The sequence below is a fragment of the Psychrobacter sp. AOP7-C1-14 genome, assembly GCF_052376135.1.
In the GTDB taxonomy this organism is placed as follows: domain Bacteria; phylum Pseudomonadota; class Gammaproteobacteria; order Pseudomonadales; family Moraxellaceae; genus Psychrobacter.
The window spans coordinates 57,672-115,342 of record NZ_JBQSVH010000008.1 but is presented as its reverse complement, the minus strand read 5'-3'; the positions used below and the strand labels follow the sequence as shown (position 1 = coordinate 115,342).

Sequence of the window (57,671 nt, the reverse complement as noted above, 5' to 3'; positions counted from 1 at the left end):
TAATGAAGTCGATATTTAGACTACGCTCATGCGCCTCATCGATGATAATCGTATCGTATTTACTCAAAAACCGATCATGACCTAATTCAGCGAGTAAAATACCGTCAGTCATTAATTTAACAACAGATTGCGCTGAGCCTTGCTCATTAAAGCGAATCTTAAAACTAACGGTATTACCTAATGGCTCGCCTAACTCTTCTGAGATACGGTTCGCCACACTACGAGCAGCCAAGCGCCTTGGTTGTGTATGCCCTATTTGTCCAGTGATACCGCGCCCAGCTAGCATCGCAAGTTTAGGCAGCTGCGTCGTTTTACCAGAACCTGTCTCACCAGCGACAATAATGACTGGGTTATCAATAATCGCTTGTACCAAATCTTCTGCTCGTTGGCTAACGGGCAAATCCAGATTTAGTTTAGCTGGTAAATCACTGGGAATACTATCGATACGCGCCTGCACAGCTTCTTGAGAGCGCGTTTTTATTTTCTCATACTGAGCACGTTTTTTCGCAAGTACATCTTCTGGATTGTTCTTCTGCTTAGAATCATGGTTAGCTTTTTTATTTTTAGACACAGCAGCACGTGCCAGCTCTCGTTCGAGACGACTTAAGTAATAGCTGTCTCTAGCAAGAACTGGTAAATCAACCGGTGGTACTGTTGGCTTCTTAGCATCTTGCGTTTCATTGACGGCAGATGCGTTTAAATCGTTGTTTTCAGGGGTATTGAGCTTAGAATTATTGGACATATTTGCTTAGGCTATTTATTGTGTAGAAGTGATTAGATTATGAGGGCAAATAGAGAGTGATTCAAGGTAGTTGTGATGTTCGGTTGCAGAGCTGACGTTTTGCTACGATCGAGAGAACCATAACACCCCTACCCTAATAAGTAGTATTAAATGAAGCAGGGGTTAGGCTATGAACATTAAATTTCAAACACTTAAAGGCATATAAATGGTCTAAATAAGAAAGCTAATCACTACTAGTATGGATAATCTGTTGACTAGTCGCAGACCCCACAAAAAAGGTGTGCATTTTCTGCAGTGCCAACCTAGGAAAAGGAAGGTGTAACGAGAGTATTAGTTTTTCAAATTCTACCATCTCATTAGCTAAGGCCCGAGCGATATCCGGTTGGATCTGTGGGTTTTCGTAAATATTGTCAATCAACCACGTTAATTGTGGGAAACTAACATTACCGTGAATCTGATAAAGGATAGGTAACATTTCATCAGAGATTTGGCAGTGCGTTTTTAAGAACATTCCATTTTTGTAATACATATTCAGTGACATATTAGGATAACTTCCTTAAATTTTTAATACTCAAGTAACCAACATATTCTTTGTCCTCTTTGAGATCAACACCGTCAGTAATCACGATAGGCTCAATCAATAGCTGAACATTTAAGAGTAGATCGTTCACGTTATAGATATCATCTATATCCACTTCGAACTTATCATCAATATGTGACGCGGCATCGAAAGGTGAATCATCATCTTTAAAGGTAAACTGTTTATAAAAGTCGCTTTGCTTTGCCTGCTTAATAGCCTCTGCCTGACTTGTGGCCACGATCAGAAGCTTGTAATGAAATTCTTCAAAACTGCCCTGTTGATAGCCACCCAAGTTTATGAAAAATAATTTCAAGTTAGGATTTTTGTTTACTTGTGCACCTGATTTGACCAGTTTGATCGTATAACCATCAACGTTAGTAATCGCTCGATACGAATCAATGTGCCATTTATTTTTGACCTCTGGCCAATGCTGATTGATATCTTCTACCAGCTCACTTACTTGATTGGCGACGCCAAAGAAAATATCGTGTTGCTCAATCAAACGACCCTTAGGACGACCACCCAGTTGAACCATATATAGTGTTAGCATGTTACGTCATCTCTATTAAATAAAAATTCATAGTCAATCTCAAGGTAATGCTATCACTGCCAGATAGCATGTGCTCAAATACAGTCATACTGGAGCGACTCTACCTGTCTTCAATGCAAACGCCCAATCTTCACGTCCATTTTTTAGAGCAAGATTTGCTGCTGCTTCATGATTATAAGCGACCTTGATATGCTCAGTTTGCCACTGTTTACCTTGTTGGGTCTCTATACACTTGATAAGCGCATAACTTGCATGAGGCGAATAAGTTTGCATCTTATGTATAATAGGCAAATCATCTTCATAAGCTGGATAGCCAACGCTACCACTATTCACAATAGTTTGTCCTGATGATAGCCTTACTGTTCGCGGAATATGTGTATGACCACATAAGATAACCGCACTATCAATACCACCAAGCAATGCCAATATAGTCTCATCATTACGCACTATTGGCTGACCCGTTTCGATATCCTCTAGCAAATATGTCATGTCATCAGTCGGCGAACCATGGCAAAGGTATACATCTTCATTTACATGACAATCAAATGGCAAAGATCGCATCCATTCAATCGCTTTTTCAGAAAGGTCTTTGACAATAAAATCCATGGTTGGATTATTAGTAATTTCTGCCGTAGTAGCTTCATAAATCTGTCTATCCTGATTGCCTCTAATGGTGATAATGTCATCTTGATGTGCCATCAATAGCTCATAGGTAGCGTTAGGTGCTATTGGCCCATACAAAATATCACCAAGATTGATAATCTGATCAACACCTCGATATCTGATATCGGCAAGCACAGCTTCAAGAGCGTAGACATTACTATGAATATCTGAAATCGCGGCGATGGTTGTTATCTGTTTATTGTCTAAGTTATTCATTTTCTAACTCACTACTCAAAAACTGCTTTACAACTTCAACAGTTGCTAACGGATCTTCTTCATGCGGTACATGACCTAAGTTATCAAATACCTCAAGTTGACTGTTACGTATATCTTTATGAAACAACATAGCATCTTCTACAGGAACGAGGTCATCTTTTGCACCCCATAGGATTAAAGTCGGTATATCCAACTGCTTTATTTGCGCTTGGTCACTATCATCAGTCTCATTTAGGCGACGACTTAATGCTTGCCGATTGCCTTGGCGCAAGGTCAACTCATAATACCTATCAACCAAAGCGTCGTTTACTTTGCTATCGTCTGCATATACGCTTGAAATACTTTTTTCAACGACACTTCTGGGCAGAATACGATTTAGAATTGGTGACATCGCTGGATATTTAGCAATCTTAAAACCAATAGGAACATGTTTTGGCGTTGCTGAATAGCCAACTGCATCTACCAATATTAAACGACTGATACGCTCAGGATACAAAGCTGCCGTACGCCATGCTACCTTACCCTCTAATGAGTTACCTGCAAGTGTGACACGATCTAATTTCAAATGGTTGAGCACTTTAATGACAAACGTAGCATAATTTTCACTACTATAGTGTGTGCGTTCGTCCATATAAGAACCGGTCGGACTAAACCCTGGTAGATCCATACTTACGACACACTACTGCTCAGACAGCGCCTTTGTCCAACCTTTCCATGTATGCAAGCTTACCGAGGTTCCATGCGACAAAACGATTGTTTCAGGTGGTTTTATTCTAGACGATATTACTTTAGGTTCAGCGTTAAACGCTTTGCCCATTGATACCTTATTAAGGTTTGTATCACACTTACCTGACTGCGCCACGTGTGCCTGCATACCTTGTATGTCTATAAATCCACTGCTGGACAGTTGCCATCGTTTTAGCTCAGTGACAGTACGATCAGGCGCCCAATATTTTGCTATAAATACAATAAGTACAGCAATTGCGCCTAGTACTATAAGAACCATTGCTTTTAGTAAATACAGTGCCATGTGATCAAATCCATGTAATAAGATGACGCGCATGACAAAAATTCTATACCGTTATCTAATACGATAAGCAACAAAAAACCCCAATGTTCAATTTGTCTTGAACATTGGGGCTTCAGTATCGATAAGCGTATATGGTTATAGTGACTACTTGATTATATCAAGAAGAAATATGCCCATAGTCCAATAACGATAGTAGCAATAATATTTAATATAATACCCGTGCGAATCATTTCTGTCTGTTTAATCAAACCAGTACCAAACACAATAGCATTTGGTGGCGTCGCAACTGGCAACATAAAGGCACATGATGCACCGATACCGATGACTAGTACGAGTACTTCATGAGGCAAGCCCATCTGCTCAGCGATAGCAGCAAACACTGGCACCAACAATGCAGCAGATGCTGTGTTAGAAGCGAACTCGGTTAAGAAGATAATAAATGCAGATATCGCAATCATCACCACCATCAGTGGTGCCGCAGACAATGCGTTAGCGACCGTTTCACCAAGTACTAAAGACGCACCTGAGACTTTCAAAACTGTCGATAGTGCAATACCGCCACCGAACAGCATGAGTACGCCCCAATCAGTATTGTCAGAAACTTGCTTCCACGATACCAATCCTAAGCTCACTACTGCTGCTGCCGCAGATAAAGCAATAATAGCATCCGTATCAGAAATATCTAATGCTGCACCGATTTTCTTAGAGAATATCCAGCTCAATGCAGTAATAATAAAGACAGTAATGGTCACTATACGTGGCTTATTCCAAGCTATAGGAGTCTCTTCAACCAATGTGATTTTACGATTTAGATTGGGCTTAAGGAATAAATACATCGCACCCAATAATAATGGCAATAGCACCAACATCATTGGTATACCAAACTTCATCCAATCGACGAAAGCAATATTAAGTGCTTTGGCTGCAATAGCGTTAGGCGGTGAACCAACGATCGTACCCAAACCACCTAGACTCGCTGAATAAGCAATACCCAATAATACAAACACAAATGTACCTCGATCTTTTTCACGATCAACTTGCGTCAAAATACCAAGGGCTAATGGCAGCATCATCGCCGCCGTGGCTGTGTTTGATATCCACATTGATAGAAATGCTGTCACACCAAATATCAAAAATACGGCCGTACTAAGCTTACCACCTGACATTGATAGAATCTTTAATGCAATTTTTTTGTCCAACTGTTGTACATGCAAAGCAGCAGCTAGCGCAAAACCACCAAAGAATAAATAAATAGTCGGACTAGCGAAACTTTGCAAGCCTATTTTGGCATCAAAATCTGGTATACCTATCAAGGCTCCTACCACCACTACCAGTAGCGCCGTAATAGTCACGTGCACTGCTTCTGTTAACCACAGTACACCGATAAAAAACAGCAAAGCAAGACCTTTATTGGCATTGATATCAAATGGTAAAATATTATAGATAATCATCGCAATAATCGCTGCAATTGCGACAACAATTAACCCTTTGCCTGTACCTTTTGGGAAGGTATCAGTAAATAAATATTCATTGCCATCATTAGGAAGATGGCTATCTAGCTTTTGCTCTGACATAGAATGTCCTTATTGAATAAAAGACGGTATAAGAAACCTCAAGATAAAAACATAAATTACTGGTTGGTGTGTATTTTGATAAACACATTACCATTGAAGAAAAAATAAAATTGAAAGCACCGATGAAAAATGTATGACTGACTATCAATACTTATTCTTAGTAATGCCCTACATTTAACTATCTACAAGCAGCGCTTGAGACGTGCATATTAGAACTTGCCTTTCTACAACTTATGCTAGCCATCGGCATACCTAGTCATGAGTTACATTGTTAATTACATCATCAGTTACACACAGTCACTAAACAAGTGTACTCTGTATATGTACAAGATTATAATCACACTTCATACTAGACAAGTAAAATAAAAGCGTTAATAAATAAAGCTTTAACCAAGATATCTTTATTAAAGATCAAATAAAAACACTGGAGTACTTTATGACAGACTCAAATAAAACGGACTCAACGACTAAAATGGCACCAAAAGACATCAACCAAGATGGCTTAGCCAAAGAAGACCAGCAACGTACTGACGACTCTATGCTTGATATGATGCAAGGAATGCATGAGCACGAAGATCATAAAGACTAAAATAAAAGAATGTTTTAGTAGCTTGGTACTTTATACCCTAATGAACCTACAGAAGGTTTATATTAAATAAGATAGGCGTTTATGATTATGATAAGCGCCTATCCTTTTTTTGGCTCTCTAACTTCAGGCAGATGATCTGAAGCATAGTTATATACGAATGCTGCTGTCGAAACAATAGCAATGGGAACAAATAAGGCATCATAACTGATTGTCGCAAATAAGAAAGCACCTACTGTACTACCACCGCAGAAGCAATACCAGATAACCGCTTGAAACCCTAAAGTTGGCTTACTGATAGAGCGGCCGGCAAGCCAATTGCCGATTGCCGCCCCCATATCCGATGTCAACCCTGTCAAGTGAGTGGTACGAATGACCGCCCCACTATAAGTTGCTACCATCGCGTTTTGTAATCCGCAGGCCATCGCTGCCGCCAATTGTCCTAAATAATCATGCTGCTGGTATAACCAATAACTAACCAGCAATAATGCTGCTTCTAAGTATAGCGCTCGCCCATAACGACGGCCGAGTTTCAATGACGTCTGCCCAATGACAAAACCGCTCAGTATAGCGCCTGCCAAGAAGGACAGCAACAAAGTACCAATATATAAAATACTACGTGCGTCTGCATGAGCGATAGCCGCTGCAAACAGGCTCACATTACCAGTGACGTGTGACACGGATAAATTAGCGAACCCCATCAATGCCGTTGTATTCACACAACCAGCACTAAATGCCAGAATTGCCCCGCCCCATAGTATCCACTTTGGTAATTTGGTTATCATATCTCTCGCTCAAAAGTACATAGCTAAAGAGGCACACTGCTAAAAAAGCCCATTGCTAAAAAGACTCATAGTATAACCAGAAAAGACAGCCTATTGGCTGTCTTTTCTATTATCAAACACATCATTGATGAAAATTATTACTTCGCTGGTTCATCAAGCGTCATTAATTGCTCGCTGATAGCAACCGTATTGAAACCTGCGTCAACAAACATAATCTCACCTGTGATACCAGATGCCCAAGGAGATAATAGGAACAATGCTGCATTGCCTACTTCTGTCTGTGTGATATTGCGTTGTAGTGGCGCAATCTTTTCGCTAATATCAAGCATTTTGCGGAAAGACTTGATGCCACTAGCTGCTAGCGTGCGGATAGGGCCTGCAGATATCGCATTAACACGAATACCTTCGCCGCCCATAGACGTTGCTAAATAACGAACACTGGCTTCTAGACTGGCTTTTGCCATACCCATGACATTGTAGTTTGGCAATACTGAAATACTACCTTCATAAGTCAATGTCAACATAGAGCCGTGACGCATCGCTAGCAACTCACGAGCTGCTTTAGCCAATGCAACAAAGCTATAACTAGAGATATCATGTGCAATGTGACTTCCTTCACGAGTCGTTGCGCTAACAAAATCTCCATCAAGCTGATCCATCGGTGCAAATCCAATGGCATGAACCACACCATCAATACCGTCACCCCAATGAGCAGTCACTTGCTCAAAACAAGCAGCAATCGACTCATCAGAGGCGACGTCACACTCTAAAACCAAATCTGCTTCAAATTTTTCAGCGGCCATGTCGACGCGTTTTTTAATTTTATCGTTCGGGTAAGTCAGAATTAGTGATGCCCCTTCGCGGTGCAGCGCTTCTGCGATAGCCCAAGCGATAGAGAGTTTACTTGCGATGCCAGTTACGACAAATCTTTGTCCTTGCAGTAGCATAAGATTTCCTTTTGAATCAATCGAGATGATTTAGAATAAGAATTTATTTAGAGTAATTAGAAGGTTGAGACTACTAAATAGTACAAATGAAAAGATGAGTTATTATACACGAATTAATTTAAGTAAACAGTCGTAAACTGTATTTGGTTCTTGTTATTGGATTCGTAAATACCATTAACCAATAGAATGAAAATGCCTAATAGCAGCTTATCGCTTCAAGTAGTGTCGATAATGAGCGCTTTTTGCGAGTTATTAGAATATATTTTAGCATTAACGCTTCGACACAAAACGCACAGACTATAACATTTTACTGACTTCATGATGAAAACAGTATTTCAAATATTAACACTGCAACCGTTTCGATTAGTTACTAGACTTCCCTTTATTGATTAAAGCCTTAACTGCTACCCACAGCAGTATGAAGTTCAGCAGATTTCGAGTATAATCACAACCCTTCCCAGCTTGCACAATTTTTATAAGAATCCTCACATGATAGGATTCAACGTTAAGCTACACCCACATTTTGGATGGCTGCCAAACTTATGAGTAACACCCCCATCATAACCCCAGATTATAAAGAAAGTACCGAATCGTATCGCCAACTGATTGCTTCAACTGGCGAAGACTTAGATCGCCCGGGTTTGTTAGATACGCCTGTACGTGCCGCAAAGGCCTTTGCACATCTAACCCAAGGCTATCATCAAAGCATAGAAGAAGTAGTCAATAATGCTGTCTTCCCATCAGCCAATCGTGAGCTGGTACTGGTACAGAACATTGAGTTTTATTCATTGTGTGAGCATCATATGCTACCGTTCCATGGTATCGCTCATATCGGCTACTTACCTGATGGACAAGTACTGGGACTGTCAAAGTTCGCCCGTATCGTCGACATGTATGCTCGTCGTTTGCAAATACAAGAAAACCTAAGTGAGCAGATTGCACAGACCATTATGGATGTGACTGGCTGCCGCGGTGTGGCAGTTGTCATGGATGCATCACACATGTGTATGATGATGCGCGGTGTTAGCAAGCAGCATTCAACCACACGTAGCACCGCTATGCTTGGCGAATACCAACACAATAATCAAGCACGTAATGAGTTTTTGGGTGCTGTTCCTAAGCGTCAACCAGCGTTTTAAATTGCTGTTAATTGTTTATTCTGCTTTGAACAATACCCAAATAAAAAGGACGCTGATGCGTCCTTTTTATTTGGGTAAGCGGTAGAAAAACAGTACTAGCTAACTGGTTTCACATCACCAATCCAGTCGCCATAACCTTCAGCCTCCATATCTGCAAGCGGAATAAAGCGTAGTGCTGCTGAATTCATGCAATAGCGCTTACCTGTTGGTGCTGGACCATCATCAAACACATGACCTACGTGCGAGTCCGCGTAACGACTACGGATTTCCGTACGGGTCCCAAATATACCTGGATCTGGCTTTTCCACCACTAAGCTAGTATCCAATGGACGAGTAAAGCTCGGCCAGCCCGTACCGGACTTGTATTTATCACGAGAAGAGTACAGTGGCTCACCAGATACGACATCTACATACAATCCAGGCTCTTTATTATCCCAGTATTCATTGTCAAAGGCGCGCTCGGTTCCTTCTTTTTGAGTGACCTTATACTGAATGTCATTGAGCAATTTTTTTAGCGTATCTTGTGAAGGTTTTACGAACGTATCTGAGTTAAAACCTTTGCTTACTTTGCTATCCGACGTGTCGTTCATCGTCACTTGCTGCGCGCTATCTGCTGTAGGCGTAAACTTGCTAAAATCTAGCTCATAGTTTTTACCATAGACACTTTCGATAAACTGATAACGACCCGAGTTGAAAGTATAAGCTTTGTAGCGTATCGGATTCTTTTTATAATAATCCTGATGGTACTCTTCAGCGGGATAAAAATTACTAGTAGGAACAATCTCAATCACTACTGGTTTTTCGTATACCCCAGAGTCTTGCAATGATTGCTTAGCAGCTTCTGCAATTTTCTTTTCTTGCGCGTTATCATAAAAAATAGCAGGACGATACTGTGTGCCGCGGTCAACAAACTGACCTTTATCATCAGTAGGATCTGCGATTCTCCATAGAGCCTGTACTATACCATTGTAAGTAATTTTCTTAGGATCATAATATACCTGCGCCGCTTCTGTATGACCGGTTCCACCTGCTGACACCTGCTTGTAGGTTGGATTTTCGGCGGTGCCGCCCGTATAGCCAGACACTACTTCTACCACACCAGGGATTTTCTCGTAACCTGCTTCAACACACCAAAAACACCCACCCGCTACCGTGGCTACTGCCAATCCTGGTGTAGTCGGTGCATAGGGATTAGCGGCAGTTGTATTTTTTACAGTAGAACTACTTTCAGTTGATGCGCAGCCTGCGTAAATCGCGCTGCTCGCTATGATAACTAACCCTATAATTTTAGACGGTAATATGCGGTTCATAAAAATCTCCTAAGCGTAATATCATCTAAACATCTTAACGATTTTGTGTCACTGTAACATTCCTATATTGTTATATATTTACAGTTTATTAAGATATTTTTTATCAACTAAGTGTAATCACAAGATAAATTAAACGATTAATTGATAACGATTGTATATTTTAATATGAGTTAACTATAGAAATAAGACTAAAGCTTTATTATCTCAGATGCATTAAAAAAGCCCGTTCTCAAAAGAGTGACGGGCTTTTATTTATCGTAAAACTATCAATGCAAACATAGGATTATAACGCTGCTTTATTATTATCAGCACGTTCGTCACTAGCCAGCTTAATCTTCATTAGAATTTCTTTGATTTCAGCAGCTGATAGATAAGTTGGTACTGCATAAGTGTCACTAACTTCTTTTGCAGCTGCCTTTGCAATATCATCAAAGTCGCTGGTTTGCATACCCTTAACTGCTGGATCAATATTTAAATCTGCAATCAAGTCTCTAACTTGCGTAATAAGGTGATCTGCTATCTCACTGTCGCCGTTGGCTACTTGACCACCCTGTACCATACCAGTTCTTTTAGCCAATGCAGCCAGTCTTTTTCTGCTCGCTTTGCGATTGACGTCAAGTACATAAGGCAACACGATAGCATTGGCACGACCATGAGGAATACTGTAGTAAGCACCTAACTGATGGGCGATAGCATGCACATAGCCCAGACCTGCTTTGTTAAAGGCAATCCCGCCGTAATGAGCGGCGATACCCATCTCTTCTCTTGCTTTTAGATTGCCACCGTCTTTATAGGCTAGTGGTAGATAATGCATCACAGATTTTACAGCAGAGGCTGCATAGTAATCTGTCTCTACATTTGCGTTGGCACTCATCCATGCTTCTAATGCATGAGTCAATACATCGATGCCTGTATCTGCCGTGATATGCGCTGGCATACCTTTCATGATAACTGGGTCAATCGCTGCGGCTAGCGGTACCATTCTTGGGTCGATAGACAATGCTTTTTGATGCGTTTTGTCATCAGACACGACTGCACCGAGTGTCGCCTCTGATCCTGTACCAGCCGTCGTTGGTACGCAGTATAAAGGCGTCGCAGGCTTTCTTGCTTTGAGAATACCAATTAGCTGCTTTGGTTTGCACTTATTACCTTGAGACATCGCTATCATTTTGGCGGCATCGATCACTGAGCCACCGCCAATGGCTACGATAGAGTCACAATTGGCTTTTACTGATTGACGTAGCCCTTCTTCAACCACCTTAAAAGTAGGGTCTGGCGTGATACCATCATAGACGTGATAACTGATATTTTTTGCCTCTAGATAATCGGTAACTTTTCCTGGTATGCCCAGATTATTGAGCACCGTATCCGTGACAATAAACACATTGGTATTACCTTCATTGATAAGCATATCGCATAGCTCATCACAGGCAGTCTCACCGACAAACAGCATTGGTCTTCTGATAGGTATCACGTAAGACACTGCTTTTAATATCTTTGCCCGAGTCTTAGCAACGGCCAAATAACCAGCATGCTGCAAACTGTTGTTCTTTACCAATTTAGTAATACTGTTTTGTGTTTTCATGAGCACAAAATCCTTTTTAATTATGGTTTTAACTGTAATAAAGACCGTTTTGCTGAGTCAGTTAAATATTACTAATTTACGAGCGCCAAAGTGTATAAAGATTCGTATCACAGCATTGTAAAACAGGCGACTTTCTAAAATTATTGTACCACTGCTTTTTTCAGTATGTCGCTATTACTATGAACTGCGATGTGTTGGTTTTATACCAGTTACTTAGTTTAATCGCTTAATTTGATTGATCAATCTAAGTGGTTATAAGCGGCTACAGTAAGTCGTTTAAACTAGTCAGTACTTGCCTTTAAAAGTTGCTGAGTATAAGCGTGTTGTGGGTGATTAAAAAGATCCTTGGTACGTCCAGACTCTACGCAAATGCCTTCTTTTAATACCATAATATGCTGACATAGAGCACGTACTACTTTGAGATCATGGCTGATAAAAACATAGCTGACTTGCTGTCTTTCTTGGATTTCTCGCAGTAAACTGACAACTGCTACCTGTGTGGTACTGTCGAGCGCAGAGGTAGGTTCATCCAATATGAGCAAGCTTGGTTTCATAATGAGCGCGCGCGCCAGTGCCACGCGTTGACGTTGACCACCCGACAGCTCATGTGGATAACGCTGCGCAAATGCTAAAGGCAAATGTACCGTAACAAGACTATCTAGCACCGCTTGCTGACGAGTGACTTTATCCACGCCTTGTACCAGCAATCCCTCTTCAACGATTTGCATGACCGTCATACGCGGATTAATACTAGCAAATGGATCTTGAAATACCATCTGTATCTGCGATCGGAAGTTACGCAATGCTTTTTTGGACAATGCTGAGATGTCTTGAGCATTGACTATTATCTGTCCATTCACACGTGCTTGGTTGCTCAATAGTTGGCTAAGCGCCAGCGCAATGGTAGTTTTACCGGAGCCAGACTCACCAACGATACCCAATGCCTGACCTTTTTGTAGCGTCATATCGACATCCTTGACCGCATCGAACCAGCACTTGGTACCACCAAACAGACCTTTTTCAGTTGGGAACTGTACGTTAAGATTACTCACTTCTAGTACGCTTGATTGTTTATCTGCGTTATCGTCTTCTATAACCAACGCTTGCCCAAAGTCTTGCTGAATAAGCGTACAAGTATAGTCAGCTTTAGGCTGATCAAATACCGCAGACGTTTGACCTTGTTCAATCGTTTGACCTTGGCGCATAACGATGACCTCATCACTATAGCGCCTGACCAGATTGAGATCATGACTGATTAGTACCATCGCCATATTATGCTGGCGTTTAAGATCATCTAATAGCGCCAACACCTCATGCTGCAAAGTGACATCGAGCGCAGTCGTCGGTTCATCAGCAATTAGAATATCAGGCTGCTGAGCCAATGCCATGGCAATCATTACTCGCTGACGCTGACCACCCGATAGCTCATGCGGGTAACGGTTCAACTTGTCAGCAGGATCGGCAATATTGACATCATCTAGCAAAGCGATGCTGGTGTCTCGCCATTGTTTCTTTGGTACACCGCTTAGACGCAACGATTCAGAAATTTGTTTAGCGACCGTATGTAACGGATTTAATGCGGTCATCGGCTCTTGAAACACCATACCAATTCGCTGTCCACGAATAAACCGTAGCGCAGTATTACGCGCTTTATCATTGACGATGGGCAACGTAGACATACCTGCCGTACTTGCTAATTGAGCTTCACCATTAATGGTCAAGCTGTCTGGTAATAGACCTAACAGCGCAAGACTGGCAATCGACTTCCCAGACCCTGACTCACCAACAATAGCTAAGGTTTTGCCTTGTCTTAGCTCATAAGACAGCCTATCAACTAGCTGGACACCTGTAGTCGTCGTGATAGTAAGCTTATCTACGGTTAGCATAAGCTTGTTTTCTGCATGATTGAGACGTTTATCTTGCGCGTTGTTCTGCTCGGTGGCGATAATATTTTCAGTCATATTAAGAACGCCTCGGATCAAATGCATCACGCAATGCTTCGCCGACGAAGATGAGCAATGATAAAATAAAGGTCAAGCTAAAGAACCCTGACAAAGCAAGCCAAGGTGCATCAAGGTTGTTTTTCCCTTGTACCATTAGCTCACCAAGAGACGGCGAGCCAGGTGGTAATCCATAGCCCAAAAAGTCCAGCGCGGTCAAAGCGATAATATTGGCCGTTAAGATAAACGGCAGTTGCGACAAACTAGAAGCTAGTGCATTGGGTAAGATATGTCTGAGCATAATCTGGCTGTCCGAAACGCCTAAATTGCGTGCAGCGCGCACATAGTCAAAATTGCGGGCTCGCAAAAACTCTGCCCGTACCAAACCGACCAGCCCCATCCAGCCAAATAGTAACATCATGGCAAACAGCATAATAACGCTGGGACTAAACAGACTAACTAAAATAATGATCATAAACAGCTGAGGCATGCCGCCCCATACTTCCATAAATCGCTGCCCTGCCAGATCTACCCAGCCGCCATAATAGCCCTGTACCGCACCGACGATAATCCCAATCAGTGCGCCCGCAAGCGTTAAGGCCAGACCAAACAGTAACGACACTCGCATACCATAAAGTATTCGTGCCAGCACGTCGCGTCCCATATCATCAGTACCAAGCCAGTTCTGAGAGTTGGGTGCTGCTGGATAAGGCAAGCCAAGTTCGACGTTGGGCGTTTGATCGGCAAACGGAATAGGCGGCATTATATAAAACCCTTGCCCATCAATCAGCGACTGCACTGCAGGGTCTTTATAATTGGTTTCGGTTTCAAACACACCGCCAAACGTCGTTTCAGGATAGGATTTTAATACTGGAAAGTAATAATCACCTTGATACTGCACTAGTAATGGTTTGTCATTGGCAATGACATTAGCCGCCATACAGATGACAAATATCACCGCAAAAACAAACAACGATATCACCCCAAGACGATTTTGGCGAAAGCGATCTAGACGCGCTTGCCATATAGGGTTCAAGCGTTGCTTTTTTGTGGTAGGTAGCTGCTCAAGCATTAGCGATTTATTTACTTCGCTATTAACAGTACTGTTCTTTGATGAAGGTTGATTATTTGACATTAGCGGCCCTCAAAATCAATACGAGGGTCGATTAAGTGATAACTTAAATCACTAATTAACTGCAATAGTAGCCCGACCAAAGTAAAGATAAATAGTGTGCCAAATATCACTGGATAATCGCGTTGTTGAATGGCTTCAAAACCTAGCAATCCCAAACCATCAAGTTTAAATATAATCTCAATCAAAAAGTTACCCGCAAAGAAAATACCAACGATAGCGGCTGGAATACCTGCGATAATAATTAGCATCGCATTGCGAAATACATGGCCATATAGCACTTGACGCTCACCCAATCCTTTAGCACGAGCGGTCAGTACATATTGCTTGCCCAGCTCCTCTAAAAAGCTGAATTTGGTTAAATAAGTCAAACCTGCAAAACCACCTACCGTACTTGCCAGCAGCGGTAACGCTAAATGCCAAAAATAATCTTTTACTTTACCAAGCGCGCTTAGCTGATCGAAATTTTCGGACGTCAGCCCTTGCAGTGGAAAGATATTCCAATAGCTGCCACCTGCAAAGAACACCAATAAAATCACTGCAAAGACAAACACAGGTATCGCATGTCCAATCGCCAGCAGCATGGCAGTAGCTTTATCGATACCTGAGCCATGATGCATCGCTTTATAGACGCCTAGCGGAATGGCTATCATATAGATAAGCAGCGTGCTCCACAGTCCGAGCGATATCGATACTGGCAGCTTCTCTACGATAAGATCAGTCACCGACTGCCCTTTAAAAAACGACTCACCAAAATCTAGCTGAGCATAGTTATTTAGCATGAGCCAGAATCGCTCTGGAGCGGATTTGTCAAAGCCGTATTGGGCATTAATCGCGGCGACCATCTCCTCAGAGAGACCACGCGTTCCTTGATAAGTACTGTCGTTACCACCTGCACTGCCCGCGCCGATATTACTGCCAAGCGCGTTGTCTTTTGCGCCCTGCTCGATAAGCGCTAGCTGCTGCTCAACAGGTCCTCCTGGAGCCGCTTGTACGATTACAAAGTTGGCAAGCAATATCAAAAATAGTGTCGGCAATATCAGTAGTAGTCTTTTTAAGATATAACGACCCATAATGGCGACTTCCTAAATAAAGAGAGGGCAATGACGTCCAGCAGCGGATATTTTATGTTGAAGCTGTCTACAAAATATTTTTTAAAAGTTGTTTTTCAGCTCACGTAACGCTGCAAATACCGTCAATGATTTCTCATCATCGATAGGCATTTTTGATTTAACCCCCGCGATTACACTCGGCTCATGCGGACGCAAAAACACATTTATCGCGCGCTCATGCTCTAGTGTCACTGGTAGCGTTGGCAAACCTTGCTCAGTTTGCGCCTCTGCTCGTGCTAAAGCTTGCTGCATCGCTTCATTGTCAGGTTCAATGGACAGACCAAAACGCAGGTTGTTGGCCGTATACTCATGTGCAGGATATAGTAGCGTCTCATGAGACAACCCGTTCAATCGCTTAAAGCTCTCATACAGTTGCTCGATCGTACCAGTAAAGACACGCCCGCAACCTGCACTAAACAGAGTATCACCGCAGAAGCAGTGCTTTTGTCCATCAATATCCAAGATATAGGCCATATGGCTAGCGGTGTGCCCTGATACATCCCACACTTGCGCAGAGCAGCCCCATGCGCTCACTGTGCTACCATCTTTAATGGTTTGATCTTCATCGACGCCATGCTCACTATGCGCAACCAAATGAGTCATCGGATATGACTCCTGCAACGCTGCTACGCCGCCGATATGATCGTGATGGTGATGAGTGGTCCAAATCGATGTTAGTTCTAACTCGTGCGTTTCTAGATAATCAATGACTGGCTGTGCTTGACCTGGGTCAATGACAATCGCCTGCTTATTATTTTCATTAATCAATGTCCAGATATAGTTATCATTAAATGCTTTGATTGGATGAATGCGAATACTCATGTTAAATCCTTACCAGTAGTTATTTTTGTTAATCGTTATTTTGAACTATCTAATCTAGTTTTTATTCGAGAACCACAGCATATATTTGATAAAAACAATATATATGCTTAGCTATCCGTTGTTACAGGGTCAGACCTTATAGTAAACACTGCCTATTGTTTTAAATATTTATTGATGCGCCCTTCTGCCTCTTTATCGACCCACCAGTAATCGATACCCACTGCATTGGTCGGTAGCTTTTTGGTATGACGATACTGATCCCAATAGGCGACATTGGTACCAGACTTGCCGTATAGCGGTACAACATAATGCCCTGCGCGTAATAACCGATCTAGCACCTGCGTATACAATACAATCTCATCACGATTTTTAGCATTACCAAGAGCAGCAACCACCTGATCGACAGCTGCATTTTTGATACCAGCACTATTGTGGTTGCCTGGCTCGTCAGCAGCAACGCTACCCCAGAATGCCGCTTGCTCAGCACCAGGAGATAGACTTTGGGCAAAGACGTCCACGACCATATCATAATCAAAACGGCGCATACGCTCATAATATTGCGGCCCATCAACTTGGCGCAAAGTAGCATCAAACCCTAAACGTTTTAAATTACGAATATAAGGTAACAACACACGGCTCATGGTCTCACCTGTCATCAAAATCTCAATCTGAGCAAGCGATCCATTAGGCTGGTATAGTTTCATATCCTCATAATAAAACCCAGCCTCTAACAATAGCTTGCGTGCTTTTAACAACCCTTGACGATTAAAGCCATTACCATCACTAGTAGGCAGCTGCCATTCTGCTAACGTTGCTTTGCGCTGAATCGGTTCAAGCTCAGACAATAATGGCGTCAATACCTGCATTTCTGCGTCAGATGGTGTACCTGTCGCGGCAAGCTCTGAGCCATGAAAAAAGCTTTGCAAGCGCTCATACTGCCCATGAAATAGAGTTTTATTCATCCATTCAAAATCATAAACGGCTGTCAGAGCTTGGCGAACTTTAATATCTTGAAAGATTGGGCGACGCATGTTCATCACCAACGCTTGCATCGGTACTGGATTTTGGCTAGTTATCGTCTCTTTTTGAATAAGACCCGCCTTTACTGCGGGGAAATTATACCCAGTTACCCAGTTCGACGCTTTATTTTCGGGACGAAAACGATATTGTCCAGATTTAAAACCTTCAAAGGCAATTTCATCACTTTGATAATAAACAAACTTAATCATATCAAAATTGTAGCGACCGCGATTGACCATCAAATCACGACCCCAGTAATTGGGATCACGTATATAACTTACCGAACGCCCGGCCTCAACACGTCCTAATTTATAAGGTCCACTACCCATCAATGGCGTCAGACTGATTTTTTCAAAATCGGTATCAATGGAAGATTTGGCAAAAACAGGAAACTGCCCAACGGTTAGTAAAATTTCTTTGTTTTCAGCAGATGCAAAGACAAACTTTACTTGTTGATCATTAATAATTTGAATGTCTTTGATATCGCTCAGATAACTGCGAATATACATGGGGCCTTTATTCAATATTGCCTCAAAAGTCGCTTTTACATCGCGACTGGTCACAGCAGACCCATCCCAAAAACGGGCATCAGGATTGAGGTGATAGATAATCCAGCTCGTATCGTCCGGATCATATGTCACTTTGCTTGCCAGCTGCGGATACATGGTAAAAGCTTCATTCAATGAACCAGTCATCAAAGTATCATACAGATAGTCTGTGCCAATCATCGCGACGCCTGTAGTCATCCATTTGTTAGCGCTATTAAATGTACCGCGAGCATCTAGAGAAAGCGTACCCCCTGATGGCGCTTTTGGATTAGCATAAGGTAAGTAAGGTGCATCGATGTATTCAGTAGGACTATTGTGACCAAGCGCTTTCGTCGTGATAGGTGCAGCGATACTGCTCGGTATCCAGCTGACAGTAATGGTTAGCAACATGGTTTTTAATAGGGTATTTTTTATTATCATAACGTTATAACAAACCTCTATGCTAACCAATATAAATATCAAAACGTAGAGCCTGATAGCAAAACAGCGTGACAGCAAAATTTTATCATAACAAACTTAGGTTTTTTAACCTAATGGTTTGCCACGGATCTCGATGACTGATTATCACATTACATTATTATCGCTACGTACTAGTTTGACCAAACTGTCAGTTTATAAGTATAAAAAAGGCGCAACCATGATTAGTTGCGCCCTTCTTGATGTATATTCTATGTATGAAGACTTTATACGCTAGCAGTTACCCTCTTGCTTACGCGTACTTTTTCTCAAAGGCAACCATAAAGTCAACCAGCTGCTGTACCCACTCAAGTGGTACGGCATTATAGATACTGGCTCGCATACCGCCCACATCACGATGACCCTTTAGATTTAATAATCCAGCTTCTTCTGATTCTTCTAAGAATACTTTATCGAGGCTACTGTCTGCTAAAGTAAACGGTACGTTCATGATAGAACGATGCTTAGGATCTACTGGGTTATTATAAAAACTGCTCTCATCAATCGTTTTATAAAGTAAGTCGGCTTTTTGCTGATTGATTTTACCGATAGCAGCCACACCGCCCTGCTCTTCCAGCCAATCAAACACCAGCCCTGCTAAGTACCAAGAGTACGTCGCTGGCGTGTTAGACATAGACTCTTTGTCAGCTTGGTGCTTATAGTTCAGCAGCATAGGACACCATTCACTGGCCAGCCTCATCAGATCATCACGAATAATGACAATGACCAGTCCTGCAGGACCGATGTTTTTCTGTGCACCCGCATAGATCATGCCAAATTTAGACACATCTATCGGCTGTGACAAGATACAAGATGACATATCAGCGATGATTGGTGCCTCTACTTGTGGTGGCTCAAATATCTGTAGGCCATGAATTGTTTCATTGGCACAGTAGTGAAAATAAGCGGCGTCTTCACTGATATTCCAATCGCTTTGCGCTGGTACGTCAGTAAAGTTACTCTCTTTACCTGTCGCAACTAGGTTAATCTCGCCCAAACCCAATGCTTCATAGCGCTTGGCTTCTTTGATCGCTTTGCCTGACCATGCGCCTGTCGTCAAATAGTCACCACGTCCACCATTTAGCAGATTCAATGGAATCGCCGAAAACTGTAAGCTAGCACCGCCTTGCAAAAACAGCACTTTATAGTTATCTGGTATTTCCATAAGCGTGCGTAGCTTAGCTTCCGCTTTGTCAGTAATGGCCATATACTCTTTGCTACGGTGGCTGACTTCCATGACCGATAGGCCGCGACCTTGCCAATCAAGCAATTCGCTCTGCGCGCGCTCTAATACGGCTGTTGGCATGGTAGCAGGGCCAGCGCAAAAATTTGGCAGGCGATGCAGTGTGGCAGTTGCTGTAGACGTTGGGGTTGTAGGCATAATCACAGTCCTAGGTATGATGAAATAAAATGATGTTTTTATTTCAGTTTGTTGTTAAAGGCATTGGTATCGATATTAGTTTTCATGCAACTCAATGAGATATCTGCTCCCACAGCTGACGTTTAGTATCACTGTCTGCGAGCATTTCTTCTAATGTCGGCACAGTGGTCAGATTGGGATGTTGGAGGCCGTCAGGTAGCGCGGTCAGTGCAGCAACTTGTATCTCTTCGCTTCGGCCAAGTCGAAAGATATATCCTGCAAGACTGGCATTAGCAAGCTCAGCAGTATCCATACCATCACAAATTGGAAATGATGTCATCTCGCAAGTGATTGATAGCGCTTCAGTGATGTTTTTCCATAATTTTTGACTGTCACTATTCAGTGCTTTGATATCAACCAATATTACCCAGTCACCATAGCGGCCACCCTGCAGGTCAAATGGCACTACTTTTTTTAAGCTCTCGTCATTTACACGGTCATCACTATTACTTTGCGGAAAATTACTCTGCGCAAATTGAGGTTGCTCAATAGGTGCATTCGTTGAGGTAACATCAGTTTGGTTGGACACAGTACTTGAACTAATAGTATTCGAACTGACCGTACTCGAATCAACAGTATCAAAGCTATAAGTAACAGGGCTTTGTTCACTAGCCATCTGTTCAATGGTAGCTAGCGAATCAGTATCATGCTCATCTACAACGTAGCCGTTAGCATTATAATCATTGATATCATGACCACCAGTCGGTTGATCAACTGTATCTACGGCTTCAGCGCGTGATATTTCATTGTTGTTAGACTCAATGTCAGCAGAATTAGTATTTGATAGCTCAACCGAAGCTGTCGCAATGTCAGCCATATTGATGGTTTCTGACTCAGGCTGTACCCACTGATCGATACCCATCATCGCTAGGATCTGGCGTTGCTGCACACGGCGCTGTAATACAGTTAGCGGATCTTGGGTATCACTCATGCGACTCTACTATCCTACTCATTTTGTTTATGTCATTTATAGATACTTTTATGGTTTTGGCAGTTCTCACTGAGTATGCATCACACTATTAATCAAATACTAGATACATACCAATTAAAACAGCTGCCGAATACCAAGCCAACGCTCTGATATTGCCAGCAAACAATCGTATTCATCTTGGCTGATTATCGTATCGTGTAACATTACTGTATGCAATGTACTTAGCCATTGTCGATACTCATTATGAGTCGGCTGGTTGATCTCACTTTCATTATAATCTATTTGGCCACCATCCTGTTGCTTCTCTCGATAATTATCAGCATTCTGAGCATCTACCAAACGCTTGATAGAGTGATTAGCAGAGACAGGAACCGCAGAAATAATCGCCAATAACTGAATACTGTTCAATTGCTGTGCGGTCAATAATAGCCACTGTAAATTGAGGTCACTTACTGTCATGAGATCAATATCAATCAAGCGCGCATGACGTCTCAAATCTACAACATAATGTGCCACACTGTCATTACCTTCACTCAATAAAGATCGATCATGTATTGAGATCATCTGGCCTTTTACATCTTTTGATAGTCGATAAGCCAATAAAACGATAACCGACACATCTGCTGTATTAAGACCTGTAAATACCTGACCTGAAGGATCTAATTGCGCTCTTATATCCTCTATACCGGTCTTCAGTATCTGCGGCCATAGACCCTGCGCCTCTGTATCTTGTAAAGCTTCAGACAATATCGGTGGCAACTGCTGCAAATGTAGCGCTTGCCATAGTGACAATATTGGTGATTTTTGATGTGCTAACGCTGACGAATTATTCAGAGCAATTGCGACTGAATGAGCGTCATCGCTAGGTATGTTTTGATCTGACGAATCATGGGTCAAGCTTTTGGTTAAGTCAGATGTCAGATGTTGGTTAAATAACTCAAATATGCCCTGCTGATAGCGCAACAACATCGTACGGCATTTTTCTTGTTTTTTATAGTGCTGATGACTGTCGTGACTATGATCGTCTTTACTTTTGAGCTTTAGATCTTCGATAAATAGTTCAGATACATCCTGTTGACGCAATTGGTTTAAGGCGATCTCAATCAAAGCACTATCCAAACGCCTATCCAAATTGGTTACTACTGTCATCAGCTTAGTATCTATCGCATGCGGTAATATTTGCTCATGATTGATAGTGTCAGTCTCAAAAAACAAGCCATCATTCCAAATATCATTCAAATTATAAGTGGCAATCGTTGATAAGGGTCGATGCTGATGACAAAGTAAAACAGCTTCGACTAATGCTAGCGCACCTAAAGGATGATGACTATGATTGAGTACATACTGAGGTAATGACACCTTACGAATATCGCTAATTTCAATTAATGTATTTTCTGGTAAGTCAGCGTCAGGTTTAGCCTGCCATGGTTTTAACAGCTGATGAGTACCAACGTCTTCGGCCTGTACTTGAAGCCGCCCATCAACCACTACATCAGCTTCTATGGCAAATTCTAAACCGTCATCAGCTTCCGATTCACCACTATCTTTACGATTGTCGCTTGTAGACTCAACAGGAGTTTTCCTGTCACCTTTCTGGCTATTGTCACCTATATTAATCATTGCGGCTGTCTGTGCTTCAATGACTGACGAATGCTGCGTGTTTCTTTCTGATAGATTTTTACTCAGGCTATTTTCTTTTGTTGCTCCCCAGTCACCTAAGCGGCGTTGCCTATATATTTCTTTGACCTTTTGCTGATTTATTCGCTTTTCTTTGGCAATTTGTACCGCGAACTTATGATAAGCATCCGCATTAATAGCGCTCATACGCTCAGTCAAGCTTGGATGAGTGGCAAACCACGACACATCACCTAGGTCCGCCCCACTACTAGCGAAGAAAAAGTGACTGAGTCCATTGATATCAGCAATGCCAGACAAACGTGAGCCGAGCGAGTCTTGATGAATAGCTTGTAAGGTTTCGATAATCGCAGGTGTACGTGTCAATTGAACACTAGTGGCATCAGCGAGTAGCTCACGCTCACGATTAAAGCTGTGCTTAATCAACTGCGCGCTTGCCATACTAGAGAAGCTCAAGCCATGTAGCAGCAATGTCCAGACACTACGCGGGGCTTGACGATCTATTATAGGTGGTGTTTGTATCCACTTAGACTGACGCTTAGCTGAGGATTGCTGTTGTTGTGATTTCTGCTGCCAGTAGGCGACCCATTCACTATGCGTGGTGAAATTGGCAGTTTGCGCCTCTGTGTTACGTGCCAGCGTATCAACCTGTCTCTGTGGTAGAGGCTTTTGGGAGATATTATCATTATCAAAATAACGATGATTAGATATTGGGTCACTCCAGTCATATAGTATCTGTAAGCCTGCCAATACCACCATTAGCTGTAGATTGAACGTAGCATCACCGTGCAGTATATGACCATATTCGTGGCCAATAAGTCCGTATAACGCTTCATCAGACAATTTATCTAGCGCGCCTTGGGTAACGACGAGCACCATATCTTGGCTATGGCGACCAGCGACGAAACCATTGATACCCTGCTCATCAGGAAGCACGTACAAAATCGGTGCGCGCAAACCTGCCGCAATCGCTAACTGCTGGGCAATTTCATAATAGCGACGATAAACGGGCGGAAAATCGCGTTCATCACGCACGGCTATATGACGTGAACTATAGCGAACCTTTTCTTCGGCTTCGTGTTGATGAGCGACTCCTTGACTGTGCTCCCATGGCGCTTGGCTGTTATCAATGAACAGCCTAACGGCTCCTACTCGCTGAGCAATAGCACGACCACCTGCCCTTAGACGTCGATACTCTAAAAAACTACCACCAACGAAACTACCTAACGTCAAAACAATGACCAGAACCAATACCCAGTGATATATACCGCCTGTAAACACAGTTAGCAGTATAGACATAACAGCCAGGCCTACAGCCATATGAGCAAGTACAATCAGGAAAAACAGTCCATAGAGTAAGAGACTGCGACGCGTACGTATCCGCTGTTCACCAAAAAAATCCATCAGATTAGGCTGCCTAGAGTTCGCCAAAATTATCTAAACCTTAGCCCATATCGACAATCGGTGCTTGAGCAATCGCTTCTCTATCTTCAAATACCAACTGACTGAGTGGACGAAAGCTAAAAGTTGTACTAACGAGGTTATTAGGGAAGACTTCGCGATCATTATTATAAAACATCACGCTGTCATTATAATGCTGACGCGCGAACCCGATGCGATTCTCTGTATTGGTTAGCTCATCCATGAGCTCCTTGATCATACTATCGGCTTTTAGCTCTGGATATGCTTCAACGACAGCAGAAAATTGACTCAACGCCTTGGATAACATGCCTTCTGCTTTTGCAAATAGTGCCATATGCTCTAGTGAGTCTGGCTGATGCTTATTAGAATCTTGTAGATCTTGGGCATGATTACGCGCACTAATGACTCGTGTTAGCGTTTCTTCTTCATGACTCAAATAACGCTTGGCGGTTTCGACCAAATTTGGAATCAGATCATGACGACGCTTCAGTTGCACATCTATTTGAGCAAAGCCGTTCTTTGCTTGGTTACGTGCTCGTACCAATCTATTGAAAATGGATACCCCAAACACAAAGACTAACACCACAAATGCAATGAATAGCCAAACAAACATCTTCATAACTGAACTCCAAGGTGTCTAGAATGTTAATAAAAAGTTAATACATTGTATTTTAACTCATATTAATCAATAAAACCTCGGAACTAGAAAGGAAATCGAACAAAAATTCATTCTAAAACTAAATAAGCAATTAGATAAGCATCAAACAAAATATCGACCAAAAAAAAGCCCTTTATAATGAAGGGCTTAATACATCACAAATAGGTCTTTTATATTTTATTGGAATAAATATCAAATTTTAGGCAAAAAAAAGCGACTCCAAAAGCACATCCTCGGCACACATTGTGACTATTACCGTTGCTACCTTCCGGTCCTGGCGGGATTCATAGAACAATGTTGCGAGGCTACCAATGGAGCCACCAGTCGCAAATTATACAAGAAATTTTTAATTTTACAACCCCTATTTCAAAACTGTTTGTTTTAGGCCCCAAATAGCCTTTTAGTTTAGTTCATCAGCTCATATTATCAACGCCTGAGCACGAATGATGCCAGTAACTTAGGTCACAAAATTCTCACAGCAACTTATATGAATTTTGCTATTTTAGTGGATGAAGTTGTACCCACGTTGATGTTTAGAAAGTAATAGGGGCAATTCTTTGTGTATAAATGAGCTTTGAGAGTTATCGTTTATATATTTTTAGAACTAATTTAGGAGATAAAAATGAGAAACACTTTGTTGAATAAAGCAGCACTCGCTTCTGGTACGGTTTGTCTCATGACAGCAATGATGGGTAGCGCTCATGCAGAACCAACAGGATACGACCAACTGACGTTTCAGACAGAGATAAAAGAAGAAATTCAGAACGACGAAGTACGCGCCAGTTTGTACAAGAAGGCACAAGCAACTGACTCTAAGACCTTAGCTACGATGCTCAATACCTCAATCAATAATGCCATGAAAATCACCAAGCGCTATCCTAGCGTAACCGTGAGCATAGGACAGCAGCGCACCTATCCACGCTACGACAAAAATAATAAAATTATTGGCTGGACAGGTCAGGCAAACATAGACTTAAAGAGTACAGATTTTTCAGCGACTAGCCAGCTCATTGCTGACTTACAAGAAACCTTAGTGATGAACAACCTTAATTTTGGTGTATCAGATACTAAAAAGGATGCTCTAGAGCAGAAGTTAATGACCGAAGCCTCACGGGCTTTTCAGCAGCAAGCTAAAAGCCTTACCCGCGCCTGGGATGCTCGTGGCTATCGTGTCATCAATGTTAACCTGAACACAGGTAGCAACTATCCACGTCCGATGTACAGCGCTATGAGCATGAAAGCAGACTCGCTTGAATCGTCTGTGCCAAGCCAAAGCTTTGAGTCTGGTAACAGTACTATCTCAGTAACTGCTAACGGCACCATCGAGTTAACTAAATAAAATAACTTATACTTAAATAAGCGATTTACATTAAAAAGGTAAGCATCCTTAATGGTGCTTGCCTTTTTATTTTGCCAGCGTTATCTATTCATTGCATTCAATCATTATTGAGACCATTGCTGAGACTTAGCAACTTCCTGTTGACGCAGTTTTAGCATCAATTTTTGATACCAAGCTAATTTTTGATAAGCCAACAGCTGCTCTGCCTTTCTTTTGTTGTCTTGCAATGTGGTTGTATTTTGAATCACGTATACAGTACGTGTGATTTGCTCAAGTGTTTGGCCAGTTTCGCTTTGTACAACCGCCTTAATTGTATGAGCGCCTGGCAAAATATCAACAGTAGCAATAGATGCGCTCACACCTTGTGCAACCTCTTTATCATCCAAGTAGATACTAACGCTGTCATTTGTCTGTAACGCAGGCTTAATCTTTATATTGACATCGATATTCTGTACTGGACGACGATAGGCTCTCTCTTCACTAGGTTCAGTAATAGCTAATTGATAGTTTACCGGCACAATGTTCTTAGGATTTACCGCAGGCAACTCAGCAGTAGACGCTGTCTGCGACGCATTTGATGATTGGCGACTTGTATTAGGATTAGTTGTCGTATTCAGACCCGCTGACCTACTCGTCTCACTACCTGTCGCAATAGTTATTTGACTAACCTGTTTGCCAGCTTGTTGTTCGTAACTCTGCGGACGATCAGTAAAGGTAACTTGACCGGTTTGCTCATCAACCACTTTATAAATAGGCGCAGCATTCGTGAGAGGTGCACAAAGGCTAACGGTAGCAACCACCATCCATAACCCAACTTGCATCTTACCTTTTAAGAAACTCGATTTTGCTAATAACGTCATAATCCCTCAGCCTAGATAGTGTCTACTATTAATATAATTTTATAAAACTATTATGCGTGAGTTTTGACATGAAATCAGTAGTGATTTCAAAGAAAATTCAGCCATTGGACTGATACACTTTATTAATACGCATAAAAAAACCAGCCAAGTTAACCTTAGCTGGTTTTTTTGACTCAAAATAACTGAGTATTTTAGTGACTAATTAGCAGCTGTAGTACATATCAAACTCAACTGGATGCACAGTCACGTTCAGACGCTGTACTTCTTCTTCTTTCAAAGCGATAAATGCTTCTAGCATGTCTTCAGTGAACACATCACCTTTTAACAAGAAGTCATGATCATCTTTCAATGCTTGCAATGCAACATCTAAGCTTTCTGCCACTGTTGGGATTTGTGCTTCTTCTTCTGGTGGCAAGTCATACAAGTTCTTATCAGCAGCTTCACCTGGATGCATTTTGTTTTGGATACCGTCAAGGCCAGCCATCAATAATGCAGCAAACGCTAAGTATGGGTTAGCTGTTGGATCAGGGAAACGTGCTTCTACACGGACCGCTTTCGGGCTGCTTACGTGTGGAATACGGATAGACGCTGAACGGTTAGATGCTGAATAAGCAAGCTTGATAGGTGCTTCGTAATGTGGCACTAAGCGCTTGTAACTGTTCGTTGATGGGTTGGTAATTGCATTCAATGCACGAGCATGCTTGATGATACCACCAATGAAGTATAATGCTGTTTCAGATAGACCAGCATACTCATCACCAGAGAACGTGTTTACGCCATCTTTTGAGATTGACATATGTACGTGCATACCTGAACCGTTATCACCAACGATTGGCTTAGGCATAAAGGTTGCTGTCTTACCAAACTGATGCGCAACATTATGCACAACATATTTCAATTGTTGAACTTCATCCGCTTTACGTACCATCGTGTTGAATGCAACACCGATCTCAGACTGGCAAGAAGCAACTTCATGGTGATGAACTTCAACTGAACCTTCACCAACGATTTCTTCGATGCGTTCACACATCACAGCACGCATATCATGTGAGCTGTCGATTGGTGGTACTGGGAAATAACCGCCTTTTACACGTGGGCGGTGCGCCATGTTGCCCCACTCGTAAGTCTCGTTAGTCGACCATGCTGCTTCTTCAGCCGTGATTTTATGACTAACGCCAGACATATCGACTGACCATTTAACATCATCAAATACAAAGAATTCAGGCTCAGGACCGAAGTAAGCAGTATCACCGATACCAGTAGACTTCAAATACTCTTCAGCGCGACGGGCGATAGAGCGTGGGTCACGGTCATAACCTTGTAGCGTTGATGGCTCGATGATATCGCAAGTCACTACCACAGTCACCGCATCATAGAACGGGTCAACAAAAGCAGTTTCTGGATCAGGACGTAAGATCATATCTGACGCTTCGATACCCTTCCAACCAGCGATTGATGAGCCATCAAACATTTTACCATCTTCCATAACATCTTCATCAACGGTATGCGCTGGGAAGCTGATGTGCTGCTCTTTGCCGCGTGTATCAGTAAAGCGAAAATCAACCCATTTAGCATTAGAGGATTGGATAAGATCTAATAGTTTATTCGACATGAATAGTCTCCGTTGTGTTGATCACGTAATTGCGATTTAAAATTATTAATATGGTGTTCATGTTCCAGAATGTCAGATGTGCTCTCAATACTAAAATAGCGCATTCGATATTATGCTTATTATCAGCACTATTTTACGTATTAGTCAAGATGCTCATCTAAAGCGTTTACTCAATCAGACCAATATTTGTGCATATGATCTAACATACGCCAATTCACTCCTAACGACATTCTAGCAATATACAACTCATAATGCTGAACTCTAAGGCTCCTGTTAATAATTATTTTTAAACCAATTTTCTGTCTTTAAAAATAACCATAGCAGCAATAATGCAAGGCTTATGCCAATGTATTAACCCCTTAATCATAGATATAGTTAAGTATTGATACAATTATTAATAATTACAGCAATTTACATTGTATGCAACGTTAAATATTAATTAATTGTCGTTAAATTGGGTTTTAAAGCGGCACTTAATTAAAGCACTAACTGTGAACTTTTCGCACTTAATTAGTGCAAATACAGATATGTTTATGGTTTAAATGCTATTTTTTGGTGCGATGTCGATAGCTAAATTCATAACATTATCCCTGATCAAACTATCCTTGTTATTAATACAATAATAAAAAATGTATTTTTACTTGGTGCTTACTTAGATAGCCTATACCCTACATTTGATAGAAAACAAAATAGTGGTAAGATAACCGCGCGTAAGACCGCCCTCTGCTATCATCGCAGCTGCTTGTTTTTAACAACTAAGTGCCTCGATAACAGTGAGAAAAAATTTCATATTAAAAATATAATAAAACTGATAAGTTGAATCCTTAATGATTTTGATGATCGATAATTACGATAGCTTTACGTACAATATCGTACAGTATTTCGGTGAGCTAAAGCAGGACATCACTGTTTGGCGTAATAATCAGGTCTGTATTGAGCAGATTAAAACCCTCGCACCTGATGCCATTGTGATTGGCCCAGGTCCTTGCGATCCTGACCGTGCGGGCATTTCACTGCAAGCCATTAAAACGTTTAAAGGGGTTATTCCTATATTGGGTATCTGCCTGGGTCATCAAGCTATTGGTCAAGCCTTTGGCGGTCGAGTGGTCAAAGCTAGCGAAGTCATGCATGGCCGCTTATCAGCTATCTATCACAACGAGCAAGGTGTGTTTGCTGGATTACCTAACCCGTCACAGGTTACGCGTTATCATTCGCTTGTCATCGATAAGACAAGCCTACCAGACTGCCTTGAGCTCACCGCATGGACACAAAATGTCGATGGTAATATTGAGGAGATCATGGGCATTCGTCATAAAGAGTTTGCTGTAGAAGGTGTCCAGTTCCATCCTGAGTCGATATTGAGCGAAGCAGGTTATCAATTGCTCAATAACTTTTTACAGACTCATGATTTGGCTACGCTGACATCCGATGAGCTACCACAAGTTGGCTAGACTCGACTAAAAGTATATTGATAAAAATACTGCTTTCATGAGCCCATACCAAATTTCACACAGATTCATATAAAAAATAATAGTAAGCGAGACTACAATGAGTACGATAAAAATAGAAGAAACGCACACGCCAGAGAGTATTGCAAAATTGTCTGACGAGCAAACACATCGATTGCTAACCACAGCTTTGGGTAGAATATTCCAACATATTGATTTAACCTTTGATGAGATGTATCAAGTGATGCTGATCATCATGCAAGGTAGATGTAGCGACGCCATGATGGGTGCTATCTTGACAGGGCTACGCATGAAAGGCGAATCCATCGACGAGATTACTGCGTCTGCCAGTGCCATGCGTGCACTAGCCGCCAATATTGAACCGCAAAACTGCGATTACTTGGTAGATATCGTTGGTACTGGCGGCGATGGTGCTAATTTATTTAACGTCTCGACTGCATCGGCGTTGGTCGTTGCTGCTGCTGGTGCACAAGTTGCCAAGCATGGCAATCGCGGCGTCTCGACCAAATCTGGTAGCTCGGACTTACTTGAACAGGCAGGCATCAGTCTCGCACTTACACCAGAGCAAGCAAAAGACTGTATCGAAAACCAAGGTATCGGGTTTTTATTCGCACCCAATCATCACAGTGCCATGCGTTATGCCAACCCTGTACGCCGTGAGCTAAAAGCGCGTACCATTTTTAATATTTTGGGCCCATTGACCAACCCTGCTGGCACGCCAAACTTAGTCATCGGTGTATTTACTGCGCAATTATGTGAGCCGATTGCCAAGGTCATGAAAAATCTAGGCGCGCGTCATGTCATGGTTGTGGGCGCAAAAGATGGTCTGGATGAAATCAGTCTTGCTACTTCAACCACAGTTGCTGAACTAAAAGATGGCGAGATATCAGTTTATGAGCTGATGCCAGAAGATGCTGGTATTGAATCTCAAACCCTTATGGGTCTCGATGTAGACTCTCCAGCACAAAGTCTTGAGCTGATTCGTGCTGCGCTATCTGGAACCGATACTCATGACCGTGCAGTTCTTAAGGCTCGGGACATGATTGCTCTAAATGCAGGTGCCGCGATATACACCGCAGGACTTGCCAGCAACTACCCTAACGGTGTTAGCCGAGCACAAAAGGTGATTCAAAATGGCGATGCTTTACTCAAACTTAAGTCTTTAGCCAACTACACCCAGCAGCTAGTAGCTCAGGGTTAATTTATAGGCATTCATATAACGCGACCCCTGCCAACACTGTTTATTTACATTTAACGATATTCGGATACCAGTATGACCACAACCCATTCAGACATACCTTCAGTGCTAAAGCGCATTGTCACCACCAAAGTAGAAGAAGTAAAAGCCGCTCGCGAAGCATTATCTCTTGAAGCGTTGCAAGCAAAGGTCGCAGCTGACGATAAACCGCGTCGAGGTTTTGCCGCTGCGCTACGTGCTGCTAGCACTAAAGAAAATGGTATTGGTATTATTGCTGAGATTAAGAAAGCCTCACCGTCTAAAGGTATTATCAATCATAACTTTACCCCTGCTCTATTTGCACAACAGTATGAGCAAGCAGGTGCTAGCTGTCTGTCTGTATTGACCGATCGTGATTACTTTCAGGGTGATGACAGCTATCTTATTCAGGCGGCTAATACCTCAAGCTTACCGATATTACGTAAAGATTTTATGATTGATGTCTATCAAATATATCAATCCTATCTAATGGGCGCTGACTGTATTCTACTCATTATGGCTTGCCTAGATGACGCCCAAGTACAAGAACTGCATGCACTGAGTATTGAGCTTGGTATGGACGTCTTGATAGAAGTTCATACCCAGTCTGAGCTTGAGCGAGCGCTTAAATTACCTCGTTCAACGCATAATATTTACGGTATCAATAACCGTGATTTAAATACTTTTGATGTTGACCTGCAAACCACGCTTGATCTGAAAGATATTTTAAACGACGCACTTGCTGCTGATAGCGCTGAGCAAAAACCACTTATCGTGACCGAAAGTGGCATTCATAGTGGTGATGATATTCGCCTCATGCTAAACAATGAGATTCAGCACTTTTTGATCGGTGAGCAATTTATGAAAACTGATCATCCAGGGCAAGCGTTACAATCATTACTTGCGGGCGTCGCAGCAGACGGGTAAAGTAACCCCATAATTTAAGCTTCAATAAATACTAGATAGATTGAACAATATGTGTTTTATATACATTGCGCAATCAACCATTCATCAATCAACGATACGTTAACTTTTATGTCAAACTCTCTGTTTTCAAAAGAAATGCAAGACCAGCTCAAAGAACTTAAAGGCCAACTGAGCAAAGGCCGTGATACCAATTCACCTGAAGGTGAGAACCAAAAGCCAACTGAGCCGGTTTCGCTACCGACTCAAAAGCAAGTCAAAAAAACAGTCAAGCAGCTAGATAGTGAACATATCGATGACGATAAAGTTCTATTTATGCAAGCCATGCATGGGGTTAATCAGCTAGAAGACAAAAACGTTCGCTCACCTGCCAGTGCAACCAAAGCAGGCAAACCTGATGCAGCGACGTTATCAAAACGTGCTGCAGCTCAAGGTAGCGAAGCCAGCGATCTAGGAGCTGGCTTGTCAGATATGCAAGCACTACTAAACCCTGTCGCTGCTGAAGCTTATTTGTCTTATAAGCAGCCAACACTGCAAAACAAGATCTTTGATCAGCTCAAAAAAGGCAAGCTGCGTTGGTATGATGCGGTAGATATCCATGGCTGTACAATAGAAGAAGCACGAGAAGCAATGACTCAACTATTGAGCCAAGCCAAGCAGAAAAACGAAACCATGGTAAAAATTGTCCATGGCAAAGGCAGCGAAGCGATTTTAAAAACCTGCATCAATGGTTGGTTGCGTCAATTGCCAGAAGTACTAGCGTTCTGCTCCGCCCCACCAAAAGATGGTGGTAATGGTGCTGTGCTGGTACTACTCAAAAAACCTAAAGCCGATGGTGAATAGATTTTACTATCAGCAACAACGTACTATATAGAGAGGACTGCCTATTTGCAGTCCTTTTTTTATCACTTACTAATGGTTTGGATAAGGACTGTAGCGATACTTCCTTCAATGAAAGCTCTTTTTGAGGCACATTCCATCTAATACTAACTTCTCACCTTCTACTATTGTGTTGACTCGAACACATTCTGACTAGCAAAGCGAAATAACTATGAACATACAGACCATGGAAAACACTAACGAGCTAGAACAACGGATTGCTGCGCTGGTTGCTATTGAACCAAGGTTTGCTCCTGTTCATAAGCAAGTCGGTACACCTAGCCTTAGGCATAACGAAGGCGGGTTTGAACAGTTGATGAGGGCAATGGTTGGTCAGCAATTATCAGTAGCTGCTGCTGACAGTATTTGGAAACGGTTGGTTGATGCAGAATTGATCACACCGCAAGCAATACATGAAGCAACAGACGATACCTTGAAGGCACAAGGGCTATCTAAGCAAAAAACTCGTTATGTACGCTCTTTAGTTGACCATGATATAGACTTTGCAGCGTTAGAAGCCTTACCCAATGAAGAAGTCGTCACAACCTTGACAGCTGTGACAGGTATTGGACGTTGGACAGCTGAGATGTATTTATTATTTTCGCTAAAACGTGCAGATATACTGGCAGTCGATGATTTAGCCATTAAAGTGGCAGCCATGGAACTATTAGGCCTAGCAAAACGCCCAACACCCAAAAAACTTAAAGATTTAACCCAGCACTGGTCACCTTATCGCAGCGCTGCTAGTTTATTGCTCTGGTCATACTATGGCTCATTACGTGATAAAACCGCAGTACCTTTGTAGCTAACTATGTAACTTGTACAGAAAACATCGTTAGCGTTATTTACCACCACTCTTGAGGAAAAAATCTCTTTTAAGGCTGATTCCATATAGAAAAACCAAATTTGCTTTTAGCATGTTTAAATTTACTTTTTCTTAACATATGGCTTTTATGTTTTAGTGCTTTAAGCGCCCCTCTCCGGCTTACTGTTGCAAGAGGAAAACCATGCTGACTTGGCTTATCATCAGATTTGTCGCTATCTTTCTCGTCCTCATTTTTAGTCATATCAATATTGTTATGATTATTATCATTTTCTATACTGATATTTGCTTCATCGTTATTAGTACTGCTGTTATGGTCTGAGCCATCTTCCTCTGTTTCAGCAGTGCTATTTTCCATATGATGATCAAGCTCAGTTTGATTGACAATCAGCTGCTGCGTAGGTAATGCATGCTCGACTTTATACTCTGAAACCTTCTTTAATACATCGATAAATAAAGTATTTTGTTTATCGTAGAATTCAATGATACCAACTGCATTAACATAAGCCTGCAACTGAACAACATAGCAATCTTGACGTAACTCTAAAATATTGACCTGATTCCACTCCTGATTGGTCAAATCATGCTCTTTTATAAACTTATCCAAGTCATTGACCATTTTGAAAACTACATTAAGGTCGGCGGTGCGTTTTAGATACAGCAGATGACAGAAACGGAACATATCACGAGAAGTGAAGTTTTCAATTTGCATGGATGAGAAGTCACCGTTGGGTACTGTTACGATGGTGCGCGATAGCGTACGTACACGCGATGAGCGAATACCAATATCAATCACCGTACCTTCATATGTACCAAACTTACAATAGTCACCTATTCGCACAGGCGAATCTGCAACAACAACAACACTACCCACTAAGTTTTCGATGGTCTTTTGTGCACCAAGTGCTAACGCTAAACCACCCACACCCAATGCTGCGATACCAGTCGTTAAATCAAAACCTAAATTGCCAAATATGACAATCACTGCAAATATCAATAGCAGGGCTTTAACAACTTTACGAAGTAATCCCAAAATCGAGACTCGCTCAGTATAGTTCTTTTTATAACTCAGATTGACCGCACGAGTAAATATGGCATCAATCACTCGCAGCAATAGCCATGTCAGCGCTACCCAAGACGCAATATCAGTAAAACGATTGACTGGCTCACGTAGTGTTACCGATACCCCTGCATAGACCATGACTTCAGATAGTATCAGTGCCATGACTACAACAGATAGAGGTAATATAACTTTGTTTGGCAATGGCAATGGCGTACCACGTAAACGAGGATATACAATCCTCAATAAATGATATAGCAACCATACTCCTATATAGGTCAATATAAAGCTACTAACAACCATGGTCAGTGCAGCGACTAAGTCGGCGAGCTGATAACCGAAAAGCTTTTTACCTTCTAATGAATCAATAGTATAGCGAGACACCAAAGTTGGTTCAGTGTTCTCTATTACTTCAGGTATCGAGCTGAGCGTATCGCTTGAAAACTGCCAATACTTTTCACCTCTATCAGATACCACTCTTTCGAGTATCAGCGACACATCTTTTTCACCAATGCTAATAACACCTACGTTTTCTTGTTGGGATGGTAGCTGATCGGTCAGATTGCCCTCAGACTCATTACTAATCTGCAAGTCCGGCTGGAAACGGCCACCTGCATCTAGCGCTTGCTTAAATTGCCTTACAATAGTGGTTGGGTTGTCAGACTTCGGTACATTCAAATAGTTACTTGCCAACAAGTAATCATTTTCACTCAATGCACTGATGAACCCCTGTACTGTATGGCGCGGTGTGTCTCGTCCAAATGAATCCGGTCGCGGTGACTCTACTAACTCTTCACTACTACTTTCACTTACACCAAGTGCACCAGGTTCAGCAGCAGAAGCGTTGTTTGGCAAAGCAACACTCAATAGCATAGCAAGCAACAACGTTATGACTATAAATGGCATTGTAGCTATAGAGTAGAATGAATTATGCAAAGTATTGGGGGTCAGATTATGCTTGATAGACAAAACAAACCTCTTAGTTTAGAAACGACATGAAAAATAACGAATAATATCTATACTATAGTAACAATTATTTATAACAGCAGTACTTTTGATTGCACAATTTTGTAGCCAACTGTCTCATTACTTGATCTCTTACTTTATAAGTGTCTCCAATAGTAGGTACTTTTAGAGAATAGATATTATGAACAGAATTGAAGAGTTTGTCGTAAAACACTCACATAAAATGATTTTTAGCTTAACTATTCGGTAAGCTAACATGAATAATATTCATCCTACCTTGAATAAATATTAGCTCAAAATAGTTTATAAAGCAGGCTAATTTGTAGATAATGAGCACAGTTTTGCTTATATACTATTTTTTGTAACTTTTGACTACTTTTACGTCACGATAGTTACCCCTCATTTCTGCATTTTTAATTTGATTACTTTGGAATCGACTATGTCTGTATCACGTGCATCTTCACGTACCTATCTTCGTTTAAGTATTTTAAGCGCGCTTGGCTTACTTGCAGTTAATACTGCTATGGCAGCCACTTCTGGAAACACTTCCAACAACGATAGTAACCTACCACAAGTTGAGCTTGATGAAATCGTAGTAACAGCGAATCGCACACCTACTAAAGTCAGTAATGTAATTGCGCAAACACGTGTTGTGAATAGTAAAGAGCTCAAACGATATCAAGGTCAAACAGCATTAGAGGTACTAAAGCGCCAACCTGGTATCAACCATTATACAAACGGTGGCATGGGCACGGTTTCAAACCTTTATATGCGCGGCTACGATGGTAAACAAATCTTAGTACTGATCGATGGTATTCGCTATAGCTCATTAAGTACAGGTACTAGTGCCTTAAATTTACTACCAGCAGACCAGATCGATCGTATCGAAATACTATATGGCGCATCAGGCTCTAGTATATATGGTGCAGATGCAATGGGCGGCGTCATTCAAGTATTTACCAAAGGCAGCAATGTCGAAAAGACTAACTATTCTGTAACTGCAGGTATCGGTTCGAATGATCAGTACCTATATGGCGCGAGTGCACAGTTTGCTAATGATACTGGCACAGCCCTTAGTCTATCAGCTAGTCACAATGAAACAGATGGTATTAACGCAACCACATCTTCAAACGCTTTTTCTTATAACAAAGATGATGACGGTTTTGAGAGTGATAATGCGAGCATTGCTTTAAATCAGCGTATTAATGATCAATGGTCGGCAGGTGCTAGTGCGCTGTATAGTGAATCAACGACTTATTTTGATAATGGTGCGGCGCAGAATGTCTATTCTGATCAAGAAACAGGCGCAGCTCAAGCCTTTGTCAATTGGCGCTATCAGCCAGGCGCTTCAGTAAAGCTGCAATATGGTCACTCTATTGATAATATAGATACCGAAACCTATGCCAGCAACTATGACACCGAACAAGATCAAGTCAGCTTAGTAGGTCAGCACTCACTACCTATCGGTACAGGTGTCTACGGAGCAGAATACTTAAACCAAAGTATCGATACCACTGACTATGATGTTGATGATCGCGACGTCACCAGTGCTTTTTTGGGTTATGTGCTAGCTAATAATAAGTTCGATGCACAAGCAAACCTACGTTATGATGATAACTCACAGTATGGTGATGAAACTACGTACAACCTAGGTGGTGCGCTACACATCAATCCTAATCTACGTGTCGGTGCTAGTTATGCTAAAGGTTTCCGTGCACCTAGCTTCAATGATTTATACTCACCTTTCGGCGGCAATGCTGAACTAACACCAGAAACCAGCGATAACTATGAAGCATTTATTGAATATGACACGCCTATTCAATCTACCCGCTTGACTGGCTACCATAATAAAGTTGATGACCTAATCAGCTACGTATCAAACCCCACTCCTAGCAACCCATATGCAGGCGCTAGCGAAAACGTCAATGAAGCCAAAATCAAAGGACTCACGCTAACATCAGATTGGATAATCGATGACTACTTATTTGGCGCGAGTTATGACTACCAGCAAGCAAAAGACAGCAGTGGCGGTAGCAATGATGGTAATTTCCTTGCCATTCGTCCTGAGCACAAAGGTCTGATTTATGCAGGCTATCGCCTATCAAGCTTTGATATTCGTGCCGAGTATGAATACGTAGGCGATTATTATAGTAATACTGCTAATGCAGAGTCGCAGTTTGTCGATCATTATGGTTTGTTCAATATTAGCGGTAACTATCAGTTAACTGATAATCTCACTATGACTGCTCGTTTGGATAACATTACCAATGAGAAATACATCACGCTACCTGGTTATGATACTGATGGTATTAACTACTTTACTTCTCTCACTTACAACTGGTACTAAGCTCACTTAGCAGTTAAAAACCTAGCGTTTATCTAAATATAAAAGGTCATCTACAGGTGGCCTTTTTTTGTGCCTACGAAAAGCATACAAGTACTTATGCCATGACTGCTTATCATTTATCTCAGTCAATAGGTGACAATCAACCACTCATCTATTACAATAACGACCTCCGAGAGGTGTTGCGCCATAATGGTGATTTACTGCATTAACATTCTAAAGTTATGCAATCACAGGTTATGTTAGGCTCGGTTAACTGTCGAGAGTCCCTATTTTTGGTCGCTCACAGCGCAAACAACGGCACCTGCGTTTTTATTCTTTTTATCATTCGTTAACCACTGATAGGAGCATATTATGGACGCAGTGTCTACTACACCATCTGCCCATACGATCGATCCCTCTTTCACTGACTATAAAGTCGCTGACATCAGCCTTGCTGATTACGGCCGCCGTGAAATTACGCTTGCTGAAGCTGAAATGCCTGCTCTAATGGGCTTGCGTCGTCGCTACGAAGCAGACCAGCCACTTAAAGGCGCGAAAATCGCTGGCTGTATCCACATGACTATTCAGACTGCTGTACTTATCGAGACATTAGTCGCGCTAGGTGCTGAAGTACGCTGGACCTCATGTAACATCTTCTCAACTCAAGACCATGCTGCTGCTGCGATTGCCGCTGCTGGTATCTCTGTTTACGCTTGGAAAGGCGAAACCGAAGAAGAGTATGAATGGTGCCTACGTCAGCAAGTACACGTTGGCGGCGAAGCATCAGGCCAACTTTGGGACGCAAACTTAATCTTGGATGATGGTGGTGATTTAACCGCTCTTATCCATGACGACTATGCTGAGCTTCTTGACAATATCCATGGTATCTCAGAAGAAACCACCACTGGCGTTCACCGTCTGGTTGAAATGCTTGGTAAAGGGACACTTAAGGTACCAGCCATCAACGTCAACGACGCAGTGACCAAATCTAAAAATGACAACAAATACGGTTGCCGTCATAGCTTAAACGATGCGATTAAACGCGCTACTGATATGTTCCTTGCTGGTCGCCGCGCTTTGGTTGTCGGTTATGGCGATGTAGGTAAAGGCTCTACGCAAAGCTTACGCCAAGAAGGTATGATCGTACGTGTCTCAGAAGTTGATCCAATCTGTGCTATGCAGGCATGTATGGACGGCTTTGAAGTATTATCGCCATACATCGATGGTGACAATACTGGCGGTGCAGACAACATTAACACCCGTTTGCTTGAAGATACTGACTTGATTGTTACCACTACTGGTAATTATCATGTTTGTGACAAACATATGCTAGCAGCACTTAAACCTGGCGCTGTTGTATGTAACATCGGTCACTTTGATACTGAAATTGATACTCAGTTTATGCGTGACAACTGGCGTTGGGTTGAGATCAAACCACAAGTTCATCAAATCTTCCGTTCAGACGACGAAAACGATTATTTAATCTTGCTTGCTGAAGGTCGCCTAGTGAATCTAGGTAACGCGACTGGTCACCCATCACGCGTGATGGACGGCTCATTTGCCAACCAAGTATTGGCTCAAATGTATCTGTTCGAAGAAAAATTCGCTGACTTGCCAGTTGACGAGCGTACTGACAACTTATACGTAAAAGTATTACCTAAGAAGTTAGACGAAGAAGTGGCCGCTGCGATGGTTGCAGGCTTCAACGGCACCTTGACCAAGCTGACCCAAAAGCAAGCTGAGTATTTAGGTGTACCAGTTGAAGGTCCATTCAAGCCTGACGCTTATAAATACTAAGAGGAGCCTAACTGTGAGTAAGCCTGCTTTCTCCTTTGAGTTCTTTCCTGCAAAGACCGAGCAAGGTCACGAAAAGCTTCTCAGCACTTATGATGAGTTGAATAAACTGTCACCAGCTTATTTTTCGGTAACTTATGGTGCGGGCGGTTCAACTCGTAGCCGCACTTTAGATATCGTACAAGCATTAAGTGCGCGTGGTACCACTGAAATCGCGCCGCATATGTCTTGTATTGGTGATGATAAAGCTGAAATCGCTGAATTGCTCGAGTACTATAAGACTTTAGGTATTAGACGCTTGGTAGCGCTACGTGGCGACTTGCCATCAGGTCAGGTGGGCATGGGTGAACTACCATTCGCTGTTGATTTGGTTAGATACATTCGTGAGCACTCAGGTGATCATTTCCATATCGAAGTGGCCTCCTACCCTGAAATGCACCCACAAGCACGTAGCTTTGAATTTGATATCGACAACTTGGTAAATAAGTACCAAGCTGGTGCCAATGCGTCGATCACCCAGTTTTTCTACAACGCTGACAGCTATCTGTACTTGCGTGATAAGCTTGAGAAGCGCGGTATTGACACGGTCACTCAGCCTTTGGTTGCTGGTATTATGCCAATTACCCATTCAAGCAATCTATTACGCTTTGCAGATAGCTGTGGCGCCGATATTCCGCGCTATGTACGCAAGCAGTTGACGGATTTTGGCGATGATCGTAAGGCGATTCGTGAGTTTGGCTTTGATGTAGTTTATCGCTTGTGTGAACGCTTGATCAATGAAGGTGTACCCGCCATGCATTTTTATAGCATGAATAAAGTCGAACCAAATAAACGCTTGGTAGAAGCATTGGGTTTAATCGTTTAAACCTCTAAGCATTCTCGGGTAACTCTTGAATACTCTCAAATATATTGTTAATGACTGGCGCTTTTAGGAGCGCCAGTTTTTTATTGTCAAAATTTTGATTAGTGACCCTTCACCGTTTTACCCATACACTTTATCCTATTCGATTTTTTAAAATCTCTTTACTGTGTAACAATGCTGCTCATAGCGTTATTATCTTTATTAAGAAAAATTCTCATAAAACAAATGTCATTAATCGTTTCAAGTGATATTCTATAGAGTTAATAATAACTATACTCAAACTAATAATAGGAATAAGACCACGTGCGACGTTTTTTTTATGCCGTTGATAACAACAACGCTGATACCTCACTATTACCTAAATTGGGTGAATTATCGCTAGGTAGTAATATCGAATTGACAGGCAGTATCGCCCATCATTGGTGCCGTGTATTACGGGCAAACATCGGTGATCAGGGTATACTGTTTGATGGATTTGGCGGTGAATATAAGGTAGAGCTACAGACAATCAGTAAGAAAAACGCCACTGCTACCTTACTTGCACATATAAGCGACGATCGTACAGCACCTACTATCACCCAAATTGGCTTAGTCATGAGCCGCGGTGAGCGTATGGATTATGCTATTCAAAAGGCGACTGAGCTTGGCGTGACTGCCATCCAATTACTCAGCAGCCATCATGGCGAAGTCACATTAAAACCTGCCCAAGTGGAAAAGAAACTGGCGCATTGGCAACAAGTGGCAATTGCCGCTTGTGAACAATGCGGTCTTAATCGTCCACCCCTTATTCTTGCGCCACAATCTATCAAAGAATGGCTAAGCAATGCGAAAACGGAGATAGCTGTCAGCTCTGTCGTCTCTACGCTTAGTCGTGACTCTTACTATCAAGTGTTAGAAAATACTGCAGATCTGTGTATGCAAATGAGCGTACCAGCAGCAGGACAACCTGCCATGCCTAACGCTTTATACGATATTCTCAAACAACAAACCCCTTATATCAAACTCTTGATCGGACCTGAAGGTGGTTTAAGTAGTGACGAGTGTGAACAGGCAGAAAGTGTTGGCTTTGAGCCTTGGCAGATCGGCACAAGAGTCTTACGTACCGAAACCGCACCAGTGGTAGCATTAGCTACTTTACATGCTTTGAGCACTTAATGAAAACTGATAAGTACTAGTATGACTATCGTAGTTTTTGTCTTTTATGCTTATAGTCAAAAATAATATCTGTTCTTCATCGTGCATAGTAAAACGCGATGCCAATTCAATATCAGTAAATTGACAATACAGTTCTTATTTTTATAAGTCCTTATCTTTTGTGAGCCACTATTATGAGTAATTGTGACACTATTCCAGTATCAATCAAGCAGCAGTTGATGAGCACACTTTGTGAACAGCTTGAGGACGCCATATTTGTATTGGATGATAACTTACGTTATTTAACAGTCAATGCCAGTTATGAGCTTATGATTGGCTATAAAGAAGAGTTCTTAGTTGGTCGACCACTTGGTATTTATGCTGCTGAGTTTTTATCGGACGCAGAGCAGCTGATCTTAAAAGATATCAGCAATAACCTAGACAGTCATGGCTTTTACGAGCTTGATTTTTCAATGGTCAATCGTTATGGCGAACCGATTGACTGCCATGTTACTTATCGCAAGATTTATGTTGAGCAGAAGGCTTATCATGTTGGTATGTTACGAGACATGTCGTCCGTCATCAAAGACCAAAAACAGGTCGCACATTTACTCAACTACGACCAAATCACAGGCCTTCCCAACCGCAAAGTATTTTTGAGTCAGACGAGTGACACGCTATTAGATAGTTACCAAGAGATCGTCCTCGTACGCTTAAATATCGACCGTTATCGCAATCTTGCCAGCCTACTAGGGCCTGATGGTGCTAATGATTTTATAAAAAACTTTGTAAAAGAAGTGGAGACTCTCAAATTACATAACTTACGCTCTTTTTCTCACTTTGGTGGTGATGATTTTGCGCTATTATTTGAAGTTAAAGATGCCAATATGGTGCGTCATCAACTAGACACGCTTATGCAAATGTGTGAACGACCCTTCTTTACTGATAAAAATCATGCAACAGATGCAAATATTTACTACCATATCTCTGTGGGTGTGAGCTGTTTTCCAAAAGACGATAACGAAGTAACTAGTTTATTAACCAAAGCAGAAAAAGCACTCGACTATGTCAAACAGCATGGTGGAGATGATATTCGTTGGTACGATGAGGCCATCGAAAGTGCTACTGCTGGTAGCTTAGAACTAGAGTCTGAGCTTAGAGTTGCTACTACAGAAGGCCAATTTATTCCTTATTACCAGCCAAAATTCTCATTAGAGACTGGCGCTATTACAGGCTTTGAAGCATTGGTACGTTGGCAACACCCTACTCGTGGTTTGCTTAAACCTGTCCATTTTATCAATGCCATTATCGCGTACAAGCTATCTTTTGATTTGTTTTCACAGCTGGCCATTAAAATTGTCAAACAATTATCCGTTTGGCAACAGAAAGGGTTTCATCAACACGTCTGTATCAATGCTGATGCGGCTGAATTTAGCCACCCTGATTTCTTTGATATGGTGAGCACACTGCTGACAGAGAATGGCGTTGCTGCACAGCAGTTGCATATTGAAGTGACCGAATCGTCTTTGATTCAGCGTCATGACAATGTAAAAAAACAGCTCAACTCACTTAGAGAGCTTGGCGTACGTCTAGCGCTAGATGATTTCGGTACTGGTTATGCATCGTTGAGCTACTTACAAGAATACCCCTTTGATTTTATCAAGATCGACAAGAGCTTCATCTCCAATATTGAAACTGATCGGACCCAGCACGCGATTGTAAAAGCTATTTTAGACTTAGCCGCCGCTTTAGACATGCAAGTCGTTGCTGAAGGTATTGAAACTGAGCAGCAGCGTGATGTGTTACTAGATATGGGTTGTAAAAATGGTCAAGGTTATTGGTTTAGTAAACCCGTGGCGGCTGACGTTGCCACTGAGATGCTGATTAAGCAGAACACTTCTGAGTAAACGCTAAGCTGCTAATTATAAGCTACTATGTTAAGACTCATAGAATAGAAGCCTGTTTGACGTTTATCACCCTTATATATGTGACATTACCTGCACATATATAAGGTTCTACCAAATAGCGTTGTCATTTAGACTGGTGCGTTTGTCATTCTGGCGAACGCTATTTTTTTGGCTGTCATTTTTTCATGTTAATATTGGTCATACAAAGGACTACCCGTCTTAGTATCATTAAATTTTTCATAAGCTTAATGCTGCTGTCTCCTAGCGCCTAACGTTGATTGCATAACCGATGCAAGATAGGTTCATGACTTATCAGTCCTGTCACCAAACTTGTATAATCACCTATGAAAGCCTATCTTTTATAGTGAATTTGTTAGAGTACATTTAATCTCTCATTGGCTCTAACGATCACCACTCTTTTCAATACTATTTTATGTAATCGATGGCATGGTTGACCTGCTTTACTGTTTATCATTTATTTAGATTTTCAGACTGGCTAGGTAAGAATAACGCACTAGAGGATAGTGCGACCATATGCTCATTATTGGCTATGATCGATTACATTCCAAAAAGGACAGGAAGTTATGCAATACAAAGCGCCCTTACGTGATATCCAATTCGTTATGCATGAACTACTCGATAGCGAAAGCCATTACAAAACTTTGCCTGCGTTCCAAGAAGCTGACCGTGAGCTAATGGACAGCCTGTTTGAGATGGCTGCAAGCTTTGCTGAAAACGAACTGTCACCATTGAACCAAAGCGGTGATGCTGAAGGCTGTAAGTTTGATAACGGTAAAGTTACCACGCCAAAAGGCTTCAAAGAAGCTTATGATGCGTATTGTGAGCTTGGCTTCCCAGCTTTGTCTGCTGAAGAAGATTTTGGTGGTCAAAACATGCCTTTTTCATTGTCTTCTGTCATCAATGAAATGGTCGGTACAGCTAACTGGTCATTCTCTATGTACCCAGGCCTATCACACGGTGCTATCCAAACCATCGAGCATCATGGTACTGATGAGCAAAAAGAAACTTATCTAGAGAAAATGGTCACTGGCGAATGGTCAGGTACTATGTGTCTTACGGAAGCACATGCTGGTTCTGATTTGGGCATTATCCGTACCAAAGCTGAGCCTAAAGAAGATGGTAGCTATAGCATCACAGGTCAAAAGATTTTTATCTCTGCAGGTGAGCATGACCTAACTAGCAACATCATTCATATCGTTTTGGCTCGTCTACCAGGCGCACCTGCTGGCACCAAAGGTATCTCACTGTTTATCGTTCCTAAAATGACGGTCAACGAAGATGGTAGCGTTGGCGAAAGCAACAATGTCGTTTGTGGTTCTATCGAGCACAAAATGGGTATCAAAGCCTCTGCAACTTGTGTCATGAACTTCGATGGCGCAACAGGTTACTTGATTGGACCTGAAAACCGCGGCCTACAGTGCATGTTTACTTTCATGAACGTGGCACGTATCGGTACTGCCGTGCAAGGTTTGACTGCAGCAGAGTATGCATTCCAAGGTTCATTGACTTATGCAAAAGACCGCTTAGCAATGCGCGCGCTTTCAGGTACAAAAGCACCAGAAAAAGTGGCTGACCCTATCATTGTACATCCAGCTGTTCGTAACATGCTATTGACTGAAAAAGCCTTTGCGGAAGGTGGTCGTGCGTTAGTCTACTATCTCTCTCACTTTGCAGATACCGTCGCAAAAGGCGAAGGCGAAGCACTGAAGTTTGCTGACCAAATGTTGTCACTATTGACCCCAATTGCTAAAGCATTCTTGACTGAAACAGGTCTAGAAGCTGCTAACCACGGCGTACAGGTTTATGGTGGTCATGGTTTCGTTAGTGAATGGGGTATGGAGCAGAACGTACGTGATACGCGCATTTCTTGCTTATACGAAGGTACTACAGAGATTCAGGCACTTGACTTACTAGGCCGTAAAGTCTTAGGTTCACAAGGTAAGCTGCTTGCCAACTTTGTAAATGTTATTCAAGAATTCTGTGAAGAAAACAAAGAAAATGACGAGATGGGTCAGTTCATTCGCCCACTTGCTAAGCATCTTAAAGAATGGGGCGATTTGACTGCACGTATCGGTATGCAAGCAACTGAAACTCCAGAAGCTGTCGGCGGCGCGGCGGTAGACTACATGTATTTCAGTGGTTATGTCACCCTAGCCTACTTATGGGCGCGCATGGCACTGGTTGCTCAAACTGCTATCGCAAACGGTACTGGCGAAAAAGCATTCTATGACGCTAAAGTTAAGACGGCTCAGTTCTACTTCGCTAAACTATTACCACGTACTACTACGCACGTACAGCGTATCAGTACTGGTGTAGAGCCATACATGAGCATGGATGTTGATCAGTTTGCCTTTTAATTAAAGCGCTGAAGTTCATAAACATATAATTTTAAGCGGCAACATACTTCGGTGTGTTGCCGTTTTTTATGTATATTAGAGCGTGTTTTCAATTCACTCAAGAGTCGTTTAAATAGACTAGAAATGAGATAAAGACGTGCCTTAATGATGACTATAACAATATTTTTGATAGTAGCAATTGTATACACGCACCGACCTACTTACCTTCTCGCATTATAGTTATCGATAAGGTGCCTATAAGCACTTCAATAGCCGCTGCTAACTTTTGGTGTACGCACAATTCACGAAGAAATACACTCGCTCACAAGCTTATTTGTTAAACTTTGGTTATTAATCGCTAAGGTTATACCAAGAGAACAGTTGATAATCTTAACAACTTCAATTTTAATTATTTGAACCAAAGGAATGTTTATGGCTGTTTATAATGCCCCTCTTAATGACATGCGCTTTATCTTAAATGACGTATTCAAGGCACCAGAGTTTTGGCAAAACAATGAAAACTTGGCTCATGTCGACACCGAAACTGTCGATATGATTTTAGAAGAAATGGGAAAACTGTCAAAAAACGTTCTATTGCCTATTAACCGTAGCGGTGATGAAGAAGGCGCAACTTTTGAAGGTGATGGCGTCGTTACTACGCCAACAGGATTTAAAGAAGCTTACAAACAGTTTGCTGAATCAGGTTGGGTTGGCTTAAGCGGTAACGCTGAATACGGTGGCCAAGGCTTCCCTAAAATGGTGACCATGCTCACCGAAGAGATGGTTTTCACTGCCAACCAATCATTTGCACTGTATCCAAACCTAACGGTTGGTGCAACGCTTTGTCTAAACGCAGCTGGTTCTGAAGAACAAAAGCAAACCTATCTAGAGAAAATGTACAACGGCGAATGGGCTGGCACCATGTGCTTGACAGAGCCGCATGCTGGTACTGATTTGGGTATCATTAAAACCAAAGCCGTGCCTAATGATGATGGTAGCTATGGCATTTCTGGCACCAAAATCTTTATCACTGGTGGTGAGCATGACCTTACAGACAACATCATTCATTTGGTACTAGCAAAAACACCAAATGCACCAGAAGGTTCAAAAGGCATCTCGCTGTTTGTCGTACCAAAATTTTTGGTCAATGCAGATGGTAGTTTGGGCGAGCGTAATACGTTAGCTGTAGGCTCTATCGAACACAAAATGGGTATCAAAGCCTCTGCAACTTGTGTGATGAACTTTGACGATGCTAAAGGTTGGATGGTTGGCGCGGAAAATACGGGTCTATCATCAATGTTTATTATGATGAACTATGAGCGTGTCACGATGGGCTTGCAAGGCCTTGGTGGTTCTGAGCTGGCCTATCAAAACGCAGCGCTATATGCCAATGACCGTGGTCAAGGCCGTAGTGATACACAATTGCAAAGCCCAGAAAAGCCTGCTGACGCTATCATTCATCATGCTGATGTCCGTCGTATGCTATTGAACGCCAAAGTAAATACTGAAGCATCTCGCTGCTTTGCTATGTACGTTGCCAAAAATCTTGATGAAGAGAAATTTAGTACCGATCCTGAATCAGCTAAAGCAGCTGCGGCTCGTGTTGCCCTATTGACGCCAGTTGCAAAAGCATTCTTGACTGACAAAGCATTAGAAGCAACGGTTGATTGCCAACAAGTCTTTGGTGGTCATGGCTATATCCGCGAATGGGGTATGGAGCAGATCGTTCGTGATACGCGTATTGCACAAATTTATGAAGGTACCAATGGCATTCAGGCGCTTGACTTACTAGGCCGTAAAGTTGCTCGCAATAATGGCAAATACGTCACCCACTTCTTAGGTGAGATTCGTGACTTTGTCAGCAACATGCAAGCAGACCATGCTATCAAGCAAGCTACTTTGAATGCAGCAGATACTATTGAAGAGCTAACGACCACTGTGCTTAACAATATCGGCGAACGCAAAAATGAAATCAATGGCTGTGCTGTTGACTACATGCATGCCTTTGGTTACCTCGCCTACTCTTATATGTTTGCATTGATGGTAGAAGCTGCTAATGGCAAAGATGGTGAGTTTTATACCAATAAAGCCAAACTTGCAGATTATTTCGTCGGTCGCGTCCTACCGCGTATTGATGCTCATGCACAGATGGTTAAAGCTGGTAGTGACCCAATGATGAACTTTGACCTTGCTTATTTCGACGTTCCTGCGAGCTAAGCTCATGGTAAAGCTAATCTAAAATATCTTGATTAAAAGGACAGTCGTGTTACTGTCCTTTTTTTTGTCAAAATAACTGCTAACAAAATAATTCAATATCAATCGGCAGTTCCGATTAAAATAATACAAGATGTCGCTCGACTACAATTGAACGATTGGCAACTATTTCTATGGTAACCACTTATACTGACTTAAATAATAAAAACGATTGAAACAACAATAATGAAGGGTGCGACGTGTCAGAATTGAAACGCATTTTACAACAGATTACCGCCTTGAGCGACGTGCCAGATCCTGCGGTACTCAAACGCTTGATTGATGAACTACGAGTCAGTGATAAAGAACCTGCATTGGCCAATGAAAAAATTCAATCCCTCATTGATATCATTCATCAGCATCCAGAATATGGGGACGGTCTATCTAGTTTTGTGCTAAAACTGATTATTCAATATCGACAAATCGCCCTGTATACCGATACTGGCATCATGTCCGACCAAGGATTTTTTAACAGTTTGCGCCGTTTGATTGGGCATCGATTTTTACCATTATTACCACAAGATGATTCTGTCGTTGAACTAATAGGATATCTGTTTAACAAACGTTCTGATGAACGCTGGCTGGCCAATATTGAAACAGAGAAATGGGATAAGTTGGTTGAACTGGTTCGCGTAGAAGAGAAGCACTTAAATCTCGTCGCTACCGCGAAAAATAGTATTTTAAACGCCATTATCATTCTATCTTATCGCATCAGTGGTATTGGCTTACATCCTGATTTGATGGAATCGTATCCACAAATGCTGAACTACTCAGCGTCTTTTGTGGCACAAAATCAAGAAGCCGTGCTATTCGTCAATCAATATCGTCAAGCGCATGAGCTTGATACATTGACAGATATTACTCCAGAGCAAGCAGTCGATCCGGCGCCACTATTGGTGATGCTTGAACAGTGTGAGGATATCGTTGCGACTGTACGTAAGCGAATTTATAAGACAGGTATTTCTATTCGTTTAACCAATATGATGCTGCGTCTAGATCAAAGTTTGCAGCGTATGCGGATTTTGACTGAGCTGGTCACAGATGACAACCAACGGCGCGATCGTGCCGTTATCGAGCTGATACAAGCGCTCATTACTACTGCCAATCGTCGCTATAGTATCGGTTATTTGATTGATAACAATACCAAACTACTCTCTCGTAAAGTCACGGAAAATGCCAGTCGCGTCGGCGAACATTATATCAGCACCGATAAATCGGGCTACCAAAAAATGTTCAAAAAAGCCTCTATTGGTGGCTTTTTCATTGCATTTATGGCAACCATAAAAATACTAGCGTATCACTTAGCGCTCGCCCCTATGGGTCGCGCGTTCATCAACAGTATGATCTATGGCTTGGGCTTTGTATTCATTCATGTCATTCGCGGTACAGTAGCGACCAAGCAGCCCGCCATGACTGCTGCTGCCATTGCCTCTACCATATCTGAAGGTTCTGGTAAAAAATCGCATCAGTTGACTAAGCTATCAGAACTGGTCGTCGATATATTACGTACCCAGTTTATCGCTATCATGGGTAACGTCATGCTCGCTGTACCAGTCGCTTTGATTATATCCTTTGCTTGGCTGCAATATACTGGTGCGCCAATGATTGATACCGAAAAGGCAGGACACTTACTACATGATCTTGACCCATTCAACTCATTAGCACTTCCCCACGCTGCCATTGCTGGGGTTTACCTGTTCTTATCTGGTTTGATTGCAGGCTACTACGACAACTTAGCAGTTTATAATAACGTAGGTGCGCGTATACAACGTCATAAATTGCTAAAATACATATTACCTAGCTCATGGCTACAGCGCTTAGGCGGTTTTATAGAGGCCAACTTGGGCGCTATCATGGGTAACTTCTTATTCGGGGTGTTCTTGGGTAGTACCGCAACTATTGGCTATATCTTTGGCTTACCAATTGATATTCGTCATATTGCTTTTGCCTCAGCAAACTTGGCACATGGATTGTTTAATATATCTGCTGATGATATAAGTTGGAGCCTGATTCTAATTTCTATACTTGGCGTAGCACTTATTGGTCTGGTTAACTTAATCGTTAGCTTTTCGCTGGCACTGTTTGTTGCCCTGCGTTCTAAAGAAGTTCGCTTCTTTGAATGGAGTCGCCTCACAAGATTGGTGTTTGGTCATATCATTGGCCATCCGTCTGACTTTTTCTGGCCTCGTGATAAACCAATGGACTATGCACGTATCGATAGCCAGGGTCATATGATATTCGATGATACGTCAGCACATAAAAATGGGAAGTCTATACCCACTAATTATGTAGTAAGGCGTCTGTCTGATGTCAGAATACTACCTGAGTCTAAGCATGCTGATGCGCAAAGCTCAAAGACAAACACAGACATAAACTATGAAAAGCAGCCAACAGATGAGCACACTCAGCCGTACAACTCTCCTGACAAAGTGATGGATTTGGATGATGGCTTAGTCGATGAAGAGCTAAATAGCGTTCCTTATACTGATGATATACAGTATGACAAAGCTACCAAAACGATAAATGAGATTGATAGCGACGTTGGCAATGATGAATCCGATCACCACACCAACTCTGATGACAAACAGAATGGTGACGCAAAAACACCTTTGCCAAAACCTAAAAAGCCACCAAAGCTACCTAATTAAATGGGTAATTATGATGGCTTTATGCTTGGTCAGCTGTTGATGACGTTGTTAACAAAGTTATCGACAATGCTCTTCCAATAATTGTTTAGCAGTTGCCGCCTAAACTTTCAAAAACCACTGACTTAGCCATTTTTATAGAACAACAGTCTTTTTCTAACGAGAAAATCTCGTCCCACATAATCAGAACACTTCTACTTAATGGAGTCGCTATACTCATGTTTTATTTACAAAGCATGAGTATTTTTTTGTGTCAAAGACTATTTAGTACTGATATAGCCATATAGAAAATATCAACAGTATTAGCATGGCACCAATATTATCAAGCAATGTTCGGTCGAACAACTGACGTTTTCTTATAATACGTGAGACCTATACTGACTCTCATTATATATTTGCTGTGCAAGAATTTAAGAATTGCGGTTTTGCTTACTATTAAATTAAACTTATGTAGGTTGTTATAGTATAACTACTGTTAGTTAATGTTACTCACTTAAAACAAAACCTTTTCTAAATAGAAAAACTTTCTTAACTTATAAGAAAGTTTAATAGGGACACCTAATGGCACAAGCAACGCAACTCATCTTGCAAAAGAATAATGTCAACTTGATCAATCAAGTATTAAATAGCAACCAACCTACGAAAATAGCTGCTGAAGAAGGTATGCAGATTACTTTAGTAGATGCTAAGACAGGCCAACCCGCTAAAAAATTACAAGCTAAGAAAGTGGCGGATGATCTACTGATTGCAGATGAAAATGGTGAGGTATTGCTCACTATTGAGGATTACTACCTAACTGATAATGTTGCACTCGGCACAGTTAGTGATGTAGGTTTTGTTGAATTTGATTATGTGAGTACTGAAACAGGCACAACGACACAAGTAGCTTCAGAAACTTCCTATACAACGCTTGTATCGGAGATGCTAGGTGATGCTTCATTGATTGGCGGTATCAGCAATGGTGTCTTATTGGGTTCAATTGGCGCTGCCGCCTTAGGAGTAGCAGCTATAAGCAGTGGTTCAAGCGATAGTTCATCAAAACCACCTGCTAACGAACTGCCTGTCTCCAAAGACTCGATTATCACTGCTATAGAAGACACCACTACCGAAGGTCAACTAGAAGCAGCTACCGATGTCGATGGCAACACGCTAACCTATGCCCTAGACTCAGATGCCAACAATGGCACGGCGGTAGTTAATGCCGATGGTAGCTATAGCTATACACCAGATGCTAACTTCAATGGCTCAGACAGCTTCACTTATACCATTGATGATGGTCAAGGTGGCGTGACCACTCAAACCGCAACGATTGATGTTGCACCGATTAATGACGCACCTGTGGCTGAAGACAGCAGTATCAGTACTGATGAAGACACAGAAGCCACTGGCACACTGGCTGCCGCTACCGATGTCGATGGCAACACGCTAACCTATGCCCTAGACTCAGATGCCAACAATGGCACGGCGGTAGTTAATGCCGATGGTAGCTACAGCTATACCCCTAATGCTAACTTTAATGGTGAAGACAGCTTCACTTATTCTATTGATGATGGTCAAGGTGGCGTGATCACTCAAACTGCTACGATTACTGTCGCTGCCGTCAATGATGTGCCAGTGGCTGAAAATAGCAGTATCGGTGTTGCTGAGAATTTCGTCGATACGGGTATGTTGGCTGAAGCCAACGATGTCGATGGTGATGAACTGACATTCACCCTAGATACCGATGCCAGCAATGGCATAGTCGTTGTCAACGCAGATGGCAGCTACAGCTACACACCAAATGCTGACTTTAAAGGTGAGGATTCGTTTACATATAGCATTAACGACGGTAACGGCGAAACCATCACTAAGTCTGCTAATGTTACTGTATCCTCGTTTGATCAAGCGTTTAACTTCGAACTACAAGAAGCCTTTGAGACCGAGGTGGTTAGCGAGCTGCAGACGGTAGTGGATAAGCAAGCTACTTCTTATATAAATGATCGTATAACATTCGAAGTCACTGGTGACAATGGAACGCCTAGTCTGGTGCTTTCTAACGGCTCTAATGTCATTCAAGGTTCATATAGCTACACTCTACAAGGGCCAGGAATCTCAGCCTCTACCTCCGGTAGCATCTCATCAGTCGGCTCAAGCAGTTATTCAGTTGATTTTCGCACAAGTACTTTGCCACCAGGTAAATATACTCTAGATTTGTATGTCAATTCACGAGGATCATCAATTGACTTTAACGTCACTGAACTTAAAGATGTTGAATCTACCAATTTTGCAGGTTATCAAGAGATCACAGGCAATATCTTTGCAGACGAAGATGGAAATATCAACACTCCTGCCAGTTATAAGATGCAGCTAGATGGACAGTCACTTGTGAACACCGCTGCAGATTCTATTATCCTCGATACAGATAACGGCAAGCTAACCTTAGAAGCTGATGGCTCTTATAGTTATCTCTCAGACCGTAATGATCTAGATTTAGAGGCTGAGAAGCTAGCAGAAGATTTTTATGTGAAGGTTATTGATTTAGACACTAAGCAAGCTAGTCACTATGGGATCAATATTACTTCAGACACAACGCCTCCAGAGTCAGGTGAATTAGTTCTCAATAACTTTGAGGATACGGGCATATCTAAAGATGATGGCGTTACTCAAGACAACACTTTTGATTTGACTATTAAGAACAATGAAACTGGTAGCCAAGTTGAGTATCAGTACTCAACTGACCATGGCGCGACTTGGACAGTATTGGTAAACGGCGAGGCTTCTAACTTAGCAGATGGTGACTATAGCTTTAGAGCCAAGGTAACCGATGAATCACTTAATGAGAGCCTTACAGCAGTAAAAGATATTACGATCGACACCACTGTTCCGATCTTAGGTGATATTTTAAACTTCAATACCGCCACCAATCAGCTAGAGGTTAATGCAGATATCGATCAAGACACGCTACAGGCTTTTAAATCCGAAAACGGTACTTTAAAACCACTCGATGATGCTACTAACATTGCATTTGCAGAGGGTGACTATCAAATTAAAGCGTCTGATGTGGCTGGAAATAGTACTTCTCTAGATTTTGTAATGTCTACCGCCTCAGAGTACTTTGAGTCAGCAGATATTATTGATATTATAAAAGGCTCTGCTGGAGACGACTACATTTATGGTGGCGATGGCGATGATATTCTAATATCAAGTGGTGGCCGTGATGTTTTAGACGGTGAAGCAGGAGGTGACACACTAATCCTTGGTTCAAACTCATCTGGTATCAGCACTACGTTTATGAGCGGTGGTAAAGATAATGACACTTATATTATTGGAGCTACAGAACTATCAGGAAGTGGCTATGGTGTTACTATTCTAGATCATTATGGTTCAAACACATTAAAATTGAAAGACATTGATACATCTGATGTGGTTTTAACTCGCGTTGATACCGAGTTAAAGCTATCCATAGAAGGCAGGGAAATAAGTATTAATAACCAGTTTGGTAAAGGTCTCTTGGGTACAAACTCTATAGATAATATCATTTTTGATGATGGAACAGCCTGGGATAAAGCGACTATAGAGAGCATGATAAACACAAATAGTGCTCGCAGCATGATGTCATTCGATGAAGAGGAAAACTCCAATACTGAAATAGATATTTTTGCAGACTCACAGCAAGTAGAACTGCCTAACATTGATGATCTACTTGATGTAAATAATAGTGAATTAACGTTTGAAAGTGCTGATACAATGGCTATAACTAAGGAGACTACTACAGGATTTAGTGGAGCCTCTGAACCATCAATAGCAGCGGACTTCACTATAGTGCAAGCACTTAATGATAATATGCAAACAGAAGCGACGTTCCATATTATGTAGAACTCTATTGTATGCAATAATCAATATTGAAAAAGCGGGCGATGAAGTTCATTGCCCGCTTTCTGTTTTAAGCATACCCCAACAGAACCAACTATTTCACCCTTCAAACCTATTAACAGACCACCTAAAACAGACTGGTATAATGGAACCACTCAAAACAGACTGTTTATTTAGCCTTGTATATTAAGACGCTTATACCCTTCTTTATGGGCTCGGGCACTGTGCGCTTGAGATTATTACCTTGCCGTCCCCCAATCTATAAGCCAATAGATAATTACCCCACACACAGCCACCGTCGAGTGCGCGCGCATGTGGCAAATCAATCTCACCTTTTAGCGCAGCCCAATGACCAAATAATACCTTACGAGTGCGCGGTACTTGCCACTCAAACCAAGGCAAAAAGTCGGTTGGCATAGCCTCATCTAAACCTGCTGAAAAGCTAAACTCAAGCGACCCATCCTGCTTACACAAGCGCATACGCGTAAAGTAATTAGCAATCGCCCGCATCTTAGTAAATCCTTCGATACCTGCATGCCATTCATCCGCTTTTTTGCTATATAGATTCGGCAGCAATTGGTCGAGCTGCTCCAGATTGCTTTGCAGCTGAGCTTCTAATTGCTGTGCATATTCTGCAGCAGCTTCAATGCTCCAGTGCGGTGGAATACCAGCATGTACCAGCACCGTATGCTTATCAGGATAAGCCAATATAGGCTGATGTCGTAACCATTCGAGCAACTCATCACAGTCATCCGCAGTAAAGATAGCTGCGGTTTTGTCTTTGTTTTTAAGCTTAGCGGCCCCGCGCCAGACTGCTATCAAATTAAGATCATGATTGCCCAATACCGTTGCCGCAGCGCCTTGCTCACACAACGCTTTGACATGACGCAGTGTATTCAATGAGTCCTCGCCGCGTGCTACCAGATCACCAGCAAACCAAAGCTTGTCTTGGGCAGGATCAAAATCCAGTGTCTTTAGTAGTTGTAGATATGCAGCATAGCAACCTTGCAAGTCACCGATAACATACTGATGGCGAAAACTCATAATACCTCAATGGTCTAAACACGATAGTTAAAGACAGTTCAATAAGAAATAAACACTTAAGCATTAATCAAAAAAATAAAGCATAAAAAACCGTCATTATGATTGACGGTTAGTAGTATGCTTTTATTCATCAAAGATATATTATACGTCTAGCTGTTGTGAATGATTGCTTAGGTTCACAAAGTCTGTAACGCTTAATGTCTCAGGTCGTGCCTGCGGATCGATCCCACAAGCCGCAAAATCATCTTCGCTCAATGTCGGCAGTAACGTTGACTTTTTGAAGATAGCGCGTAATGTCTTGCGACGATGGTTAAAAGTCTCACGTACGACAATGGCAAAATGCTCTTCATCATTTGCCACTACTGGCTTGTTGATATGTGGCGTCAGGCGGAAGACAGCACTGGTCACCTTTGGTGGTGGATTGAAGGCACCACGAGGAACGGTTAGCAAATAATCTGTATCACAGTGGTACTGCATGATGACTGATAAGCGCCCATAAGTCTTGCTGCCCACGTCGGCCGTGATACGCTCGACCACTTCCTTTTGCAACATAAAATGCATATCTTGAATCACATCGGCATAGCTAAGCAGATGAAATAAGATGGGGGTTGAAATGTTATACGGTAGATTACCCACCACACGTAGCTTACCGCGCTCTTCACTATAAAGCTCACGATAATCTACATGCATCGCGTTGTCTTTGATAATTTCAAAGTTTGGATGACTATTGGCACCGATACGAATACGTAAGCTGTCTGCCAAATCACGATCCAGCTCCACCACGGTCATCGCATCAACCTCTGCTAACAAAGGCTCGGTCAATGCGCCCATACCCGGCCCAATCTCAATCAAATTGTCATCGCGCTCTAGACGAATACTTTCGACGATTTCACGAATGACGCTAGTATCATGCAAGAAATTTTGACCAAAGCGCTTACGCGGCTGATGTTTGGCAGTACGCAAGCTGTTAGAAATAGTTTGAGCATCAAATGTAGAATTGGACATAAAAGAGTCTTAATGTATAAAAGATAAATGGGCAATGATAATGTAATGGCAGCAATACGCTGACTTTATAATGGTAAATTATACCACAGCTCATAATTAGGCTGTGTTTTCAGCAGCTGTGTTTTTAAAAATAGTATCGTGATCAATTACACATGGCTAATGGCTCAGTGATTTATTAGCCATCTCATTAGCCATATTTAATGCTTGATATAAACTCGTCGCACTCGCCCCGCCGCTTCCTGCCAAGTCTAGCGCCGTACCATGATCGACAGAAGTACGAATATAAGGCAGCCCCAAGGTTAGATTGACCGTATCGCCAAACCCATGTGATTTCAATACTGGTAACCCTTGGTCATGATACATGGCAATGACCGCATCACAATTGGCTAAATGTCTGGTCGTAAATAACGTATCGGCTGGCATCGCCTCAGATATATTGATACCTGCATCGATAAACTCTCGCAACACTGGATTGATAATCTCAATCTCTTCACGTCCCAAGTGCCCGCCCTCGCCTGCATGGGGATTAAGACCACAGACC

The 57,671-nt window shown here is 42.0% G+C and carries 43 protein-coding genes and 1 other RNA gene (2 of these 44 cut by a window edge); 17 read left to right on the top strand and 27 right to left on the bottom strand.

The genetic code is table 11. The features are described from left to right. The 7 genes from hrpA to ACT3QN_RS07670 form a co-directional block, all read right to left on the bottom strand. Window positions 1-742 carry the 5' end (the start) of an ATP-dependent RNA helicase HrpA gene (gene hrpA / locus ACT3QN_RS07700; RefSeq protein WP_444522766.1) on the bottom strand. 3,491 nt of this gene lie to the left of the window's left edge, so the window shows 742 of its 4,233 coding nt (coding positions 1-742); it begins with the start codon at window positions 740-742; its stop codon lies off the left edge, out of view. Between the two features lie 223 nt (window positions 743-965). After that, the gene (locus tag ACT3QN_RS07695; RefSeq protein WP_444522765.1) at window positions 966-1,283 is read right to left on the bottom strand and encodes a hypothetical protein; all 318 of its coding nucleotides are present in this window, start codon (window positions 1,281-1,283) and stop codon (window positions 966-968) included. 1 nt (window position 1,284) lies between these two features. Continuing rightward, complete coding sequence (locus tag ACT3QN_RS07690) at window positions 1,285-1,872, bottom strand: DUF1543 domain-containing protein (protein ID WP_444522764.1); 588 nt, start codon at window positions 1,870-1,872, stop codon at window positions 1,285-1,287. A gap of 84 nt (window positions 1,873-1,956) precedes the next feature. Further along, window positions 1,957-2,751, bottom strand: coding sequence for a metallophosphoesterase family protein (locus ACT3QN_RS07685; RefSeq protein ID WP_444522763.1), 795 nt, complete (start codon window positions 2,749-2,751; stop codon window positions 1,957-1,959). Continuing rightward, window positions 2,744-3,418: an alpha/beta fold hydrolase gene (locus ACT3QN_RS07680; RefSeq protein ID WP_444522762.1), complete on the bottom strand. Its 675-nt coding sequence runs from the start codon at window positions 3,416-3,418 to the stop codon at window positions 2,744-2,746. The genes ACT3QN_RS07685 and ACT3QN_RS07680 overlap by 8 nt, the downstream gene beginning before the upstream one ends. Window positions 3,419-3,430: 12 nt before the next feature. Next, the gene (locus ACT3QN_RS07675; protein ID WP_444522761.1) at window positions 3,431-3,781 is read right to left on the bottom strand and encodes a hypothetical protein; all 351 of its coding nucleotides are present in this window, start codon (window positions 3,779-3,781) and stop codon (window positions 3,431-3,433) included. 152 nt (window positions 3,782-3,933) lie between these two features. Then, entirely contained in the window at window positions 3,934-5,355 is a 1,422-nt protein-coding gene (locus ACT3QN_RS07670) for an SLC13 family permease (RefSeq protein WP_444522760.1), read from the bottom strand. Between the two features lie 436 nt (window positions 5,356-5,791). On the opposite strand from ACT3QN_RS07670, the gene ACT3QN_RS07665 reads away from it, so the two are divergent. Next, window positions 5,792-5,944, top strand: a complete 153-nt coding sequence (locus ACT3QN_RS07665; protein ID WP_444520770.1) for a hypothetical protein — start codon at window positions 5,792-5,794, stop codon at window positions 5,942-5,944. A gap of 98 nt (window positions 5,945-6,042) precedes the next feature. Here the strand turns inward: ACT3QN_RS07665 and ACT3QN_RS07660 are convergent, their stop codons facing one another. After that, window positions 6,043-6,726, bottom strand: a complete 684-nt coding sequence (locus ACT3QN_RS07660; protein ID WP_444520769.1) for a YoaK family protein — start codon at window positions 6,724-6,726, stop codon at window positions 6,043-6,045. Between the two features lie 137 nt (window positions 6,727-6,863). Continuing rightward, window positions 6,864-7,673 carry an enoyl-ACP reductase FabI gene (locus ACT3QN_RS07655; protein ID WP_444520768.1) on the bottom strand — a complete coding sequence of 270 codons (810 nt, stop codon included), beginning with the start codon at window positions 7,671-7,673 and terminating at the stop codon, window positions 6,864-6,866. Window positions 7,674-8,215: 542 nt separating this feature from the next. On the opposite strand from ACT3QN_RS07655, the gene folE reads away from it, so the two are divergent. Then, complete coding sequence (gene folE, locus ACT3QN_RS07650) at window positions 8,216-8,812, top strand: GTP cyclohydrolase I FolE (RefSeq protein WP_444522759.1); 597 nt, start codon at window positions 8,216-8,218, stop codon at window positions 8,810-8,812. 95 nt (window positions 8,813-8,907) lie between these two features. On the opposite strand, the gene msrA is transcribed toward folE, so the two are convergent. From msrA to ffs, 12 genes are all read right to left on the bottom strand, one after another. Next, window positions 8,908-10,122, bottom strand: coding sequence for a peptide-methionine (S)-S-oxide reductase MsrA (msrA, locus tag ACT3QN_RS07645; protein ID WP_444522758.1), 1,215 nt, complete (start codon window positions 10,120-10,122; stop codon window positions 8,908-8,910). A 283-nt stretch (window positions 10,123-10,405) separates the two neighbouring features. Then, window positions 10,406-11,707, bottom strand: a complete 1,302-nt coding sequence (locus tag ACT3QN_RS07640; protein WP_444522757.1) for an iron-containing alcohol dehydrogenase — start codon at window positions 11,705-11,707, stop codon at window positions 10,406-10,408. 281 nt (window positions 11,708-11,988) lie between these two features. Further along, a complete protein-coding gene (locus ACT3QN_RS07635) occupies window positions 11,989-13,668 on the bottom strand; it encodes an ABC transporter ATP-binding protein (protein ID WP_444522756.1) in 1,680 nt (559 codons plus the stop codon). Between the two features lies 1 nt (window position 13,669). After that, the gene (locus ACT3QN_RS07630) at window positions 13,670-14,719 is read right to left on the bottom strand and encodes an ABC transporter permease (protein WP_444522784.1); all 1,050 of its coding nucleotides are present in this window, start codon (window positions 14,717-14,719) and stop codon (window positions 13,670-13,672) included. Between the two features lie 62 nt (window positions 14,720-14,781). Further along, window positions 14,782-15,852, bottom strand: coding sequence for a microcin C ABC transporter permease YejB (gene yejB, locus ACT3QN_RS07625; RefSeq protein ID WP_444522755.1), 1,071 nt, complete (start codon window positions 15,850-15,852; stop codon window positions 14,782-14,784). Window positions 15,853-15,933: 81 nt separating this feature from the next. Next, complete coding sequence (gene gloB, locus ACT3QN_RS07620) at window positions 15,934-16,713, bottom strand: hydroxyacylglutathione hydrolase (protein WP_444522754.1); 780 nt, start codon at window positions 16,711-16,713, stop codon at window positions 15,934-15,936. A gap of 152 nt (window positions 16,714-16,865) precedes the next feature. Then, window positions 16,866-18,698, bottom strand: coding sequence for an extracellular solute-binding protein (locus ACT3QN_RS07615; protein ID WP_444522783.1), 1,833 nt, complete (start codon window positions 18,696-18,698; stop codon window positions 16,866-16,868). Between the two features lie 292 nt (window positions 18,699-18,990). Next, window positions 18,991-20,118 (bottom strand): 3-phosphoserine/phosphohydroxythreonine transaminase, encoded by a 1,128-nt coding sequence (serC, locus tag ACT3QN_RS07610; protein WP_444522753.1) that lies wholly within the window; start codon window positions 20,116-20,118, stop codon window positions 18,991-18,993. A 91-nt stretch (window positions 20,119-20,209) separates the two neighbouring features. Continuing rightward, window positions 20,210-21,088, bottom strand: coding sequence for a DNA polymerase III subunit psi (locus tag ACT3QN_RS07605; RefSeq protein WP_444522752.1), 879 nt, complete (start codon window positions 21,086-21,088; stop codon window positions 20,210-20,212). Between the two features lie 114 nt (window positions 21,089-21,202). After that, entirely contained in the window at window positions 21,203-24,154 is a 2,952-nt protein-coding gene (locus ACT3QN_RS07600) for a M48 family metalloprotease (protein ID WP_444522751.1), read from the bottom strand. A 13-nt stretch (window positions 24,155-24,167) separates the two neighbouring features. After that, the gene (locus tag ACT3QN_RS07595) at window positions 24,168-24,764 is read right to left on the bottom strand and encodes a LemA family protein (RefSeq protein WP_444522750.1); all 597 of its coding nucleotides are present in this window, start codon (window positions 24,762-24,764) and stop codon (window positions 24,168-24,170) included. 256 nt (window positions 24,765-25,020) lie between these two features. Beyond that, window positions 25,021-25,117, bottom strand: an RNA gene (gene ffs, locus ACT3QN_RS07590) — signal recognition particle sRNA small type. Window positions 25,118-25,425: 308 nt separating this feature from the next. On the opposite strand from ffs, the gene ACT3QN_RS07585 reads away from it, so the two are divergent. After that, the gene (locus tag ACT3QN_RS07585; protein WP_444522749.1) at window positions 25,426-26,142 is read left to right on the top strand and encodes an SIMPL domain-containing protein; all 717 of its coding nucleotides are present in this window, start codon (window positions 25,426-25,428) and stop codon (window positions 26,140-26,142) included. A gap of 104 nt (window positions 26,143-26,246) precedes the next feature. On the opposite strand, the gene ACT3QN_RS07580 is transcribed toward ACT3QN_RS07585, so the two are convergent. Beyond that, complete coding sequence (locus tag ACT3QN_RS07580) at window positions 26,247-27,002, bottom strand: DUF4124 domain-containing protein (protein ID WP_444522748.1); 756 nt, start codon at window positions 27,000-27,002, stop codon at window positions 26,247-26,249. Window positions 27,003-27,204: 202 nt separating this feature from the next. Beyond that, window positions 27,205-28,614 carry a type I glutamate--ammonia ligase gene (gene glnA, locus ACT3QN_RS07575; protein ID WP_444522747.1) on the bottom strand — a complete coding sequence of 470 codons (1,410 nt, stop codon included), beginning with the start codon at window positions 28,612-28,614 and terminating at the stop codon, window positions 27,205-27,207. Between the two features lie 827 nt (window positions 28,615-29,441). Here glnA and ACT3QN_RS07570 point away from each other — a divergent pair. The 5 genes from ACT3QN_RS07570 (at window position 29,442) to ACT3QN_RS07550 (ending at window position 33,907) form a co-directional block, all read left to right on the top strand. Then, a complete protein-coding gene (locus ACT3QN_RS07570) occupies window positions 29,442-30,065 on the top strand; it encodes an anthranilate synthase component II (protein WP_444522746.1) in 624 nt (207 codons plus the stop codon). Between the two features lie 97 nt (window positions 30,066-30,162). Next, entirely contained in the window at window positions 30,163-31,284 is a 1,122-nt protein-coding gene (gene trpD / locus ACT3QN_RS07565; protein ID WP_444522745.1) for an anthranilate phosphoribosyltransferase, read from the top strand. A 72-nt stretch (window positions 31,285-31,356) separates the two neighbouring features. Beyond that, the gene (gene trpC / locus ACT3QN_RS07560; RefSeq protein ID WP_444522744.1) at window positions 31,357-32,226 is read left to right on the top strand and encodes an indole-3-glycerol phosphate synthase TrpC; all 870 of its coding nucleotides are present in this window, start codon (window positions 31,357-31,359) and stop codon (window positions 32,224-32,226) included. 108 nt (window positions 32,227-32,334) lie between these two features. Next, the gene (locus ACT3QN_RS07555) at window positions 32,335-33,066 is read left to right on the top strand and encodes a Smr/MutS family protein (RefSeq protein WP_179798976.1); all 732 of its coding nucleotides are present in this window, start codon (window positions 32,335-32,337) and stop codon (window positions 33,064-33,066) included. Between the two features lie 208 nt (window positions 33,067-33,274). Then, on the top strand, window positions 33,275-33,907 hold the full coding sequence (locus tag ACT3QN_RS07550; protein WP_444522743.1) for a DNA-3-methyladenine glycosylase family protein: 633 nt from the start codon (window positions 33,275-33,277) through the stop codon (window positions 33,905-33,907). A 70-nt stretch (window positions 33,908-33,977) separates the two neighbouring features. Here the strand turns inward: ACT3QN_RS07550 and ACT3QN_RS07545 are convergent, their stop codons facing one another. Beyond that, complete coding sequence (locus tag ACT3QN_RS07545; RefSeq protein ID WP_444522742.1) at window positions 33,978-35,891, bottom strand: mechanosensitive ion channel family protein; 1,914 nt, start codon at window positions 35,889-35,891, stop codon at window positions 33,978-33,980. Window positions 35,892-36,390: 499 nt separating this feature from the next. Between ACT3QN_RS07545 and ACT3QN_RS07540 the strand changes: the two genes are divergently transcribed. From ACT3QN_RS07540 to ACT3QN_RS07500, 9 genes are all read left to right on the top strand, one after another. Then, the gene (locus ACT3QN_RS07540) at window positions 36,391-38,298 is read left to right on the top strand and encodes a TonB-dependent receptor plug domain-containing protein (RefSeq protein WP_444522741.1); all 1,908 of its coding nucleotides are present in this window, start codon (window positions 36,391-36,393) and stop codon (window positions 38,296-38,298) included. Between the two features lie 351 nt (window positions 38,299-38,649). Further along, window positions 38,650-40,074: an adenosylhomocysteinase gene (ahcY, locus tag ACT3QN_RS07535; RefSeq protein WP_444522740.1), complete on the top strand. Its 1,425-nt coding sequence runs from the start codon at window positions 38,650-38,652 to the stop codon at window positions 40,072-40,074. A gap of 13 nt (window positions 40,075-40,087) precedes the next feature. Continuing rightward, window positions 40,088-40,936, top strand: a complete 849-nt coding sequence (locus ACT3QN_RS07530; protein WP_444522739.1) for a methylenetetrahydrofolate reductase — start codon at window positions 40,088-40,090, stop codon at window positions 40,934-40,936. A gap of 300 nt (window positions 40,937-41,236) precedes the next feature. Further along, window positions 41,237-42,088, top strand: coding sequence for a 16S rRNA (uracil(1498)-N(3))-methyltransferase (locus ACT3QN_RS07525; protein WP_444522738.1), 852 nt, complete (start codon window positions 41,237-41,239; stop codon window positions 42,086-42,088). Window positions 42,089-42,261: 173 nt separating this feature from the next. Next, on the top strand, window positions 42,262-43,974 hold the full coding sequence (locus ACT3QN_RS07520) for a putative bifunctional diguanylate cyclase/phosphodiesterase (protein ID WP_444522737.1): 1,713 nt from the start codon (window positions 42,262-42,264) through the stop codon (window positions 43,972-43,974). A gap of 584 nt (window positions 43,975-44,558) precedes the next feature. Next, complete coding sequence (locus tag ACT3QN_RS07515) at window positions 44,559-46,352, top strand: acyl-CoA dehydrogenase C-terminal domain-containing protein (RefSeq protein WP_444520741.1); 1,794 nt, start codon at window positions 44,559-44,561, stop codon at window positions 46,350-46,352. Between the two features lie 411 nt (window positions 46,353-46,763). Beyond that, entirely contained in the window at window positions 46,764-48,548 is a 1,785-nt protein-coding gene (locus tag ACT3QN_RS07510; RefSeq protein WP_444522736.1) for an acyl-CoA dehydrogenase C-terminal domain-containing protein, read from the top strand. A 236-nt stretch (window positions 48,549-48,784) separates the two neighbouring features. Continuing rightward, window positions 48,785-51,232: a site-specific recombinase gene (locus ACT3QN_RS07505; RefSeq protein ID WP_444522735.1), complete on the top strand. Its 2,448-nt coding sequence runs from the start codon at window positions 48,785-48,787 to the stop codon at window positions 51,230-51,232. A 558-nt stretch (window positions 51,233-51,790) separates the two neighbouring features. Further along, complete coding sequence (locus tag ACT3QN_RS07500; protein WP_444529168.1) at window positions 51,791-55,084, top strand: tandem-95 repeat protein; 3,294 nt, start codon at window positions 51,791-51,793, stop codon at window positions 55,082-55,084. A 204-nt stretch (window positions 55,085-55,288) separates the two neighbouring features. Here ACT3QN_RS07500 and ACT3QN_RS07495 read toward each other — a convergent pair whose 3' ends face one another. From ACT3QN_RS07495 to pdxA, 3 genes are all read right to left on the bottom strand, one after another. Beyond that, complete coding sequence (locus ACT3QN_RS07495) at window positions 55,289-56,125, bottom strand: symmetrical bis(5'-nucleosyl)-tetraphosphatase (RefSeq protein ID WP_444522733.1); 837 nt, start codon at window positions 56,123-56,125, stop codon at window positions 55,289-55,291. A gap of 141 nt (window positions 56,126-56,266) precedes the next feature. Next, window positions 56,267-57,130: a 16S rRNA (adenine(1518)-N(6)/adenine(1519)-N(6))-dimethyltransferase RsmA gene (gene rsmA, locus ACT3QN_RS07490; protein WP_444522732.1), complete on the bottom strand. Its 864-nt coding sequence runs from the start codon at window positions 57,128-57,130 to the stop codon at window positions 56,267-56,269. A 156-nt stretch (window positions 57,131-57,286) separates the two neighbouring features. After that, on the bottom strand, window positions 57,287-57,671 hold the final stretch of the coding sequence (gene pdxA, locus ACT3QN_RS07485) for a 4-hydroxythreonine-4-phosphate dehydrogenase PdxA (RefSeq protein WP_444522731.1). It continues 704 nt past the right edge of the window; 385 of the gene's 1,089 nt are visible here — the last part of the coding sequence; the start codon falls outside the window, past its right edge; it ends in the stop codon at window positions 57,287-57,289.

Bases quoted from the DNA above. Each gene is read 5' to 3' on its own strand.
- ACT3QN_RS07695 (WP_444522765.1), bottom strand. From the start codon at position 1,283: ATGTCACTGAATATGTATTACAAAAATGGAATGTTCTTAAAAACGCAC.
- ACT3QN_RS07690 (WP_444522764.1), bottom strand. From the start codon at position 1,872: ATGCTAACACTATATATGGTTCAACTGGGTGGTCGTCCTAAGGGTCGT.
- ACT3QN_RS07685 (WP_444522763.1), bottom strand. From the start codon at position 2,751: ATGAATAACTTAGACAATAAACAGATAACAACCATCGCCGCGATTTCA.
- ACT3QN_RS07680 (WP_444522762.1), bottom strand. From the start codon at position 3,418: ATGGATCTACCAGGGTTTAGTCCGACCGGTTCTTATATGGACGAACGC.
- ACT3QN_RS07675 (WP_444522761.1), bottom strand. From the start codon at position 3,781: ATGGCACTGTATTTACTAAAAGCAATGGTTCTTATAGTACTAGGCGCA.
- ACT3QN_RS07670 (WP_444522760.1), bottom strand. From the start codon at position 5,355: ATGTCAGAGCAAAAGCTAGATAGCCATCTTCCTAATGATGGCAATGAA.
- ACT3QN_RS07665 (WP_444520770.1), top strand. From the start codon at position 5,792: ATGACAGACTCAAATAAAACGGACTCAACGACTAAAATGGCACCAAAA.
- ACT3QN_RS07660 (WP_444520769.1), bottom strand. From the start codon at position 6,726: ATGATAACCAAATTACCAAAGTGGATACTATGGGGCGGGGCAATTCTG.
- ACT3QN_RS07655 (WP_444520768.1), bottom strand. From the start codon at position 7,673: ATGCTACTGCAAGGACAAAGATTTGTCGTAACTGGCATCGCAAGTAAA.
- folE (WP_444522759.1), top strand. From the start codon at position 8,216: ATGAGTAACACCCCCATCATAACCCCAGATTATAAAGAAAGTACCGAA.
- msrA (WP_444522758.1), bottom strand. From the start codon at position 10,122: ATGAACCGCATATTACCGTCTAAAATTATAGGGTTAGTTATCATAGCG.
- ACT3QN_RS07640 (WP_444522757.1), bottom strand. From the start codon at position 11,707: ATGAAAACACAAAACAGTATTACTAAATTGGTAAAGAACAACAGTTTG.
- ACT3QN_RS07635 (WP_444522756.1), bottom strand. From the start codon at position 13,668: ATGACTGAAAATATTATCGCCACCGAGCAGAACAACGCGCAAGATAAA.
- ACT3QN_RS07630 (WP_444522784.1), bottom strand. From the start codon at position 14,719: ATGCTTGAGCAGCTACCTACCACAAAAAAGCAACGCTTGAACCCTATA.
- yejB (WP_444522755.1), bottom strand. From the start codon at position 15,852: ATGGGTCGTTATATCTTAAAAAGACTACTACTGATATTGCCGACACTA.
- gloB (WP_444522754.1), bottom strand. From the start codon at position 16,713: ATGAGTATTCGCATTCATCCAATCAAAGCATTTAATGATAACTATATC.
- serC (WP_444522753.1), bottom strand. From the start codon at position 20,118: ATGCCTACAACCCCAACGTCTACAGCAACTGCCACACTGCATCGCCTG.
- ACT3QN_RS07605 (WP_444522752.1), bottom strand. From the start codon at position 21,088: ATGAGTGATACCCAAGATCCGCTAACTGTATTACAGCGCCGTGTGCAG.
- ACT3QN_RS07595 (WP_444522750.1), bottom strand. From the start codon at position 24,764: ATGAAGATGTTTGTTTGGCTATTCATTGCATTTGTGGTGTTAGTCTTT.
- ACT3QN_RS07585 (WP_444522749.1), top strand. From the start codon at position 25,426: ATGAGAAACACTTTGTTGAATAAAGCAGCACTCGCTTCTGGTACGGTT.
- ACT3QN_RS07580 (WP_444522748.1), bottom strand. From the start codon at position 27,002: ATGACGTTATTAGCAAAATCGAGTTTCTTAAAAGGTAAGATGCAAGTT.
- glnA (WP_444522747.1), bottom strand. From the start codon at position 28,614: ATGTCGAATAAACTATTAGATCTTATCCAATCCTCTAATGCTAAATGG.
- ACT3QN_RS07570 (WP_444522746.1), top strand. From the start codon at position 29,442: ATGATTTTGATGATCGATAATTACGATAGCTTTACGTACAATATCGTA.
- trpD (WP_444522745.1), top strand. From the start codon at position 30,163: ATGAGTACGATAAAAATAGAAGAAACGCACACGCCAGAGAGTATTGCA.
- trpC (WP_444522744.1), top strand. From the start codon at position 31,357: ATGACCACAACCCATTCAGACATACCTTCAGTGCTAAAGCGCATTGTC.
- ACT3QN_RS07555 (WP_179798976.1), top strand. From the start codon at position 32,335: ATGTCAAACTCTCTGTTTTCAAAAGAAATGCAAGACCAGCTCAAAGAA.
- ACT3QN_RS07550 (WP_444522743.1), top strand. From the start codon at position 33,275: ATGAACATACAGACCATGGAAAACACTAACGAGCTAGAACAACGGATT.
- ACT3QN_RS07545 (WP_444522742.1), bottom strand. From the start codon at position 35,891: ATGCCATTTATAGTCATAACGTTGTTGCTTGCTATGCTATTGAGTGTT.
- ACT3QN_RS07540 (WP_444522741.1), top strand. From the start codon at position 36,391: ATGTCTGTATCACGTGCATCTTCACGTACCTATCTTCGTTTAAGTATT.
- ahcY (WP_444522740.1), top strand. From the start codon at position 38,650: ATGGACGCAGTGTCTACTACACCATCTGCCCATACGATCGATCCCTCT.
- ACT3QN_RS07520 (WP_444522737.1), top strand. From the start codon at position 42,262: ATGAGTAATTGTGACACTATTCCAGTATCAATCAAGCAGCAGTTGATG.
- ACT3QN_RS07515 (WP_444520741.1), top strand. From the start codon at position 44,559: ATGCAATACAAAGCGCCCTTACGTGATATCCAATTCGTTATGCATGAA.
- ACT3QN_RS07510 (WP_444522736.1), top strand. From the start codon at position 46,764: ATGGCTGTTTATAATGCCCCTCTTAATGACATGCGCTTTATCTTAAAT.
- ACT3QN_RS07500 (WP_444529168.1), top strand. From the start codon at position 51,791: ATGGCACAAGCAACGCAACTCATCTTGCAAAAGAATAATGTCAACTTG.
- ACT3QN_RS07495 (WP_444522733.1), bottom strand. From the start codon at position 56,125: ATGAGTTTTCGCCATCAGTATGTTATCGGTGACTTGCAAGGTTGCTAT.
- rsmA (WP_444522732.1), bottom strand. From the start codon at position 57,130: ATGTCCAATTCTACATTTGATGCTCAAACTATTTCTAACAGCTTGCGT.